At 30.2% G+C, this 49,917-nt stretch carries 49 protein-coding genes and 1 tRNA gene (1 of these 50 cut by a window edge); 17 read left to right on the top strand and 33 right to left on the bottom strand.

Annotated features, from left to right (window positions below):
• Window position 1: 1 nt before the first annotated feature.
• The 3 genes from ACSHW5_RS04385 to ACSHW5_RS04375 all read right to left on the bottom strand — a co-directional run bounded on the left by ACSHW5_RS04385 (window position 2) and on the right by ACSHW5_RS04375 (window position 1,645).
• Window positions 2–74, bottom strand: a tRNA-Lys gene (locus ACSHW5_RS04385).
• Window positions 75–132: 58 nt separating this feature from the next.
• Window positions 133–903: an ABC transporter ATP-binding protein gene (locus ACSHW5_RS04380; protein WP_435674886.1), complete on the bottom strand. Its 771-nt coding sequence runs from the start codon at window positions 901–903 to the stop codon at window positions 133–135.
• Between the two features lies 1 nt (window position 904).
• A complete protein-coding gene (locus ACSHW5_RS04375) occupies window positions 905–1,645 on the bottom strand; it encodes an MlaE family ABC transporter permease (RefSeq protein WP_435674885.1) in 741 nt (246 codons plus the stop codon).
• 115 nt (window positions 1,646–1,760) lie between these two features.
• On the opposite strand from ACSHW5_RS04375, the gene pafA reads away from it, so the two are divergent.
• Complete coding sequence (gene pafA, locus ACSHW5_RS04370) at window positions 1,761–3,401, top strand: alkaline phosphatase PafA (protein ID WP_435674884.1); 1,641 nt, start codon at window positions 1,761–1,763, stop codon at window positions 3,399–3,401.
• Between the two features lie 186 nt (window positions 3,402–3,587).
• Here the strand turns inward: pafA and ACSHW5_RS04365 are convergent, their stop codons facing one another.
• The 7 genes from ACSHW5_RS04365 to rho form a co-directional block, all read right to left on the bottom strand.
• Complete coding sequence (locus ACSHW5_RS04365; protein WP_435674883.1) at window positions 3,588–4,367, bottom strand: tetratricopeptide repeat protein; 780 nt, start codon at window positions 4,365–4,367, stop codon at window positions 3,588–3,590.
• The gene (locus ACSHW5_RS04360; protein WP_435674882.1) at window positions 4,351–4,773 is read right to left on the bottom strand and encodes a hypothetical protein; all 423 of its coding nucleotides are present in this window, start codon (window positions 4,771–4,773) and stop codon (window positions 4,351–4,353) included. Before ACSHW5_RS04360 ends, ACSHW5_RS04365 begins: the two co-directional genes overlap by 17 nt.
• A 320-nt stretch (window positions 4,774–5,093) precedes the next feature.
• Entirely contained in the window at window positions 5,094–5,366 is a 273-nt protein-coding gene (locus tag ACSHW5_RS04355; RefSeq protein ID WP_435674881.1) for a hypothetical protein, read from the bottom strand.
• A gap of 341 nt (window positions 5,367–5,707) precedes the next feature.
• Window positions 5,708–6,445, bottom strand: coding sequence for a DUF6882 domain-containing protein (locus ACSHW5_RS04350; protein ID WP_435674880.1), 738 nt, complete (start codon window positions 6,443–6,445; stop codon window positions 5,708–5,710).
• 84 nt (window positions 6,446–6,529) lie between these two features.
• Window positions 6,530–7,204 carry a PrsW family intramembrane metalloprotease gene (locus tag ACSHW5_RS04345; protein WP_435674879.1) on the bottom strand — a complete coding sequence of 225 codons (675 nt, stop codon included), beginning with the start codon at window positions 7,202–7,204 and terminating at the stop codon, window positions 6,530–6,532.
• 71 nt (window positions 7,205–7,275) lie between these two features.
• The gene (ctlX, locus tag ACSHW5_RS04340) at window positions 7,276–8,211 is read right to left on the bottom strand and encodes a citrulline utilization hydrolase CtlX (protein WP_435674878.1); all 936 of its coding nucleotides are present in this window, start codon (window positions 8,209–8,211) and stop codon (window positions 7,276–7,278) included.
• 358 nt (window positions 8,212–8,569) lie between these two features.
• Window positions 8,570–10,291 (bottom strand): transcription termination factor Rho, encoded by a 1,722-nt coding sequence (gene rho / locus ACSHW5_RS04335; protein ID WP_435674877.1) that lies wholly within the window; start codon window positions 10,289–10,291, stop codon window positions 8,570–8,572.
• Window positions 10,292–10,494: 203 nt separating this feature from the next.
• Here rho and ACSHW5_RS04330 point away from each other — a divergent pair, with 203 nt between their 5' ends.
• A complete protein-coding gene (locus ACSHW5_RS04330) occupies window positions 10,495–10,926 on the top strand; it encodes a DUF4293 domain-containing protein (protein ID WP_435674876.1) in 432 nt (143 codons plus the stop codon).
• 167 nt (window positions 10,927–11,093) lie between these two features.
• On the opposite strand, the gene ACSHW5_RS04325 is transcribed toward ACSHW5_RS04330, so the two are convergent.
• Window positions 11,094–11,591, bottom strand: a complete 498-nt coding sequence (locus ACSHW5_RS04325; RefSeq protein ID WP_435674875.1) for a metallophosphoesterase family protein — start codon at window positions 11,589–11,591, stop codon at window positions 11,094–11,096.
• Between the two features lie 63 nt (window positions 11,592–11,654).
• On the opposite strand from ACSHW5_RS04325, the gene truA reads away from it, so the two are divergent.
• From truA to ACSHW5_RS04310, 3 genes are all read left to right on the top strand, one after another.
• On the top strand, window positions 11,655–12,380 hold the full coding sequence (gene truA / locus ACSHW5_RS04320; RefSeq protein ID WP_435674874.1) for a tRNA pseudouridine(38-40) synthase TruA: 726 nt from the start codon (window positions 11,655–11,657) through the stop codon (window positions 12,378–12,380).
• Between the two features lie 83 nt (window positions 12,381–12,463).
• Window positions 12,464–14,230, top strand: a complete 1,767-nt coding sequence (locus ACSHW5_RS04315; RefSeq protein WP_435674891.1) for an ABC transporter ATP-binding protein — start codon at window positions 12,464–12,466, stop codon at window positions 14,228–14,230.
• A 71-nt stretch (window positions 14,231–14,301) separates the two neighbouring features.
• Window positions 14,302–14,748 (top strand): hypothetical protein, encoded by a 447-nt coding sequence (locus ACSHW5_RS04310; protein WP_435674873.1) that lies wholly within the window; start codon window positions 14,302–14,304, stop codon window positions 14,746–14,748.
• Window positions 14,749–14,801: 53 nt separating this feature from the next.
• On the opposite strand, the gene cdaA is transcribed toward ACSHW5_RS04310, so the two are convergent.
• The 4 genes from cdaA to ACSHW5_RS04290 all read right to left on the bottom strand — a co-directional run bounded on the left by cdaA (window position 14,802) and on the right by ACSHW5_RS04290 (window position 17,914).
• Window positions 14,802–15,575 (bottom strand): diadenylate cyclase CdaA, encoded by a 774-nt coding sequence (gene cdaA, locus ACSHW5_RS04305; RefSeq protein WP_435674872.1) that lies wholly within the window; start codon window positions 15,573–15,575, stop codon window positions 14,802–14,804.
• A 302-nt stretch (window positions 15,576–15,877) separates the two neighbouring features.
• Entirely contained in the window at window positions 15,878–16,234 is a 357-nt protein-coding gene (locus ACSHW5_RS04300; RefSeq protein ID WP_435674871.1) for an ExbD/TolR family protein, read from the bottom strand.
• Between the two features lie 272 nt (window positions 16,235–16,506).
• A complete protein-coding gene (gene folP / locus ACSHW5_RS04295) occupies window positions 16,507–17,331 on the bottom strand; it encodes a dihydropteroate synthase (RefSeq protein WP_435674870.1) in 825 nt (274 codons plus the stop codon).
• A gap of 1 nt (window position 17,332) precedes the next feature.
• Window positions 17,333–17,914 carry a TIGR00730 family Rossman fold protein gene (locus tag ACSHW5_RS04290; protein ID WP_435674869.1) on the bottom strand — a complete coding sequence of 194 codons (582 nt, stop codon included), beginning with the start codon at window positions 17,912–17,914 and terminating at the stop codon, window positions 17,333–17,335.
• Window positions 17,915–17,998: 84 nt separating this feature from the next.
• Between ACSHW5_RS04290 and ACSHW5_RS04285 the strand changes: the two genes are divergently transcribed.
• From ACSHW5_RS04285 to ACSHW5_RS04270, 4 genes are all read left to right on the top strand, one after another.
• Window positions 17,999–18,535, top strand: coding sequence for a DUF1599 domain-containing protein (locus ACSHW5_RS04285; RefSeq protein ID WP_435674868.1), 537 nt, complete (start codon window positions 17,999–18,001; stop codon window positions 18,533–18,535).
• Window positions 18,536–18,632: 97 nt separating this feature from the next.
• Complete coding sequence (locus tag ACSHW5_RS04280) at window positions 18,633–18,830, top strand: hypothetical protein (RefSeq protein ID WP_435674867.1); 198 nt, start codon at window positions 18,633–18,635, stop codon at window positions 18,828–18,830.
• A 93-nt stretch (window positions 18,831–18,923) separates the two neighbouring features.
• Window positions 18,924–19,268: a hypothetical protein gene (locus tag ACSHW5_RS04275; RefSeq protein ID WP_435674866.1), complete on the top strand. Its 345-nt coding sequence runs from the start codon at window positions 18,924–18,926 to the stop codon at window positions 19,266–19,268.
• Window positions 19,265–20,233, top strand: coding sequence for a DoxX family protein (locus tag ACSHW5_RS04270; RefSeq protein ID WP_435674865.1), 969 nt, complete (start codon window positions 19,265–19,267; stop codon window positions 20,231–20,233). Before ACSHW5_RS04275 ends, ACSHW5_RS04270 begins: the two co-directional genes overlap by 4 nt.
• A gap of 20 nt (window positions 20,234–20,253) precedes the next feature.
• On the opposite strand, the gene ACSHW5_RS04265 is transcribed toward ACSHW5_RS04270, so the two are convergent.
• Entirely contained in the window at window positions 20,254–21,555 is a 1,302-nt protein-coding gene (locus ACSHW5_RS04265; protein ID WP_435674864.1) for a voltage-gated chloride channel family protein, read from the bottom strand.
• 184 nt (window positions 21,556–21,739) lie between these two features.
• Between ACSHW5_RS04265 and ACSHW5_RS04260 the strand changes: the two genes are divergently transcribed.
• Complete coding sequence (locus ACSHW5_RS04260) at window positions 21,740–22,441, top strand: crotonase/enoyl-CoA hydratase family protein (RefSeq protein ID WP_435674863.1); 702 nt, start codon at window positions 21,740–21,742, stop codon at window positions 22,439–22,441.
• A gap of 123 nt (window positions 22,442–22,564) precedes the next feature.
• Here ACSHW5_RS04260 and ACSHW5_RS04255 read toward each other — a convergent pair whose 3' ends face one another.
• Window positions 22,565–23,233, bottom strand: coding sequence for a tRNA1(Val) (adenine(37)-N6)-methyltransferase (locus ACSHW5_RS04255; protein WP_435674890.1), 669 nt, complete (start codon window positions 23,231–23,233; stop codon window positions 22,565–22,567).
• A gap of 761 nt (window positions 23,234–23,994) precedes the next feature.
• Here ACSHW5_RS04255 and ACSHW5_RS04250 point away from each other — a divergent pair.
• The 4 genes from ACSHW5_RS04250 to ACSHW5_RS04235 are packed head-to-tail and all read left to right on the top strand — an operon-like array spanning window position 23,995 to window position 25,574.
• The gene (locus tag ACSHW5_RS04250) at window positions 23,995–24,750 is read left to right on the top strand and encodes a hypothetical protein (protein ID WP_435674862.1); all 756 of its coding nucleotides are present in this window, start codon (window positions 23,995–23,997) and stop codon (window positions 24,748–24,750) included.
• 2 nt (window positions 24,751–24,752) lie between these two features.
• Window positions 24,753–25,175 carry a DUF5675 family protein gene (locus ACSHW5_RS04245; RefSeq protein ID WP_435674861.1) on the top strand — a complete coding sequence of 141 codons (423 nt, stop codon included), beginning with the start codon at window positions 24,753–24,755 and terminating at the stop codon, window positions 25,173–25,175.
• Complete coding sequence (locus ACSHW5_RS04240) at window positions 25,153–25,392, top strand: hypothetical protein (RefSeq protein WP_435674860.1); 240 nt, start codon at window positions 25,153–25,155, stop codon at window positions 25,390–25,392. Before ACSHW5_RS04245 ends, ACSHW5_RS04240 begins: the two co-directional genes overlap by 23 nt.
• Complete coding sequence (locus tag ACSHW5_RS04235) at window positions 25,392–25,574, top strand: hypothetical protein (RefSeq protein ID WP_215995880.1); 183 nt, start codon at window positions 25,392–25,394, stop codon at window positions 25,572–25,574. Before ACSHW5_RS04240 ends, ACSHW5_RS04235 begins: the two co-directional genes overlap by 1 nt.
• Before the next feature lie 1,194 nt (window positions 25,575–26,768).
• Here the strand turns inward: ACSHW5_RS04235 and ACSHW5_RS04230 are convergent.
• Window positions 26,769–27,842, bottom strand: coding sequence for an ImmA/IrrE family metallo-endopeptidase (locus tag ACSHW5_RS04230; protein WP_435674859.1), 1,074 nt, complete (start codon window positions 27,840–27,842; stop codon window positions 26,769–26,771).
• A 429-nt stretch (window positions 27,843–28,271) separates the two neighbouring features.
• On the opposite strand from ACSHW5_RS04230, the gene ACSHW5_RS04225 reads away from it, so the two are divergent.
• The 3 genes from ACSHW5_RS04225 to ACSHW5_RS04215 are packed head-to-tail and all read left to right on the top strand — an operon-like array spanning window position 28,272 to window position 30,475.
• On the top strand, window positions 28,272–28,934 hold the full coding sequence (locus ACSHW5_RS04225) for a multiubiquitin domain-containing protein (RefSeq protein ID WP_435674858.1): 663 nt from the start codon (window positions 28,272–28,274) through the stop codon (window positions 28,932–28,934).
• Complete coding sequence (locus ACSHW5_RS04220) at window positions 28,909–30,093, top strand: ThiF family adenylyltransferase (protein WP_435674857.1); 1,185 nt, start codon at window positions 28,909–28,911, stop codon at window positions 30,091–30,093. The genes ACSHW5_RS04225 and ACSHW5_RS04220 overlap by 26 nt, the downstream gene beginning before the upstream one ends.
• Entirely contained in the window at window positions 30,077–30,475 is a 399-nt protein-coding gene (locus ACSHW5_RS04215; protein WP_435674856.1) for a DUF6527 family protein, read from the top strand. Before ACSHW5_RS04220 ends, ACSHW5_RS04215 begins: the two co-directional genes overlap by 17 nt.
• Before the next feature lie 262 nt (window positions 30,476–30,737).
• On the opposite strand, the gene ACSHW5_RS04210 is transcribed toward ACSHW5_RS04215, so the two are convergent.
• The 15 genes from ACSHW5_RS04210 to ACSHW5_RS04140 all read right to left on the bottom strand — a co-directional run.
• Window positions 30,738–32,117, bottom strand: a complete 1,380-nt coding sequence (locus ACSHW5_RS04210; protein WP_435674855.1) for an ATP-binding protein — start codon at window positions 32,115–32,117, stop codon at window positions 30,738–30,740.
• An 88-nt stretch (window positions 32,118–32,205) separates the two neighbouring features.
• Window positions 32,206–32,868 carry an ATPase gene (locus ACSHW5_RS04205; protein WP_435674854.1) on the bottom strand — a complete coding sequence of 221 codons (663 nt, stop codon included), beginning with the start codon at window positions 32,866–32,868 and terminating at the stop codon, window positions 32,206–32,208.
• Between the two features lie 436 nt (window positions 32,869–33,304).
• Window positions 33,305–33,991, bottom strand: a complete 687-nt coding sequence (locus ACSHW5_RS04200) for a hypothetical protein (RefSeq protein WP_435674853.1) — start codon at window positions 33,989–33,991, stop codon at window positions 33,305–33,307.
• A gap of 78 nt (window positions 33,992–34,069) precedes the next feature.
• Window positions 34,070–34,348 (bottom strand): helix-turn-helix domain-containing protein, encoded by a 279-nt coding sequence (locus ACSHW5_RS04195; RefSeq protein WP_077811306.1) that lies wholly within the window; start codon window positions 34,346–34,348, stop codon window positions 34,070–34,072.
• A 313-nt stretch (window positions 34,349–34,661) separates the two neighbouring features.
• A complete protein-coding gene (locus tag ACSHW5_RS04190; RefSeq protein WP_435674852.1) occupies window positions 34,662–35,507 on the bottom strand; it encodes an RteC domain-containing protein in 846 nt (281 codons plus the stop codon).
• A gap of 114 nt (window positions 35,508–35,621) precedes the next feature.
• Window positions 35,622–37,583 carry a heavy metal translocating P-type ATPase gene (locus tag ACSHW5_RS04185; RefSeq protein WP_435674851.1) on the bottom strand — a complete coding sequence of 654 codons (1,962 nt, stop codon included), beginning with the start codon at window positions 37,581–37,583 and terminating at the stop codon, window positions 35,622–35,624.
• Between the two features lie 32 nt (window positions 37,584–37,615).
• Window positions 37,616–38,200: a methyltransferase family protein gene (locus tag ACSHW5_RS04180; RefSeq protein ID WP_435674850.1), complete on the bottom strand. Its 585-nt coding sequence runs from the start codon at window positions 38,198–38,200 to the stop codon at window positions 37,616–37,618.
• A 66-nt stretch (window positions 38,201–38,266) separates the two neighbouring features.
• The gene (locus ACSHW5_RS04175; protein ID WP_215995889.1) at window positions 38,267–38,680 is read right to left on the bottom strand and encodes a Fur family transcriptional regulator; all 414 of its coding nucleotides are present in this window, start codon (window positions 38,678–38,680) and stop codon (window positions 38,267–38,269) included.
• Between the two features lie 2 nt (window positions 38,681–38,682).
• Window positions 38,683–39,888 carry an efflux RND transporter periplasmic adaptor subunit gene (locus tag ACSHW5_RS04170; RefSeq protein WP_435674849.1) on the bottom strand — a complete coding sequence of 402 codons (1,206 nt, stop codon included), beginning with the start codon at window positions 39,886–39,888 and terminating at the stop codon, window positions 38,683–38,685.
• Between the two features lie 4 nt (window positions 39,889–39,892).
• Window positions 39,893–44,227, bottom strand: a complete 4,335-nt coding sequence (locus tag ACSHW5_RS04165) for a CusA/CzcA family heavy metal efflux RND transporter (RefSeq protein WP_435674848.1) — start codon at window positions 44,225–44,227, stop codon at window positions 39,893–39,895.
• A 122-nt stretch (window positions 44,228–44,349) separates the two neighbouring features.
• On the bottom strand, window positions 44,350–44,661 hold the full coding sequence (locus tag ACSHW5_RS04160) for a DUF6660 family protein (RefSeq protein WP_435674847.1): 312 nt from the start codon (window positions 44,659–44,661) through the stop codon (window positions 44,350–44,352).
• Window positions 44,662–44,767: 106 nt separating this feature from the next.
• Window positions 44,768–45,196 (bottom strand): heavy-metal-associated domain-containing protein, encoded by a 429-nt coding sequence (locus ACSHW5_RS04155; RefSeq protein ID WP_435674846.1) that lies wholly within the window; start codon window positions 45,194–45,196, stop codon window positions 44,768–44,770.
• 37 nt (window positions 45,197–45,233) lie between these two features.
• A complete protein-coding gene (locus ACSHW5_RS04150) occupies window positions 45,234–47,003 on the bottom strand; it encodes an efflux RND transporter periplasmic adaptor subunit (protein ID WP_435674845.1) in 1,770 nt (589 codons plus the stop codon).
• A gap of 37 nt (window positions 47,004–47,040) precedes the next feature.
• Complete coding sequence (locus tag ACSHW5_RS04145) at window positions 47,041–49,518, bottom strand: heavy metal translocating P-type ATPase (RefSeq protein WP_435674844.1); 2,478 nt, start codon at window positions 49,516–49,518, stop codon at window positions 47,041–47,043.
• Window positions 49,519–49,528: 10 nt separating this feature from the next.
• Window positions 49,529–49,917, bottom strand: partial view of a heme-binding domain-containing protein gene (locus tag ACSHW5_RS04140; RefSeq protein WP_435674843.1) — the 3' portion only. 64 nt of this gene lie beyond the right edge of the window; 389 of the gene's 453 nt are visible here — the last part of the coding sequence; its start codon lies beyond the right edge, outside the window; the stop codon is at window positions 49,529–49,531.

Genomic DNA, 49,917 nt, shown 5'->3' with positions numbered 1-49,917 from the left:
GTGACCGGGCTGGGGCTCGAACCCAGGACCCTCTCCTTAAAAGGGAGATGCTCTACCAACTGAGCTACCAGGTCTTTCTTTTTATCTTAGCGGCTGCAAATATACACGTTATTTTAAAACAACCAAATAAATTTATAATTTTGTTTCATTTAAATATGCTTCTCTTACTTTCTTAAATAAATTAGACGAATAAACGAAATCTACAACAGCCTCATTATCAGTTTTAAATATCTCATTACTATTACCCTCCCATGCTTTTCTTCCGTTTTTTAAAAAAAGAATTTTTTCTCCAATTTCCATCACAGAATTCATGTCATGTGTATTAATTACTGTTGTAATATTATATTCATCTGTAATTTCTTGTATTAATTTATCAATTACTATCGCCGTTTGTGGGTCTAATCCCGAATTAGGTTCGTCACAAAATAAATATTTAGGATTCATAACTATCGCTCTGGCAATGGCAACTCTTTTTTGCATTCCTCCAGATAGTTCTGCTGGTAATTTTTTGTTCGAATTTTTTAAGTTTACTCTATCTATTACAAAATTTACACGTTCTAGCATTTCGCCGTATGTTTGTTTTGTAAACATTTTTAATGGAAACATTACATTTTCTTCTACGGTTTGCGAATCAAAAAGCGCACTTCCTTGAAACACCATTCCTATTTCTTGACGCCATTCTCTTCTTTCTTCGTTGGTAAACTCCGTATTTATTCTTCCATCAAAAGAAACAGTTCCTATTTCTGGGGTATGTAAACCAATTAAAGATTTTAAAAAAACTGTTTTTCCTGAACCACTTTGACCAATAATTAAACTTGTTTCTCCCGGTAAAAAGGTGGTTGTTATTCCTTTTAAAACTTTAACATCTCCAAAACCTTTGTGTAAATTTTTTACTTCTATCATATTAGGTTAGTAGCATTTGAGTTAAAAAATAATTTGAAATCACGATTAACACAGTAGTCCAAACCACTGCTTGCGTACTTGCTTTACCCACTGCAATGGACCCGCCTTTTACATAATACCCATGATATGAAGGAACGGTAGCTATTAAAAAAGCAAACACCAAGGTTTTAATCATTGCATACCTTATTAAATATGGATCAAACTCTTGTTGCAAACCCTCTATATATTCTTGTCCTGTAAATAAACCCGATAAAACACCTGCAATCCATCCACCAAAAATACCTAATACCATTGCTAAGGCTATTAAAAACGGATAAAAGAACACGGTAGACAACACTTTAGGTAAAACTAAATGACTTAATGAGTTTATTCCCATAACCTCTAAAGCATCTATTTGTTCTGTTACACGCATTGTACCTATACTAGAGGTAATGTAAGAACCTACTTTTCCGGCTAAAATGATGGAACAAAATGTAGGTGCAAATTCTAAAATAATAGATCGTTTTGCGGCAAAACCTATTAAGGAATTAGGTATAAAAGGACTTTCTAAATTTAATGCTGTTTGCAACGCAATTACACCACCAATAAAGAAAGAAATAAACATAATTATTCCTAAAGATTTTAAACCTAGCTCTTCTATTTCTTTGAATAATGCTTCGTAAAAAACTCTGGCTCTTTGTGGTTTTTTAAAAACCTGACCAAGCATCATAAAGTATTTACCAATATCTTCTAGATATTTCATTCCCTTATTTTAATTTTATGCTAAAGTATTAAAATATCATTAATAGACTATAAAGTAATTGCCTTCAATACTAAAAATAATTACTTTTGACTGATTTTATTATAATCTTACTACCATGAAAAAAATATTCGTTCTTTCTATATGCTTATTCTTATTTATAGCAAAAAGTCAATCTCAAGATAAAACACAAACAAAACCCAAATTAGTAGTTGGGGTTGTTATAGATCAAATGCGATATGATTATTTAACCAGATACGCAGAAAGGTATGGAAAAAATGGCTTTAACAGGCTTTTAAAAGATGGCTTTTCTTTAGAAAATGCACATTACAACTACATACCTACTTATACGGCCGTTGGTCACACCTCTATATTTACCGGAACAACACCAAGCAATCATGGAATAATTTCTAACAATTGGTATGATAAATTTCTTAAAAAATCCATTTACTGTGTAGATGATAACAACTATAAAACCGTTGGAAACAATGGCGTTAATGGAGAAAAATCTCCATTTAGATTATACACAACTACCGTTACAGACCAATTGCATTTAGCACAAAATATGAAAGGAAAAACCATTGGAATTTCTATTAAAGACAGGTCTGCTATTTTACCTGTTGGTCATACGGCAAATGCAGCTTACTGGTATGATGGTGATAATTACAACACATGGATTACCAGTACTTTTTACATGGATAAACTACCAAAATGGGTTATCGATTTTAATAAAAACAACAAAGCCGATGAATATTTAAACCAAACTTGGACAACTTTATATGATCTTAAAACATATACAAATAGTAGAACGGATAATAATATTTTTGAAGGAAAACTGAAAGGTCAAGAAGCACCAACTTTTCCGAAAGATTTAAAAAAATTACGTGCTAAAAATGGTAATTATTCTTTGATAAAAGCAATTCCTGCAGGAAATACACTGACAGCAGATTTTGCGAAAGCAGCTATTATTGGCGAAAATTTAGGAAAATCTGAATTTACAGACTTTTTAACGGTAAGTTTTTCATCTACAGATTATGTAGGTCATAAATACGGAGTGGCAGCAGTAGAAACAGAAGACACCTATTTACGTTTAGACAAAGATTTGGCAGATTTTTTTACCTTTTTAGACCAACAAGTTGGAAAAGATAATTACACGTTATTTTTAACAGCAGATCATGCTGCAGTGCACAACCCTGCTTATTTACAATCTTTAAAGATTCCTGCTCATTATTTCGATATTAAAAAGTTTAAAGCATTTGTTTTAGAGGTTACTCAAAAGTATTTTAACTCTAAAGAGTTGATAGAAAACATTTCTAATTATCAACTATTTTTAGATAAAAATAAAATTGAATCTTTAGGTTTGGACGCACAAAAAGTAGCTGAAAAATTGGCCGATGAAGCTCTTGATTTTGATGGAATTTACAAATCTGTTACCGCAAAAACACTACAAACTACAAACTTTACAGACGGAATTTTAAATTCTTTACAAAACGGATATAACCAAAAGTTTTCTGGTGATGTTTTACTAATTCCTTATCCTGCAACATTAACTGGTGGAAGAAAAGGTACTAGTCACGGTTCTGGAAATTCTTATGACACTCACGTTCCTATTATTTTCTATGGTCATGGAATTAAAAAAGGTTCTTCTTCAAAGAAATATGAAATTATAGATATTGCACCAACCATGGCCAATTTATTACAGATTGAATTCCCTAACGGAACCTCAGGAAAAGTAATTGATGAAGTGCTAGAGAAATAAACCTAGTTTTATAAAATATTGTTTAGAAATGTTCTTGTATGTGTTGTATTACAATGTGTTTGTGCAAAAAAATTGCGTGGATTAAGGAATATAGCTAGTAAATAAAACACAAACTTAGAAAATCCGCGAGGATTTTTGTAAGTAGGCTTTCCTCGTATTTTTTTTACACGGCTTTGTTGGGCATAGTTATTTATCTAATTGATCTTTAAATTCTCGTATTTCAGATAGATAAACTTCATTCAAAAATTCATTATAAACATCATCTCTCTTATAATCAAAAGTGCTTTCTGCTTCTAAAATACTTTCTTTAGCTTTTTCAATATTTCCTAGTTTGTAATATGCTTTAGAAATTCCAAATGATGCTTCAGGTACATATTTTGAATGTTCTATAGCTCTTTTAAATTCTGAAATAGATTTTTCATAATTCCCAAGTTCGTATTCGCAAAGTCCTAGATAAACAAATGAATGAACATCCGCCCATCCTTCATTTTGCTCTTTAATATTTGTGTTAAAACATTCAATAGCTTTTTTATATTGTTTGTTTCCATAATGACATTCTCCTCTCAAAAAATTTATGTTTTCACTCCAGGGATAATCTATAAAATTTGGAGTTAAACTATCGAGACGGTCAAAATCTATTAAAGCCTTATCATAGTCACGTATTTTTCTCAGTCTTATCCAACCTCTGTAACCTAAATGAGAAGAAGGACTTAAATCTACAGCTTTGTTTAGATATTTAAAACCTTTTTTAAAGTCACCAGCTTTGTTATAAGAAACTGATAGTTCCATCCAAGCATAATCATTATCTGGGTTGTAATCTATAGCATTTTTATAGTTTTCCATAGAGAAGAAGAAGTCAGATTTTTGTGTATCTGATTTTATGTTCCACCATATTGTAATTCCAAGAATTATCAATAAAATTATGGTACCTAAACCAATAAATAGATATTTAAAAAACTTCTTCAATTTTTCCGTTTTTAATTTTTAATCTTATTATGTTGTAAGTTTTATAATCTTTATCTCTTTGCCAATCTTTAATTCCAATTGCAATATTTTCAAGTTTAGTTATTAAATTCCCATTATTGAATTCTATATTCTCATAATTTTCGTCAATTTGAAATGTTTCGATGTCACAAAATTTTCCTGTCTTGGAAATGTTTACTCTCAATGTTATAAAACCATTTTTTGGTGTAATATCTGTTTCGGATAATTGAATGTTTTTGAAAGCTTTTCTCAAAATGGGCTTTTCCCCTTTTATTTGACTATTTATTCCAAATGCCCAATAAGGCATTGTATATTCCTCACATTCGTTTTTTTCTTGCGAAAAGGCTAGAATCGGAAAAATTAGTATTAAAGCTAAAAGTTTCTTCATAATTATTTACAACGTGCTTATATATGATTTGTTGCGTGGTTTAAGCACCTAATTTAGTAAATAATTACAGACAAGGAAAATTCGCGAGGATTTTTGTAAGTAAGCTTTCCTAGTATTTTTTTTAAAAGATATTGGCAAATCGTTTTAATCAAATACTTAATTAAAAATTCATCAAGTATTATATCAAAACTCTAGTTAGTTAAAGAATACTAGTAATTTCTATAGGTTTCTGTTTAACACTTTCTCTATTGAATTCTTTATATACATTTTCTAAATGAAATTATTCAAAACTACTATATGCTCTTTGTTAAAAGTTGTATTTACCAAGAATCAGTACTAATTCGTTCAACATTTCCATTTTCATTGAATTCAAAAACAATTACAGGATGATCTAATGAAAACCCACATTCTGGCTCATGTGTTGAATAAGCTAATGTTGTTGTATTACTATTTCTTGCTTTATAATTTTCTCCAAATTGAGTAATAACATCTTTTCTTGAAAAAGAATAAATTTTCGAATCATTAATAATACTAGAAGTCATCCTATATCTTTTCTTTGGAAATTCTTTCCAAGTAATTTCATTAAATTTCATATTTGAATCATACATACTTGTACATGAATAGAAGAAAAATAAAATTAAAACTATAGGAGGTACTAGTAACGATAAAAAAAATGAAAAAATCCTTTTCCATACTTTTTTTGATTTCCAAAAGAATCTTATTCCAAACCATAAAATTAGAGAAGAACTTACCAAAAAAAATAATATAATTTTCATTTTTTAATGTTTGTAAAGGGTTTGTATATGAAAAGTTGCGGTTTTGTTCGCGAGGATTTTCCACCGGAAAATCTGAAGTGAGCAAAAAAGCAACTGCCTTTGGTGAAGCAATAAATTTAGCAATTTTTTTTACACGGTGTTGTGCTTTAATGCTTTGTTCATTTGTTTGTTTCCTTAATTTCAAAATAGCATCTTTCACACACTAATTTTATTTTAGCAAACTCCATAGATTCGTCATTCCAACCATCTGTTTTAAGTCGCTCTTTTTCACATTCAGAACACCAAGCTTGGAAATCATCTTCTTCGTCCAATTCCATTCCGCGATAAGTCTCAAAAGCCTCTTCAAATCCAGTTTTTTGTTCAGTATTCAAATGTTGGCAAATAAATGCTTTTCTTATTTTTCCGTGAACACTACATTCAATTAATTCACTCTCAATTTTTTCGGCTTCTTCTTTCGTTATTTGTTCAGTCAGAAGAAAGTACTTTTCTAAATGCTCTGAAATAACTCGATATGTTCCAATTCCTCCAATTGTGTCAAAAGCAATTGCTGTTAATTCCCAACCTGTATATTTGTCTCCAACAAAGTGAGCATTTGTCAGGTTTTCATAATTTTTCTTTTCGCCGAATTCTTTAATTTTTAAAGTTCTAAATTTTCTCGGTTCAACAGAATCTTCATTTGCCCAAGACCACATCCAACTTTTTGTTTTCAGCGAGAATGTTCCAACAGGAATATATTTGAAATAAATTTCTTTGTCTTTACTATACAATCTTAATGTTTCGCTGGACTGATTATAAAACCAATTTGCATAGTTATCTGTATCAAATTTCTTTCTGAATTTAGGTTGGTTTTTTTGAAGTTTTCCAACTGCTTTTTGAGCGTATTTTTCGTATTTCAATGGTCTAAATATCAATTCGATTCGGTTTTTTCGGCATTATGCACATCTTCCGTATAAAAGTATTTATAAAAGGTTAAAATACTATCAATTTTTAAAAACAGAACTATTTTGATGTATTTTAATTGCTTTTCTAGATAACAAAATCCCGATAAGTAAAGAGATAATTGCACCAATATAAGTGCCTGGAATAAAGTTGATGAATAAAAAGAAATCATAAGCACCATGAAACATTGTTGCTAATAGAAGGCCGGTTAAGTTTAGTACTTTTCTTTTTTTAGAAAACTTTGCTTTTCCCATAAAATACCCCATAAGAATAGCAAAAGTTGCGTGTGCAGGTACAGCTGTAAAAGCTCTTACAACACCTGTACCCATACCATATTGAAAAACATATAGTATATTTTCTAATGCTGCAAACCCCATAGAAACCATTACAGCATACACAATACCATCAAAAGGCTCATTATATTCTTTGTTCTTTTGCGCATAAAAACGCACAATAATATATTTCGAAAATTCTTCTACCAAAGCAACTACAAAAAATGCTTTTACAAATTGCTGAGAAATGCTTGTAAAGTCTCTTACCGGAAAGTAATTGTTGGCAATTGCACCTAAAATAAAAGTAAGTAAAACGCTAGCCGTTGCTCCTAATAGAAAGTTTTTAAATAAAAAAGAAATAGGTTCTTTTTCAAATTTATCTTTAAAATATATATAAAGAACAATAATAGTTACAGGAGCAACAGCTAATAAGAGTAAATTCATTTTGTAAAAATAAAAAGAAAAAATCAGATTTTATAAAATGTATTAAAGATCTGTTTCTAAAATGATAAATATTAAGATTTAGGTAAAAACACCTCTGCCATCATACAACGCGCGCTACCACCACCACATGCTTCAATAGTAGCTAGAGAACTAGAAATAATTTTACAGTGATTATTAATGATATCTTTTTGATGTACAGTTAAACAATCATGTGCAGCTTGACTCATTATTAAAAACAATTCGTCATTCTTACCACGAACTTGCAACATGTTTCCTGCAAAATTACTTACCTGAGCTTCTGTAATATCAATAACTTTTTTGCCGTCTTCTTTAAAATGTTTTAGCAAACTTTTACGCTCTTTTTTATCATCTATTGCTGCCAAACAAATTACTACAAATGTTTTTGCTACACACATCATAACATTGGTATGATAAATAGCTTCTCTTTTATTATGAACCGTTTGGTTTGCCGTAAAAATAACAGGTGTATATTCAAAATCTTCACAAAATTCAATGAACAATTCTTCATCTGCTCTTGGCGAAATTGCACAATATGCCTTTTTGTTTTCACGATCTAAAATCATGCTTCCGGTACCTTCTAAAAAAATACCTTCTTCTTCTGCAGTTGTATAATCTACAATGTTTTCAATTAAAAAACCTTGTTCTTCTATCGCTTCTAAAACATCTTCTCTTCTTTCTAAACGTCTGTTTTCTGCAAACATTGGGTACAAAGCTACCGTACCATCATCATGAAAAGAAATCCAATTATTAGGAAAAATAGAGTCTGGTGTATCAAATTTATCTGAATCAGAAACCACAACTACTTTAATACCATTACTACGTAATTTATCTACAAAAGCATCAAACTCTTGTTGTGCTTTTGAATTTACAGTTGCTGGCAATAAAGTATCTAATACTTTTTGATAATAGTTATTTACTGCAGTTTGCTCATTCATCCTAAAATTAATAGGACGTATCATTAGTATGGTATTGGTAGTTTGTTGCATATAGAATTATTTAGTCTACAAAATTAGGGTTTAATCTTTAGATTCTAAGACAAATTTAAAAGAATAGATTTTATCTTTTTTAGCAATCTTCTTTTGTATGTTTTGGTTGCCTATTATTTAGAAACTAACATTTTAATGGAGTATTTTAAATAAGTTTCCAAGTAGTTCTTTCTAGCCCTGATTGAAATGGCATCCTTTTTTCTGTCAGTTCGAGTGAATTTGCTTTTTTGCAAATTTGTATCGAGAACAGAAGAAAAAAGATATAATGGAAAGCAGGAAATAGCTTCAAATAAAAAAACCTTTCTGATTTCTCAAAAAGGTTCCGTATTATATATTTTTACTAAAAATTTAAATTCTTTTAACCGTTCATAGAGATTAAAAACTCTTCATTATTTTTAGAGAATTTTATTCTTTCATTGATAAACTCCATTGCTTCAATAGGATTCATATCTGCAAGGTATTTACGTAAAACCCACATTCTCTGTACGTTTTTCGGGTCTAATAGTAAATCATCTCTTCTTGTTGATGATTTAATTAAATCGATAGCAGGATAAATTCTTCTGTTAGAAATGTTTCTATCTAACTGTAATTCCATGTTTCCTGTTCCTTTAAATTCTTCGAAAATAACTTCGTCCATTTTAGAACCGGTTTCTGTAAGAGCTGTAGCAATAATGGTTAAAGAACCACCATTTTCAATATTTCTTGCAGCTCCAAAGAAACGTTTTGGTTTGTGCAATGCATTTGCATCTATACCACCAGAAAGTATTTTTCCTGAAGCTGGTGCAACGGTATTATAAGCTCTTGCCAAACGCGTAATTGAGTCTAAAAGAATTACAACATCATGCCCACATTCTACCAAACGTTTTGCTTTTTCTAAAACAATATTGGCAACTCGTACATGTTTATCTGCAGGTTCATCAAATGTAGAGGCAACTACTTCTCCACGTACACTACGTTGCATATCTGTAACCTCTTCCGGACGTTCATCTATTAATAAAACTAGTTGATAAACTTCTGGATGATTCTGAGCTATTGCTTTTGCAATATCCTTTAACAACATGGTTTTACCCGTTTTAGGTTGCGCTACAATCATACCACGCTGTCCTTTTCCTATAGGAGAAAATAAGTCTATAATTCTGGTTGATAAAGAACTTCCTTTTTCTGCTAAATTGAATTTTTCTTGAGGGAATAAAGGTGTTAAGTGCTCAAAAGAAACTCTATCTCTAACAATATTTGGGTTTAAACCGTTTATTTTTGAGACTCTAATTAAAGGAAAATATTTTTCTCCTTCTTTTGGTGGTCTTACGTTTCCTCTTACCGTATCTCCTGTTTTTAATCCAAATAATTTTATTTGAGATTGAGACACATAAATATCATCTGGTGATGATAAATAATTATAATCTGAAGAACGTAAAAAGCCATATCCATCTGGCATCATTTCTAATACACCTTCACTTTCTATAATACCATCAAACTCAAAATCTGGGTCTCTGTAACGGTTTCCAGATTTATTACCATTGTTTCTATTAGAGTTATTTTTATCTCTACTTTGTGTAGTGGTTTTAGCTCTACTTTTTTGGTTACTTTGTGGTTGATCTGTTTTTTTTACAGGTGTTTTAGACTGTACTTTCTGCTGATTATTAGCAGGTTTAGGCGTTCTTTGAACAGGTTTAGGCTTGGTAACCTCCTCATTAGCTTCTTCTGTAAATTCCTCATTAGCTCCTTCTGTTACCTTTGTGGCTGTTTTTGCAACAACAACTTTCTTTGCTATTTTTGGACGAGTTCTTACCGGTTGTTCCTTTTTTTCTTGTTGTACTGGTTCTAATACATCAATATCTTTAGCTGTTGCTTCTTCCTTTTGAGGCTTAGAAACACGTTTCCTTTTAGGTTTTTCAGTTTTTGTAGGTGCTACAGCAGAGTCAGATTTTGTTTGTATAGTAGGGTTTGCAGCTTGTAAATCTAAAATTTGATATACTAAATCTAATTTTTTGGTTTGACTTATTTTAGTAAGACCAATAGATTTGGCTATTACTTGTAAATCAGCAAGAGTTTTTGCTTTTAGTTCAGAGATTTCGAACATTATTTATATGTTAAGTTAAATTGTAAATCTTAATTTTAAAAGATTTTGGTTGAATTGTTTTTGATAAATGTTATTGTATATAGTACTATACAACTACTTTGTGCGGTTAATTACTTAGCAAATATATACAAATTTTTTAAGTTTCAAGTTTTCTTTTTAAAAAAGAAAGGTTTACTTTTGTAATCTTATTTTTTTTAATAGAAATGATTCAAAGAATACAAAGTGTTTATTTAATTTTAGCAGCGGCTGTTTCAGGTGGTTTTATATTTGTATTTAATTTATGGAATACTTTAAAAGAGACTGTTTTTGCCTTTGATTTATTTTTAAAAGAATCTTTTCAATTAAAATTAATTCCAATTTTATTTATAGCCTCTACAGTTGTATCTTTGATTACTGTTTTTTTATTTAAAAACAGACAATTGCAATTTGTAATTGGGCGTATTGTTATTTTGATCAACCTTTTTTTATTAGGTTTATTGATTTATGTATCTCTAACTTTACCTGGAGAAACTGCTGTTTCTGAGAATGGTATTGGGATGTTCTTACCAATTTTAGTTATTTTGCTTGTTGTTTTGGCAAATAAAGCTATTAAAAAGGATGAAGATCTCGTAAAATCTGTAGATAGATTGCGATAAAACTAACATCTTAGTTATATTAGTGCGAAGAAAATCCGTTCATTTTTATGAACGGATTTTTTATTGAAGTTGATTTAAATGTACGGCATTAACATTGCTATTCTAAATTTATAGTACTTTTTATACCAACAACAGCTCTTTTACATTAATAGTACCGCTACTATTATTTAGCCTCTTGTGGCCAACTCAATAATTTCCATATTTTTAATTTCACCTTTGTCTAAAACAAAACGCAACATGGTTCTAACTTTATGAAAACCATGATTTCCAGCAGCTCCAGGATTTAAATGTAATAAATTCAATTTTTTATCATATTGCACCTTTAAAATATGTGAATGTCCAGAAATAAATATTTTAGGAGGATTTATTTTAATTTCATCCCTAATTCTTGTGTAATATTTATTAGGATATCCACCAATATGTGTTATCCAAACGGTTACATTTTCTACCGTAAACTTTGCATCTAACGGAAATTCTGCTCTAGCATCTGTTCCATCAATGTTACCATAAACGGCCCGTAATGGTTTTAGTTTTTTTATAGTATCGGTTACATTTAAATCACCAATATCTCCCGCATGCCAAACTTCATCTGCTTGTTTTACAAACTTTAAAATCTGATTGTCTAAAAAACTATGCGTATCTGAAAGTAATAAGATTTTCTTCACTTTGTAAAAGTACTAAGAACAAAATAAATTCCGTAATTTTGAACACTTCAAAAAACAATTTTCTTGAGATACTTTATAGAACTTTCATACAACGGAAAAAACTATCATGGTTGGCAAATTCAACCTGATGTTATTTCTGTACAAGAAAAATTAAATCATGCAATTAGCACTATTCTGCAAAAAAAAATTGAAGTAGTTGGCGCCGGAAGAACAGATACTGGTGTACATGCGTCGCAAATGTTTGCACATTTTGATGCTGACAAAGAACTAAAGGGCGATATGGTCTTTAAATTAAATTCAATTTTACCAAATGACATAACAGTGTACAAAGTTTTTGTGGTAGATGACGAAAAACACGTACGCTTTGATGCCACAAGCAGAAGTTATGAATATAGAATTTGGTTGGGTAGAAATCCTTTCTTGCTAGATTTTTCTTGGCAAATTCATTCAAAAGATATAGATATTTCTTTAATGAATGAAGCCGCAAAACTTTTATTAATCTATGAAAATTTTCAAACATTTTCTAAAGTAAAAACAGAAGTATACACCTTTAATTGCAATGTAACACAAGCATTTTGGCAACAAGAAGGCAATCTTCTTACGTTTCATATTTCTGCAAACAGGTTTTTAAGAAACATGGTAAGAGCAATTGTAGGGACCTTAATAGATGTTGGTTTGGGTAAAATTACCGTAGCAAAGTTTCAAGAAATCATAGAAAGTAAGAATAGAAATAACGCAGGATTATCAGTACCTGCAAAAGGATTATTTTTAACAAAAATTGTATATTAAAACAAACAGAAAAAAACTATAAAACTTTAAGGTTTACACGTTGCTACCAACATTAAAACCTTAAACTTTTGAAACATAATTATATGGCAGATAAAACAGGAAATGCATTTGATATGCAAATTTTTACGCGATTAATGAGCTTTGCAAGACGCTATAAATTACAGTTTTTTATAGCCGCAAGTTCTACAATTTTACTAGCTATTGTTTCTTTGTTAACACCTTATATATTAGCAGAAACAGTAGATACATACATTGTAAAAAAAGATACCCAAGGGCTTATTAATAGCGTTCTAATATTAACCGGAATTTTACTTCTAGAAGTATTGCTACAATTTACATTTATTTATTTTGCAAATTGGGTAGGACAACATATTATTAGAGATCTTAGAGCAAAAATATTCAGACATATTTTACAGTTTAAAATGTCTTATTTTGATACAAATTCTGTAGGTAAATTAGTAACAAGAGTTGTTTCTGATATAGAAACCATTGCAGCATTTTTCTCTCAAGGTGTATTTACCATTGTAAGTGATATTTTAAAAATGTTTGCCATTGCAGTGTTAATGTTTTATCTAAACTGGAAACTAGCCTTAATTGCCTTAGCCGTTTTACCTATTTTAATTTATGCTACCAAACTTTTTCAACAAGCTATAAAAGCAACTTTTCAAGAAGTTAGAAATCAAGTGGCTAATTTAAACGGTTTTGTACAAGAAAGGGTTACAGGAATGAAAATTGTACAACTGTTTAATAGAGAAAAAATAGAGTATCAAAACTTTATGGACATCAATAATAAACACAAAAAAGCCTATATAAAAACCATCTGGTATTTTTCAATTTTCTTTCCTATTGCAGAAATTTTATCATCTATTGGTATCGGTTTAATTGTTTGGTATGGAAGTAAACAAGTAGTTTCCGGAGTAATTCCTGGCCCAGGAACTGTTATTGCTTTTGTACAAATGGCACAAATGTTATTTAGACCTTTACGTCAAATTGCAGATAAATTTAACCAACTTCAAATGGGAATTGTTTCTGGAGAACGTGTTTTTAAAGTAATAGATACACAAAGTTCTATTGCCAAAAACGGCACATTTAAAGCCGAAAAACTTCGTGGAAACATCCAATTTAAAGAGGTACATTTTAGTTATATTAAAGGAGAAGAAGTTTTAAAAGGAATTTCTTTGGATGTAAAAAGCGGACAAACAGTTGCAATTGTTGGTGCAACAGGCGCAGGTAAATCAACAATTATAAATTTAATCAACCGGTTTTATGAAATTGATAGCGGAACTATTTGTGTAGATGATATCTCTATTGATGAATATACTTTAGAAAGTTTAAGAAATCAAGTTGCTGTGGTTTTGCAAGATGTTTTCTTATTTTCGGATTCCATTTTAAACAATATCACCCTAAAAGACCAAAATATTACCTTAGCAGAAGTTGAAAAAGCTGCGAAACAAATTGGTATTCATGATTTTATTAAGACATTACCGGGCGGATACAATTATAATGTAAAAGAACGCGGTGCCATGTTATCTTCCGGACAACGACAATTAATTGCTTTTTTACGAGCTTACGTTAGCCAGCCAAGTATTTTAATATTAGACGAAGCAACATCTTCTGTAGACTCTCATGCAGAACAAATGATACAATACGCCACAGAAACTATTACAAAAGGCAGAACCTCAATTGTAATTGCACACAGATTAGCAACAATAAAGCAAGCAGACAAAATTATTGTTATGGATAATGGTTTTATTGTAGAAGAAGGTACTCATAACCAATTGATAGAAAAAGAGAAAGGTTATTACAAAAATTTATACGACAAACAGTTTAGTTTAGAAAAAGCATCTTAGTATTTATCAAATTTAATTAGATTTATCTATAATTTACCTTAAATTTGCTATTCAATCTAAAACAAAACAAAATGAAAAAAATTTTATTATCAATTTTTGTAGTTGGAGCTTTATTGGCAACTTCTTGCAAATCAGAAAAGAAAGAAGCAAAAGAAACTGTAACGGAAACTGTAACAGAAACTACAAAAACAATTAAAGAAAATGTAGAAAAAAACGCAGAAGTTATTGAAGATAAAATGGAAGATGTTTCTGACGCTATTGATTCTGCTTTAGAAGGAATTACCATTCCTAAGTTTGAAGATGCTAAAGTAACTGAATATTTACAAGGCTATGCAGAACATGCTAAAGAGTATATTGCTGCAAAAGGTAATGTATTAAAAAATGCAAAACTAGCTAAAAAGACCGTTGAATTAGCGAAACAAGGTAAAGAAATAGTAAGTAATTTAGATGGAAAAGCTGCTGCACAATTTAAAAGTGTAATGAGTGCTATTCAATCTAAAATGGCTCCTTCTAACTAATTTTAGCTCATTTTACAATTAAAAAAGGTTCTCATATTGAGAGCCTTTTTTAGTTATATCACATCATTTCTAAATTTTTCCATAAGATCTGCTTCGTCTGAAAAAAGTACAAAACCACCATCTTTTATATATGAAATTTCACCAGTTTCTTCAGAAACCAATATACAAATTGCATCTGTTCTTTCTGTAACGCCAATAGCTGCTCTATGACGCAAACCAAATCTTGACGGAATTGTACTATCTGAGATTGGTAAAATTACCCGTGTTGCTACAATAAACTTATCTCTAATTATTAATGCGCCATCATGCAAAGGACTGTTTTTATAAAAAATACTTTGTAGAATTGCATCGTTAACTAGCGCGTTCATTCTATCTCCAGAATTTATTAGAAAGTCTAAACTATTTGTTCTTTCTATAACAATTAAAGCGCCGGTTTTTGTTTTCGCTAAATTTTTACAAGCCTCTACAATAATTTCTGTGTCTACTTCTGAACCAATTTCTGATTGCAAAAATTTTATTTGTTTTAAAAAGTTTCTCTTATTGGTAAAATTAGTGGTCCCAATCATTAATAAAAATTTTCTTATTTCTTGCTGAAAAACAATAATCAACGCAATTACACCACCCGATAATAGATAGCCTAAAATGCCGCTTAACATTTCCATTTTTAAGGCTTGCGTTATTTTCCAAATAACAAAAATTAAGGCAATTCCGATGACTATATTTATAGCAACCGTACCTTTTAACAGTTTATAAATGTAGTAGAGTAATATTGCAACTAGCAAAATATCTAAGACATCTAACAAAGAAAATTCAATAAAATCGAACATAGAAAATAGACAGATTTTAGGCTAAAGTACTAATAAATTTACTGATTTCACTATCTGTTATTTATTTCTGCATCCGATAGTAACAATGGGTATTTCTTCCGAATCAATTTTATTTTTTCTAGAATTTCTAGATTGCTATTATTAGACTTTTTAAAATCTTCTAGCAAGCTCTCATAATTTCTATTGTAAAGTTTTACCGCTAACTTATTACGTACATGCGCATAGGAGGAATTTAAAACATTTAATGTAAAAATATAAGTTTCATACGTAGTTATTCTATCCGTTTTTATTGAAATAATTGCTTAGGTAGGATGATCTGAAGATGTTTTTTCCCTTTTACCTTCGCACCAATCGCAAGGATTTTGGTTGACATCTACTCCGCCGCCATTGTCTATAAAATTAATAGCAATTTGTTTTAAGGCTTTTACTTCAATTCTTTTTCCATCCACAAAAAGGTCATTATTTTTGTTGATGTTTACTTCTAAAATATTGCGTTTATGAATGTCAATTTTAGAAGGTTCTTCTTGTTTCTGCGGAAGTTTGCTTGCAATGCCAACATCAATATTCATAGTTGTAGTCACTAAGAAAAAGATTAATAATAAAAATGCGATGTCTGCCATAGAGCCAGCGTTTATTTCTGGCGATTCTTTTCTACTCATAATTTATAGTTTTTAAAAGTTAATAAATGGGTTGTTTCTCCGAAATATTTCGAATTAATTTATTAAAGTTTGACTAGTTGAGTTTTTGGCGTTAACATTTATTTAACAAAAAAGATGCCAAGAAATTTAAGCTCGTCATTACAATGACAACACACCGTAATTACGAAGCCGTTAGCACGAAGTAATCTGTTTGTTTTGAATCACATTGAAAAGATTGCTGTATCCTTCACAATAAAAGAAAGCCGGAAATAGCTTTTAATCTTTTATCAACCTCAAGATAAAATTTTATTTACAATTTTTACGGCTTCAACCGCTTCCTTTACATCGTGTACACGTAAAATATTTGCACCATTTAAAAGCGCAATGGTGTTTGCAGAAGTTGTTGCGTTTAGTGCTTCTTGGGCAGAAATATCTAAGGTTTTGTACAACATAGATTTTCTAGAAATTCCAGCCAAAATAGGTGTGTCTAAACTTTTAAAAAGCGATAAATTTTTTAAAATTTCAAAGTTATGAGCGTTGGTTTTTCCAAATCCAAAACCAACATCAATAATAATATCATTTAATTTAAGTTGATGTAGTTTGTGCATTTGTGCTGCAAAAAAGGACACAATTTCCTTAACCACATCTTCATAAACAGGGTTTTTCTGCATATTTTGTGGCGTTCCTAACATGTGCATTAAAATATATGGAACTTGCAAATTAGCAACGGTTTCAAACATTTTTGCATCCATTTTTCCACCAGAAATATCGTTTACAATTGCTGCACCAGCATGAATGGTTTCTTGGGCAACTTTACTTCTAAAAGTATCTACAGAAATAATAATTTCTGGAAAATTTTTCACCAATAAATGAATAACAGGTACAATTCTGTTTAGTTCTTCTTCTTGGGAAATATGCTTTGCGCCAGGTCTTGATGAATAGGCACCAACATCTATAAAAGTTGCGCCTTCGGTTAGCATTTTTTCTACCTGATAAAGAATATCAGATTCGTTTTTATAACTTCCTCCATCATAAAAAGAATCTGGGGTAATATTTAAAATTCCCATCACTTTTGGTGAAGATACTTCTACTAAAACCCCTTTGCAATTTATAGTCATTTTAACGTATTACTTTATTAATTACATGCGTAATTTCTGGCGCCTTGTAATTGTTCATTTTTAGCATTAACTCTTCTACAGAACTGGCTACCAACAACATATTTCTATTTACTTGTTTTAAATAACCTTCTTCTACCATTTTATCTAATTGCATTAAAATAGCATCAAAAAAACCATTTACATTTAAGAGTCCAATTGGTTTTTGTTCTATATGAAGTTGTCCTAAAGTTAAGGCTTCAAAAAGTTCATCAAGCGTACCAAAACCACCGGGAAGCGTAATATAACCATCAATTAATTTGCTCATGATTACTTTTCTTTCGCTCATTTTTTTACAAACAATCATCTCTTCTACTCCAGCATGCACCACTTCTTCTTTTTCTAAAAGTTTAGGAATTACACCAATTACTTCGCCATTATGTGCCAGAATAGAATCTGCAAGAATGCCCATCATTCCTATTTTTCCACCTCCGTAGACCAACCCAATTCTGTTGTTGGCAAAATAATTTCCTAATGCCACGGCGGCCTCTTTGTAAATAGGATTAAAACCTAAGCTTGAACCACAAAAAACAACAATTCTTTTCATAAAATAGGTTGATAAATTCACGGTAAAAATAAATGAATTGCGTTTAAGTTTTACTATTTTTGAAGAAATACTTTTATCAAAAAAATGCAAGATACCTCAACACAATACAATGCTGTTATAGACCAATGTAGAAGTTTATTTATAAAAAAAATGTCTGATTACGGTTCTGCTTGGAGAATTTTACGTTTGCCATCCTTAACCGATCAAATTTTTATTAAGGCGCAAAGAATTAGACAATTGCAAGAAAATGAAGTTAGAAAGGTTGATGAAGGAGAGAAATCTGAGTTTATTGGAATTATAAATTATTCTATTATGGCGTTAATTCAGTTAGAGAATGGTGTTGTAGACAATCCGGATTTAAACACAGAGCAAGCAACCGTTTTATACGATAAACACAGCAAGATTACCAAAGAATTAATGATGAATAAAAATCATGATTATGGTGAAGCTTGGAGAGAAATGCGTGTTTCTAGTTTAACCGATTTAATTTTACAAAAATTATTACGCGTAAAACAAATTGAAGACAATAAAGGAAAAACGTTGGTTTCTGAAGGCATTGATGCTAATTACCAAGACATGATAAATTATGCCGTTTTTGCAATGATTCATTTGGGTGAATAAGTTGTAAAAGTTCAAAGGTTTTAAGTGAAAAAAATTTGTTATTGCAAGGAACGAAGCAACCTGTTTAATTGTAATGAGAATCTTTTAGAATAAATTTATGAAAAAACTGGTTTACTTAATAGCTGTTTTGCTTTTTGTGAGTTGTACTCAGGAAGAAGCTACAACTTATAAAGAAATGAAGTCTGATGAATCTATGTTAGAATTTTTTACTGATTCTGAATTACAAGATTTAGCTAAAATTGTTGATTTTTTTGAAAGTGAAATTTGTTTAGATAAAAGTAAGCCTAAAGACTAAGCTTATTTTGAATTCAATAAAAATATCATTGAAGAATCTATTAAAGGGACTAAAAGATTTAAAACTCCTTTAAATTACAAACTTCAAGAAAAAATGTATTCAGAGATTGACACTGCTTTTTTTAAAGAAATTTGGGTGCATAATACTTTTTATAGGAGATTAAAAAGTAAAACAGAAATTGTTGACAAAGCTTATGATTTAAATTTATTTGGAAAATATATATTGTTTCTAAAGAGTTTAAATAACGAAGATGTTTTGTTTAAAGACTTTTATAAGATGTTTAGTTTGTCTAATGAGATTTCTTTTGGAGTACAAGCATCAGCATTTTATCATTTTGAAAAGAAAGAGTTTAAAGGAATAAAAAGAAGATTGTTTTTTGCCATTTATTATGTAACAGTAAATGATAAAATGCATAATTATATAAATAATAAACCATGATATTAAAACTAATTACCCAAATTTCACGAATAATAGTAGGAGCTTTATTTATATTTTCAGGCTTTGTAAAATTGGTAGATCCAATAGGTTCACAATATAAATTTCAAGAGTATTTTTCTGAAAGTGTTTTAAATATGGAGTTTTTAATTCCGTATGCACTGCCTTTTGCTGTGTTGTTAATTGTTTCTGAAATTTTATTAGGTGTCATGATCTTAATTGGCTACAAACCAAAATTTACTGTTTGGAGTTTGTTTGCCCTAACACTAATCTTTTTGTTTTTAACTTGGTATTCTGCTTACTATAATAAAGTAACAGATTGTGGTTGTTTTGGTGATGCTGTTAAATTATCTACTTGGGGCACTTTCTATAAAAATGTAATTTTAATTGGGTTCATTATAATTTTATTGATAAAAGTAGATTTTATTAAACCCATTTTTAAAGGCAATATTCCTAAATTAATTACCTTTTTATCTTTGGCAGTTTTCTTATTTATAGTGCAACATGTGTTAACTCATTTGCCTTTAATAGACTTTAGAGCCTATGCTATTGGCAAAAATATTTCTGAAGGAATGAAATACAAAGATGATGGCGAAATTCCGCCTGTACACGATTTTATGTTAGAAGACACACAAAACGATTTAGCTCCAGAATTATTAGCCAAAGAAAAAGTAATGTTGATTATAGTCTATAATTTAGATAAATCTGATGAAAATGGATTTCCTAAAATGGCTGAAATTGCAAATAAAGCAGTAGAAAAAGGATATACTGTTTACGGAGTTTCAGCTTCTTTTACAGACGACTTAATTTTAGTTCAAAACAAATATAACTTACCTTTTGAGTTTTTATTCTGTGATGAAACAACGTTAAAAACAATTATTAGAGCAAATCCGGGTGTTATTATTTTAGACAAAGGAACCGTTACTCAAAAGAAAAATTGGGTAGATGTAGACGATTTAGAATTGTAAATTATCTACAATTTTAGCTACTACTTTTTATTTCTTTTACCATCTATTTCCGTAAGTGTTAGTCCTTTTTCACTATTAAAAAAAACATGTTTAGGACTACCAATAATTTGCGCAGAATAAATTCCTGAATGTCCAGAAAACAAATAAGAAGTAGTACACGCTAAACCTATAAAAACACCAGATTCTATTCCAAACAACTCAATACCCATAATTGTACAAGCAATTGGTGTGTTTGTTGCACCTGCAAAAACTGCTACAAAACCCATTCCTGCTAATAAAGGCATTGGCATTGGAATAAACCAAATTAAAACGTTTCCTAAAGTAGCACCAATATAAAATAGCGGTGTTACTTCTCCTCCTTTAAATCCGGCACCTAAAGTAAAGGATGTAAACAATATCTTTAATAAAAAATCATACGAATTTAAATCGATATTAAAAGCATCAACAATGGTTGGTACACCAAGACCAATATATTTTGTGGTTCCCATAAGGTATACAACAACAGCCAAAACAGCGCCACCAATTACAGGACGAAGTGGCGGATATTTAAAGTGTTTTTTAAATAAAATCCCCCAAAAATGTGTAGATTTTGAAAACAACATACTGGCAAGTCCAAAAATAATTCCTGCTAATAAAGACCATAAAATTGTTGCTGGCGTTAATTCTGATATCGTTGAAATAGTATAATGTGTATGATGAGAAATTTCCCAAACATCACAAAAATAATTTGCAAAAATTGCCGCTAAAAAACTTGGTAATATAGCATCAAACTTTATTCTTCCAATCACCATTACTTCCAAAGCAAAAATAGCACCTGCCAATGGAGTACCAAAAACGGAAGAAAAACCTGCACTAATACCGGCAATTAATATAATTTTTCTATCTAAATTAGAAAGTTTAAAAATTTTAGTAAACTGATCTGCAATAGCGCCACCAATTTGTACGGCAGTTCCTTCACGTCCGGCAGAACCACCAAACAAATGCGTTAATATAGTTCCTAAAAACACCAAAGGCGCCATTTTAAAAGGAATTATTTTTTTCGGAGAATGAAACTCCTCCAACAATAAATTGTTTCCTTTAACAACACTTTCTCCATAATAATGATAAGACAAACCAATTATAAAACCACCAATAGGTAGCAATGCAATAATCCATAAATTGGCTTCTCTATAATTTGTTGCCCATTCTAAAGCCCATAAAAAAACCGCAGATGCACTCCCGGTAAAAGCACCTATAAGCAAAGTGATACCAGTCCATTTTAACAAAAAAAACAAAGTAAAGCTTTGCTCAAACGACAGAAAGAAATTTTTAATTTTATCCATATATTTTAAAACCTCTTATCTAAAAAAAATAATAGAATGTTGTGTAACAAAGTCTTTAATTTAGGTTGCTTGGCAAAAATAAACAAATAAAAACTAAGAGAATATGTATCTGAAAGAATCATTTTATTCCCAAATCTATTGCTATTTTAAATTTTATTGTAACTTGTTTTAAAATCAAAAAAAAATGAACCAAGTTGTCTCTTACACTTCACAAGAAAACTACGCAATTATAACCATTAAAAACGGAAAAGCCAATGCTATTTCACATGATGTAGTTGATGGTTTAAACGCCGGTTTAAATAAAGCAGAACAAGAAAAAAAAGTAGTTATTCTTACAGGACAAACAGGAATATTCTCTGCTGGTTTTGATTTAAAATTGATGACAAAATCTCCTGAAGATGCCAAGGAATTGGTAACAAAAGGGTCTCAATTATCTTTACGAATGTTGTCTTTTCCACAACCAATAATTATTGCTTGTTCTGGACACGCTATTGCAAAAGGAGCTTTTTTATTGCTTTCTTCAGATTACAGAATTGGTGCTGAAGGCGATTATAAAATTGGTTTAAACGAAGTGATGATTGGCATGACAATGCACAACGCAGGAATTACAATTGCAAAATCTAGACTTTCTGAAGTCTACTTAAATAGAAGCGTTAATAATGCTGAAATCTACAATCCTAAAGATGCCGTAAAAGCAGGTTTTTTAGACTTAATAGTTTCTGAAAACCAAGTGTTACCTACAGCTATTAAAGTAGCTGAAATGTTTTCTAAATTAAACAAGAAAGCACATGCAGAAACAAAATTAAAAGTTAGAAAACAACATTTAGTAGCGTTAGAAAATGCGATTGCAATGGATTTAAAAAGTGATATTTCTATTCATTCTTAAAAAAAATCACAGAGATACACAGAGAAATTTTACAGAGATTCACGGCGAAAAAATAAGAATTCCACAAACTTTTTCCCTTTCGAAACTTTATAAAAACTCTTTGCAAACTTTGCGTTTCACTTTTTACATCTTCAAATAAAAGTTTTTAGTTAGATTAATATAATCCTCTGTGTATTGATGACGGCCAGTTTCTATAATTAAATGCGTTTCTTCTGTTTCATTATCCTCAAAAGAAAACTCTAACATACTTCTTTTTACTTCGGATGTTTCATTTCCTTGCACTCTACAAACTCTATTTAAAAAAAGATTGTTTTCTTTTGCCAAAACAACAAAACTCTCTTCTTCTTTAAAAGGAATAATTACTGAAAACACACCATTTGCTGACAAAATTTTTGAAACTCCAGAAATCAATGTATCAAAAGACAAAGAAGAAGTAAAACGCGCTTTATTTCTGGCAACATCTTCCGATTGAAAATCATCCGTATAAAAAGGCGGATTAGAAACAATTAAATCATAAGTTTCTTCCTCCTCTCCTATTTCATCTGCAAATTCCTGAAAAGTAGCATTGTAACAATACAAACGGTCTCCCCAATCAGATTGTTCAAAATTAGCCACAGTTTGTTCGTAGGCATTTTCATCAACCTCAACAGCATCTATGGTCATAGCATCAGTACGTTGCGCAATCATTAAAGAGATAACTCCTGTACCAGCACCTACATCTAAAATTGTATCCGGATAATGATCAACCGTACACCAAGCACCTAATAAAACGCCATCTGTTCCTACTTTCATTGCGGTTTTATCTTGATGAACTGTAAACTCTTTAAATTTAAATGGTTTTGACAATCTGTAATTTTTAATAGGCAATATATAGCAAAAAGAAGTCCAATCAAAAAAATAGACTTTAAAAAAAATAAAATTTAGAATACCTGTAGACACCACAGAACATTTGATGGAGACCTCTAATATTAGCGCTGAATTCTTTGAACAAAAAAAACCTATAGACACAAGTGTTATAGGTTTTTGTTTTTTAGAATGCAGAGAGGAAGGAACTAACACAATTCTCATAAACCCTCTGTTTATCTATGTTTCCAAATATATGAATTTTTACTGACACCTAATTAGTCCCTTAAAATTTAATCTCTAATATACTTATTTACTATATCTAATTGAATTCCAGAGTATTCAGAAAATTCATCTACAGTTATAAATTGATGAGGTTCTTTATCTAAAAAACTTTTCATATCATTTAAAAGCTTTCGCCCATAACGTTCACTGCGTCCTGTAATGCGCTGAATATCTTTTGGGTATATGCAAGCTCTTTTTTGATTCATAATACAGTATCTATGCTTTATCCATACTTAAGCCATATTCTATAATTATATGATAATGGTAATAATGCGTTGTTAAAGTGTTGACAACACGATAGTGTTATCAATATTTTAATGACGTTTTTGGTTGTATCGGAATGAATGACCAAAAACGGATTTTGATTTTTTTCTTTAAGCTATAAAGTTACGTGATTTGAATTTATTAATTAAAAATAAAATCTTATGGCTAAACAGACTGGTATTATCAAATTAAAAGGAACTATCGGAGGTATTTCTTTTTACAAAACAGGAGATGGACATCTTGCACGAGAAAAAGGAGGCGTGGATAAAAATAGAATCCAGAATGATCCTGCGTTTCAAAGAACGCGTGAAAATGGTTCTGAATTTGGAAGAGCAGGGAAAGGTGGAAAAGTATTACGAAATGCAATTCGTGTGCTTTTGCAAAATGCAAAAGACAAGCGTGTTGTAAGCAGATTAACAAAAGACCTTGTTGCTATTGTTAAAACAGACACCACCAACGAAAGAGGGTTAAGAACCATCCAAGATGGGGATTTAAGCCTATTAGAAAGATTTGAATTCAATTTGAATGGTAAATTAGGAGCAACTTTATTTGCTGTATTTACAAATGCTTTCGACAGAGTTACTGGTGATGCAACTTTAAATATTGCTGCTTTTTCTCCAACTTTAAGAATTGCAGCTCCTGCAGGAACAACTCATTTTAAAGTTGTAATGGGTGCAGCAGAATTAGATTTTGCAAATGAAACCTCAACATTTGAAAATGATGCAACTGCAATTTTGCCTTATACTGCAGCTGATACTGCTCCAATTGCTTTAACATCTACTATTACTGCTAATTCAACGTTGCCTGTAGTACAAATTTTAGGGATTGAGTTTTACCAAGAGGTAAATGGACAAATGTATGCACTTAAAAATGGTGCTTACAATGCTTTATCAATTGTTACTATTGATACTCCATAATTATGGAACTATTACTTCAAAGAGCGTATTTTAAAGAGGGTACTAATGGTACTCTCTTTCGCTCTGGTAAATTTCTTTGTCATACAATTGAGTTGCCCTGGAAAAATAATAAGAGAAATATTTCTTGTATTCCAGAAGGAGAATATCAAATTGAGCCTCGTTTTTCTAAACGATTTCAACATCATTTAATTTTAAAAGCAGTAAAAAGCAGAAGTTATATTTTATTTCATCCTGCAAATGATGCAAAAAGAGATTTAGAAGGTTGTATTGCTCCAGTAAATTATTTAAGAGGCATAGGAAAGGGTATTTATTCAAAAGATGCTATGCAAAAGTTACTGTCTCTGGTCTACCAAGCTAAAGACAGAAAGGAAATTATTTTATTAACTATTAAATCACAAAATTATGAACATAGTAGAACGTTATAAAAAGCCAACACCAAGGTTTTTCAAAATTTTAAGAAATATCGGTATTGCTTTGGCTACAGCTGGGGGCGCAATTATTGCAGCTCCAATTACAATACCATCTTTGGTTGTAACAATTTCAACTTATATGACTGTTGTTGGAACTGTGGCTACTGCAGTAAGTCAAGCAGTTGTAAAAGATGAAGATAGTTCTGAAATTGAAGTAAATTCAACAAAATAATGGACGATAATACTAAATCTGCAATTGTTGGTGGTACTTTTTTTTCATCTGTAGTAAATATTGGTGTTGAAGATGTAGCTACAACTATAATTTTAGCAGTTATTGGTGCTATTGTAAGTTTTTTTGTTTCAATTATTTTAAAATACATATTCCAGAATCTAAAAATTAAAACGAAAAAGTAGAGTTACATAATTTTTATGTTGGAATTAGGTCAATAAATAAAGTACATTATAAAAATAGTGTACTTTTTTTATGTGTTTTTTTAATAAACGGTTTTAAATTATTTTTTACTTAACGAAATGAGACAAACAAAGAATTTTGATAAAGAAACCAAATGAATTTAGCAGAATTTTTGTGCAGGAGAATGAGATAAGGAAAAAATATCAACGAATATTATCGTTTTTAAAGATTGATAAACAGAGGTGGGCTTGAGCGTGGAGTTTATCAATCTTTAAAAATGTTAGCCCAATGGCGATTGAATGAAAATTATTAAAGACGAAGTACGTAGTGCGCTGGCAGAAGCGAAAATAAGTGTGTATTTTTTTATTTGTTCTGTACTATTTTTCTGATTGTTTTTGTAAAAAGTGAATGCCTCGAAAAATATTTTTATTGTTAGTAAATTTCTATGGTTACTAAATTGTTTTTAAACTTGGATTAGCATTTGCTTTTGTGAAAACAATATTATCCCATTTTCTTACAAATAAAAAAATATACTCTTATTGGCTTTTTCTTGATTTTATAGGTGCTTTAGAATTATTCTTATTATTTCTAATTTACAATGATTTATAACTCTAATTTATTGAAACTAAAAAAGCACTTATAAAAACAATGCAACAATTACGAAATGTTATTTAAATATCTAAAAGTTATTAATTACTAAATATGTGAGCGTTGGAAGAGCGGCTATTTTACATAATGGCGTTATAGTGCCTGGAGTTTACGGAAGAGCAGTATAACTGCGCATTATGTAAAGATAGCTTTGGGGAGTTTTGTGTTTTATGAAATAATAAAAGCGTGTTGCTTTTTAGAGTTGTGCAATGAGTTTGCGAATGGAACAAGCTCTAAAATGCAACTTCCTATAGATTTTAAAACGCTAAACTTGCGTTGGCGCGCGGAACAAACCAAAAGACAGCCATTTTTTGCTTTTGCAACAAATTGGATTTTGGTTTGTGGGGAGTTTTTACCAAATTGATTCTATTTAAAGTTATGTAAGACTCAATAAAATAAAGATGTATAGGTTTTAAATAAAAGGCACTCTAATTTTTAATGGTCTTTCCTTCCCTATTACCCAATTTATAAGAAACTAATAAAGCTTAAAATATATTGTTTACATAACTTCTGTTTTTTTGATTGACTAAAAATAAAAGTTATGTAAATTAATCGGATATTATATTAGTTGATGTTATAGAAGATTTTCGTCTATAATATTTATTATGCTCAAAGCAAACTCTACCTCTAACAATAGCAGGGTGAACTTTGATTTTTTTTGCGAAATTTAAAATAACATCATCTGTAAATATATTATTGGCTATTTCAAAATATTCCCATTCTGATTCAGGTATTAATTTATTTCTGGCGAATTGATTTGCTTCAAATTCTAAGGTATCATTTTTTGAACTATTAATGAAAAATGAATGACCCTGATAATCACCTGTTAAATGAAGAAAAACGTGCCCTAATTCATGCATTATTGTGAAGGCAAAATTATCTAAACGTTTATATTTTAGAGACAAAACTATTGAAGGTACACCATTCGACATAAAGGATTTACCATCTACAGGGGTTTTAGATGGCCTGTCTAGAGTCTCAAATTTAATACCATAATTGCTTAATGTCTTTTTAGTGTCTTCTATTAAGTTCTTATTGTTTTTAAGAAATAATATATTTAGTTCTTTAATTAAATTATCCTGATTATTAAGACTAAACTTTTTAACTTTAATATTTTTTACTATGTATTCTGCATATGTAGACCAGGCGATAACATTATTTTTTTGCTCGGAAAATGCTTGAGATTTACGATAATGAGAAAAAACATAATCTTGATGATACTCATAAAATTTATCAAAATCTTGAACATCGTATAGCTTAAATATTGATTTGATATTTGATTTAATATCTGATTCAATTATTTTTTTCTTTCTAAAGTAACTAATTGGGATTATCTTTTGAATATTATTCCAAATCTTAATAAGTGCCGCTTCTTCTGAAAGCGATTTTTCAGTTTCTACAATATCGTACATAGCTTGTTTCACTAGCCAATCTTTTGCCCTACCTAAGCCAACTGCTTCAAGTTTAACAGATAGTTCAGCTGTAAATGGTTTTTTATTGACTAGGATATTATTTAATACTGATGGGCTAAGTTGAATTATAGAAGATAAATCTCTCTGAGACATATTTTTATCTTTCATTAATTCAATTAAAGAGATACTAGGGTGTTGCATTTCTTTCATGGTGCAAATGTATAAAAAATATTAATACTACAATTTACTAAAAAAAAACTATTCAACAAAACAAGTTAATAACTTTAATGTTAGTTTTATTAAAAAATATTAAAATAGTTTTTATATTTGCATTAGTTAAATGCGTAAATTAATTCTGATTATCAGTACAAAAATAAAAAACACTTAAAATGATATAAAAATAAACAAAAAAAAGCTCAGTATAAAATATACCAAGCTTTAAAATTTCTACAGAAACCTGTAGTTTGTATTCGCACTTCAAACATACAAATTTCTTTTTAAATTTTATTGCAAATATTTAGTAATGTTAAACAGGCAAGGACTTATTGTGTAGTCCTCAATGTCAAAAAGCTTTTAAACTCTTAAGAACCTCTAGGGAAGGATGCACAAACATTAATAAATACTTAAAATAAAAACAATATGAATTATTCATATAAAATTAATGGAGAAAAATTTACTTCTCCTAAGCAAAAATTAACAGGTGAAGAAATTTTAGAACTAGCCTGTTTAACACCAATAGAAAGTTACGAATTACTTCTAAAAACAAACCATAAAGGTTACGAGCCAATCCAATTGACGGAAACAGTAGATCTATCAGATCCAGGTATTGAACACTTAACTGCGAAACTTTATCAATCTATAATAATATTTATTGATGATAAAGAGTATTTAGTAGAAGAATGTTTTTCAACACCCAGAAAACTACTAGAACTCGCAGGTTATAATAATGATAGTTATTATTTAACCCAAATCAAAAGAGGAGGTACTGAAATTGGATATAAAGAAAAGAATGATACTAATCATAAAATTTCATTAGAAAAAGGTTCAAGGTTTTGTTTATATGAAAGAGAACAACAATGTGTTATTGTTAACGCCGAAAATCATCCATGGGGTAAAAAAACTATTTCTTTCGAAGAAGTAATTCAGCTAGCTTTTGGTAATGCATGTAATCCTAATTTTACTTATACAGTTTCATATACTAGAGGTAATAATCAAAAACCTACTGGAACTTTGGTTAAAGGCAATGAAGTAATTGTTAAATCTAAAATGGTCTTCGATGCACAGCAAACTAATAAATCCTAGTTTAGATATAGTTCAACTTCGTAACAATGGTTACGAGGTTGAAATTAAAGAAAATCACCTTTTAATTTACAATATTCCTTATTTTAACAATGTTAGAGATGTATGTAAAGGAGTTTTAGTTTCGAAAATAGAGCTTTCTAATAATGAAATAATTCAAACTCGTGATCATACAGTTTTCTTTATTGGAGATAAACCATGTGATGCAAATGGAGCTACTTTAAACACAATTATAAATAATAGTAACTCAGCACGTCTTGGGCAAACTATTACAATAAATCATATGTTTTCTAGTAAACCTAAGAATGGGTATAAAGATTATTATCATAAAATGGAGTCTTATATCAATATGTTAACATCTCATGTTCAAAGTATATATCCAAAAGAAACAGCTAAAACATTTCGCGTTTTAAAAGACGGTAAATCGGATACACCTTTTGCTTATATCGATACCAATGCATCAAGAAGTGGAATTCAATTTATTAATGACAAGCTTTCTAATTTGAAAATTGGTATTATAGGATTAGGAGGAACGGGTTCATACATATTAGATCTGATAGCTAAAACTAGTGTTTCAGAAATACAACTTTTTGATGGAGATGAATTTTGTCAACATAATGCTTTCAGAAGCCCTGGAGCAGCATTGATAGAAGTACTGAATCAAAATTTAAAGAAAGTTGATTATCAAAAAGATAATTATTCTAATATTCATCAAGGAATAATTTGTCATAGTGAGTATATTGGAGAAACAAATTTAAACTTATTACAAGATTTAGATTTTGTATTTATAGCTATTGATAGAGGACTTATCAAAAAACTTATCTTCAATTATTTAGAAGATAAAAAAATAAGTTTTATTGATTGCGGAATAGGAGTTATTAAAAAAGATAATTCCTTGCTTAGTTCTGTAAGAGTTAATTTTAGTGCAGATGGGTTTAGAGAGCATATCTGGAATGATAGAATATCATTTACAGATGAAGATGACGAAAAGAATCTTTATTCATCAAATATTCAGCTATGTGAATTGAATTCTTTAAACGCATGTCTCGCAGTTATGAAGTGGAAGCAATTTTATGGTATTTACCACGATGTTGGAAACGGATATAGTAGTATTTACAATTCTAGTGTTAACGAAATAATAAATGATGATGTTAGAGCCTAGATTTGTAAAATTCATACCTGACCGATTACAAGAAGATGTTTTATATGTGTCTTATGAGTATAATACTGCAATTCATCTATGTGCTTGCGGTTGTAATAATAAGGTTGTAACACCTATATCTCCTATTCAATGGTCATATAATTATAATGGAGAGAGTGTTAGCCTACATCCATCTATTGGTAATTGGAATTTTGATTGTAAATCTCATTATTGGGTGAAAGACAATCAAATTATATGGGCTGATAAATGGGATGCGCAAAAAATTTCTCAAGTTCAACAAGTTGAACAAAAGGAAATTTCTGATTATTTTGAAGAAAAAAATGATAGTAAAAAAGATGGTTTTTTTACTAAACTCTTAAAGTATTTTAAAATGATTAAATAAATGAAAAATGAATCACTGATTTTACGCTATGTTTAAATAGAATTTAAATTTAATAAGCGATAAGTAATATTCAGTTGTAATATATTTTAAACGGCAACCTTTAGTTGTCGTTTTTTTGTTTAGCTTTTTTGGCTAGTAGTTAGATTCCTATTCTTATAATCAATTATCATTAAAAATTGATATTCGTAGTCGTTTAATCTCCTTTAATGAAAATGAAATTAATTCCTATTTAGGTGAAATTATCACCCACCTTTCTACCCACTTACGGAAGTATATAGTTTATTCTCCAATGTCCACCTTTTGCGCTTCCCATTCTTTCAATAAGTTGTACCTCTTTTAGAAACTCTAAATTATTATCAATAGCAGTAGCACTTATGCCCACTATTTCTTCTAATTCTCTTTTAGAAACTTTACTATTTTTATGAATCGCTTTGATAATATTAACTCTATTGTCTGTTAGATTATCTACCCACTTATCTACCCACTTATTAAAATCGAAAGGTCTTCTAAATGTTACTGTAAATATTCCTTCAGTATTAAATTCAGGTGGAGTTAAATTATTTTCTAACATTAAATCTCTCATTCTACTAATACCAGAACCTACTTGTTCTACCATTCTTATTCTTTCAAAAAGACCAAATATTAAAGGATTTCTACTTAAACTTCTTTTACCAAATTCGTTTTTAGGAATGCCACTTACTAAACCTCCAGGATTAGAAACTTCAATTCTATCATTAAAAACTTCTACAGATATACGAGCTCCTTTATCATAATAATCTCTATGTGCTAAAGCATTAATAATAGCTTCTTTAAAAACTGTTTCGGGAATTTCCCAAATTTCTTTTCGAGGTTGTGAACCATTTCCTTCAATGTCATAACGCACATTTAGTTTTGTTTTTAACCAAGTCATTGTTTGAAGAAATTGCTGATATAAAGTACCTGACATTATTTTATCATCAGTAATATATCTTTTATCAATACCATCAAAAACAATACATCTAATTACTGCTTTTTCAAAAAACTGTTCTGGATTTTCTGCAAAGAATAAAGTAGCACCATTTTTAAGGAAGCCTTCTTTGGTTACTAATTTTAAATTATTGAATACTTGTTCGTTTGAAACTGTAGTACCTAAACCTGCTAATTCTCTAAATTGATCGATATTGGCATCAGGAATATCTTTAGTTATATCTATTGTTTTACAAGGCGCCTCATCATAATAAATCTTATCAGCTTGCTGAAAGAAATCTCTCATTTCTTCTACCGTAGTTAATTTTTGAGAATTAGGACCTTGACGAACATAAATTGCTCCAGAAAGGACATAAGGTTTATTTACACCTGAAGGAACTTCAATTATTACAATTTCTTTTTCATCAATAGTTGTCGTATAAATATTGCAATGTAATGTAGGTGTAATTTCATTTATTGAATTCTGCAAAGCGGAACGTTTTGCATTGTTAAACGTAACTCCTTGAACATCATTAGCATCATCAACACCCAAAATAAGAGTACCACCAGATGCATTTGCAAAAGCACAAATTTCTTCTGTAACCTCTTTTATTTTATTTGGAATTCTTACTTTAAATTCAAGGTTAAAGCCTTCTCCTGAATTTATAAGTGATTTTATTTCGTTGATACTTAACATAAAATTATTGCTATTCACAAATCTATTAAAATTGTTTGGTTTTTAGTCTTTGTATTACACTTTTATCGATGTTGAGTCGGTGTTGCCTTTATTTTCGTTTATCTGAACTTTCTTTATCAAAAGCTATTAAATTAAAGAACTCGCGCATTCTTGAACGTACTCGAATCCCATATCTGCTCTCTAATTCTTGTGCATTTAAGTTTGTAGTGGTGTGCGTTCTAATCTTACGTTTTAAGAATAAATCGTAGCGAGATAATAGTATTTCTCCCATTACATTGCAATCTTTACCAAAATGCCTTCCTGTGGTTTCTACACCTAAATCATCAAAACAATAGAAACCATTATTTCCATAATCTTCAATAATTTTGAAACCACTTTTATTAAAACTAAACGTAATATTTCTTGCAGGTACTACTATATGTTTATTTTGATGAGGTATTATAAAAGGCAATAGTTTCATTAAACTAGTTTTGCCACATCCAACTGGACCCGATAACAAAATTCCTTTATTGGGATCTATTTGTAATTTTTTGCAAGTTTCAATATCACGAATAAAATAAATACATAGTTTATAGAGAATTGCTTCATCTTCTGGATAAATTTTAAAGTTTTTACCAAATAGTAGTTTGCCTTTTGCTTCTAAATAGATTAACATTTTTGGAAAATCGTAGATTATTTGATTTCCTTTTAGTTCTCCTAATTGGTATTGGACACTTCCTTCGATTATTATGTGGGGTGATTTTGTTTTCATTTCTTTAATGGATTCCTCATCGTTCATACTTCACTCTGTCGGAATGACAATGTATTTTTATTCGAATGCTTTTTCTTAATTTCATATTGTTCATTTTGTATTGAAACAAAACGAACCAAAAATTCAAGACTTGGATTTTCAGCGGTCAATTTGATTTTCAACAGCCAAAAGAAAAGAACTCCACTTCCTTTTAGTCAGTGTCAGACAGCTTTTCTTTTTACGCTATTTTCAAATAATTGACACTCGCTTGAAAATCTTATGTCGGGTTTAAATTGCGAATTCATTTTGTATTTGGCTTTATTAGATTTCTGGTTGTTCATTTCTTTTTATTTTATCGTCAATTTGCAGAGAGGAAGGGAATCTAAACTTCCGAAAACAGAACAGTAAACACCAAGGTGGTTTTAATAAGACCTTTCGACTGCGCTCAAGGTGACATTTAGAGAGGTTCATTGTAATTTTTGTTTTTACTAGTCTTTAGGTTGTCCATATTTTGGCTAACTGTTTTATGGTTTTCTTTTGTTTTGATTTCTTCTGCTTTTATCATCCAATTTTTTGCTGTTGCTTGCCAATTGACAATTTTTGTTTTTCCGCCTACTTTCCAACCAATACCCTGGTAATGGTTGAAGAATTTTTGAGCTTCAATTATTGGCCATTTTTCTTTTTTAAAAAAATCAATTACTATTTTTTCATTTTTGGGCTGGTCAAGTTTATTAATGTTTTTATTGTTTCTATTAGTTTGTATATGTTTATTAATAGATACCAGTGCTTGTCCAGTGCTTGTCACGATTTTGGTATTGCTGTGTACCAGAGCTTGTCCAGAACTTGTCTCAAAATTGAACATCTTAATTTTACTACCCTTAAACGGATTGTGTGATGGATAGTAAATAAGATATTTCCAATGATTCAATTCTCTAATACATTTGTGATATGTTGATTTAGAACCTATTTTTGAAAAGCTCATTACTTCTTCTCGATTGATATAGAATTCTTCTAAGAATCGATTATTGTTCCAAATTTGAAAAAGTGCTACATACAGACTTATGTGTGTTGGATTTAAACGATTGTCTTTTGAAAATTGAAGAAATACACCTTTTAGGTGTTTTATGTAGTTTACTTTTTGCATAGCTTAAACTTCTCGATACAATTTTACTGTCGCATTCCACTATGCGCAATACGACATTAAAACCACTCGAAGTGACAATTAAAACTTGTTATGGATTCGGTTTTCTTCTAGTACTTTTTGAATTTCTTCATAGTCGTAATAGATAACTCCACCAACTTTAGAGTAGGGGAGTGTGCCATTAATTCTTAAGTTTTGTAATGTTCCTGGAGAAATGCTTAATAAATCTCTGACCTCTGGAGATTTTAACCATTTTTTAGGTGCAAAACCTGATTGATGGTTAATCATTGCTTTGATGTTTTCTAATAATTCGTGTTTGAATTCTTGTAAATCTTCTGTAGTAATAATAGTTGCTGCCATTTTCTAACAATTTTTGTAAAGAAGCTGTTGAATGCCCCCACATTCAAACAGCTTCTTTGGGTTAATTTAGTTCACGAGTTTTCTGTTAGTATACATATGTGTTCGTGAACCTACGATTTGACTTTCGTTTGGCAAATATGATATGATTTATTGAAGTTTATACACAAGTAAAACCCAACTTGGGTGATTTTATATACTCATTTTTAATAAATTGTATTGGTATTAATTGTTATTGTGATTATTTATAAGAGCAACAAAAAAGTGCAAATTATATGAAAAATAATTTGCACTTAGAAACACCCAACTTGGGTGTTTATTCATCTGAATCTAACATCTTATTTTCTAGAGAATTTTTTAGTTTATCTATGAATTTAGTCTGATTCATTTTACGTGAACGGATTTCTAAAAATGTTCTGTAATAATCACCAAGGTCAATGTTAAACATTTGTTCGCAAGCTGATGCCATTTCTTTAATATCTGCTGTTCCGCTATTTACAGCACCAGAACTATGAAGCGCGTAAATTAATTCTATTAAATCGGTTTTATTGCCTGTCCAAAAAAGTTTTGACTGTTTTTTAAACGCATTGATATTAGTTTCCATACTATTATTGTTTTCAAGTTTATCTATTTCTCTTTTTAGATAAATAATTAACATATCGTATGCCATAATAGTAGCCACTGTTGTATCGTGACTTGTAGAAAATTTATCGTCCGTAAAAAACGATAATGAATCTGGAAATAGCCTTATATCTGCTTTACCTCTGATAAAATATTCTTCATCTAAAAAAATAGCACCTCTTCTAAAATAATGATAAAATTCTAGGTTATCATTAAAATAGTTTTGAAGCCTATCTATGTGATTGTTGAAGTATTTTACTTGAGATTTATTACTACTTCTAGGTCTTTTACTTTCTATACTGAATAATTTGACATAATATATTAATTTACTAAAAACATAAGGCTTCATATTTTTAAAAAAAAGTATTTCTTCATTTTTTGGAATTAATTTTTTCCTTAAAAAAAGTATTTTTATTTGTTTTAATGCTCTTTTTGTTATTCTAATACTTTCTTCTGCTTTTTCTAATACGCCTTCTGTTTCTTTCTCTAAAAAATCTAAATTATAGTCTAATTCTTTAACAATTTTTTCAATCTTTTTCAATTTTTTTTAATCTGTAGAAAACCATATCAATATCTTAATTAATATGACTTTAGTTATAACTTTATTTATTTCACATATTTATATTTCATTAATATTTATCTTATTTAGTTATTTTTAATTCACTCTCCATTTCATTTTCTGTAATCTAACAGCATTTAGAATAGCCAACAAAGCAACACCCACATCAGCAAAAACAGCTTCCCACATTGTAGCCAAACCACCTGCTCCTAAAATTAGCACAATCACTTTTACACCAAATGCTAATCCAATATTTTGCCATACAATCTTTCTTGTTGAGCGACCAATTTGAATCGCTTTTACTACTTTTGATGGCTGATCTGTTTGAATAATAACATCAGCTGTTTCAATGGCAACATCGCTACCTAAACCACCCATAGCAATACCAACATCACTTGCTGCTAAAACAGGTGCATCATTAATACCATCACCAATAAAAGCAATCTTATTTTCTGAATTTTGTTTTAACTTTTCTACTTCATTTAATTTATCTTCAGGTAATAAACCGCCTTTGGCTTCTTCAATATTTAATTCAGATGCTACTTTTTGAGTAATAGAATCCTTATCCCCAGAAAGCATCATTATTTTTTTAATACCTACTTTATGTAACGCTGTAATTGTTTCTTTTGCATCTTCTTTCAATTCATCTGCAATAACAACATAGCCTGCAAAAGCGTTATCAATAGCCACTAAAACTATAGATTCTACAATAGTGTCAATTTCTTTGGAAACTTCGATATTATTTGCTGTCATTAAGGTTTTATTACCAACTAAAACAGGTTTGCCATTTACGTTTCCTTTTAATCCTTTACCTGCAATTTCGGATACTTCTGAAGCTTGAAAATCTTTACCATCTGCTTTATACTCTAAAATAGCTTTTGCTATAGGATGTGTAGATTGTTCCTCCATAGCCATTAAGTATTTCATAAATTCCTTTTCCTCCCAGTTAATAGCTTTAATATCTTTAATTTTAAAAACTCCTTTTGTTACGGTTCCAGTTTTATCCATTACCAAAATATTTATCTTGGTCATTGCTTCTAAAAAAGAAGCACCTTTAAATAAAATACCATTTTTTGAAGCTGCACCTAAACCACCAAAATATCCTAAAGGAATAGAAATTACCAAAGCACAAGGACAGGATATAACTAAAAATATTAATGCACGATATAGCCAATCTCTAAACACATAATCATCTACAAAAAAATAAGGTAGAAACGTAACAGCTATTGCTAAAAACACAACAATTGGTGTATATACTCTCGCAAATTTTCTAATAAACAATTCGGTTTTAGACTTACGAGCTGTTGCATTTTGAACCATATCAAGAATTCTGGCAATAGAACTGTCTTTAAATTCTTTGGTAGTTTTAATTTCGATAACACCAACCAAATTAATGCTACCTGCAAATACCTTTTCTCCTTTTGTAATCGTATCAGGTTTGCTTTCCCCAGTTAATGCAGCAGTATTAAAAGAACCTTTTTCGGATAATAAAATACCATCTAAAGGAATTTTCTCACCAACACGAACTTTTACTTTTTCTCCAATTTCTACAGTTTCAGGATTTACCGATTTATAATCATTATTTCGATATACCAAAGCTTCATTTGGACGAACATCAAGTAGCGCTTTTATATTGCCTTTTGCTCTACTTACTGCAGCACTTTGGAATAGTTCACCAATAGCATAGAATAACATTACAGCAACACCTTCAGGATATTCCCCAATTATAAATGCACCAATTGTAGCAATGGACATTAAAAAAAACTCTGTGAATACATCTCCTTTTTTAATACTATTCCAACCCTCTTTTACAACCGGAAGTCCTACAGGAAAATAAGCTACACTGTACCAAATTATTCGAATCCAGTCTTTAAAAAAAGCAACATCAAAATAGTCTAAACCTATACCAATGATAAGCATTATAAAACTTGCTATTGCAGGTATGTAGGTTTTTAAAGAACTACTATTTGAGTGTTCGTGATTATGATGATCTTTGTGATTGTGTTGCTTTTCTGAACCTGGTTTTAAATCACTTAAATTAACTTTCTTTTTTTTCATTTTTTAGTGTAATTTTTCTAAAAGCAAAATGATCAAATCCATCTTCTCACTTTTTTTGAATATTTTAAATAATCATTACCAAACTCTAGTTTTAAAAAATCTTCCTCTAATCTTATTTGTGTATTGATGCTTATTGTAGATAGTGAGATTATTAATAATGTAAATGCATTTGGAATAATCAAAAACAATCCAATATTTGCTAACATAATTCCAAGAAAAATTGGATTTCTTGATATTGAAAATAATCCTTTAGTTACAAGTTTTGTTTTATTCTTTTTATCAATTCCAATTCTCCAAGAATTAGCCATTTGAGATTGAGCAAACCAAACTACGATTAAAGAAATAATTAAAAATCCCCATCCAATTTTGAATAATATTTCATTTTCTAAATACCAAAAGGGAAGTAAATATTTAGACCATTCAATTTTAAAGGCGTAAATACCAACAATAACGAGTTCTAAAAAAGAAATTACAGTGAATACTTTACCATTATAACCGTGTGCATCATCTGTTTTATTAAATGTTAATGGATTTACACCTGTCTTTATTTTTAATAAGACTGACCTTATGACAAATACAAAGAGAAAATAAACTATAAAGAAAATGAATAAAAGCATTGATTTTTAGATTAATTTTATTGATACAAAATTGCTATAAAAACCAATGCAATGGAAGTGCATTTATTACACGCTACATTTATCGCAAATTCCTTTTACAACTAAGTTTACATTCTCGGAGACAAAACCATCAGGTACTTTTATTTGTGGTATTTTATGGTCTGTTAAGCAAATTGTTTCATTACAGTTATTACAGTGAAAATGTAAATGCAAATCTGTTTCAATTTCGCAATTACATCCTTTTTCACATAATGCATATTTTGTAATACCTGTGCCATCATCTATTTGATGTACTATTGCTTTTTCTTCAAATGTTTTTACTGTCCTGTACAATGTGGTTCTATCTGCTTTTTCAAAAGCATTTTCTATATCGCTTAATGTTACAGCCACTTCTTTTTTTGCAAGAAACTTATAAATAAGTAAACGCATCGCAGTAACACGAATATTTTTTGATTCTAAAAGTTGTTCAATTGTTTTCATAATTAATGTTCGTGTTCTGTTTCTCCTTTTTTCATTTCAGCCATTAAATAATATGCATTATTATAGGCGATTTTAATATTTTTTTCTGTTTGATTAATAAATTTAACTTCAATCCAATTATTGTCTTTTGTACCTAAAATAACCTCAATAGGTGAAAAACTCCAATCATTGTTTTCTTTTTTTACAGAAAAAACAAAGAATCTATCACCATCTTTTATGATTGCACTTTCTGGTAATGCCTTTGTTACTTTATTGTTGACTTGAATTTTACCTTTTATATACATACCAGGAATTAAATTTCCTTTTTTGTTTTCAATTTCAGCGTGAACGTGAAGTGCTTTCGGATTATCTTCAAAGGTTTTACTTACCGAGTAAATTTCTGCAGTAAGATCTTCGTCTGTATTAGATTGTAAATTGAAAATTACTTTTTGACCTTTCTTAACTTTATAAACGTCTTTTTCGAACACCATTAAATCTGCGTGAACGTGATGTGTGTTTACAATTTCAAAAATCTCTGTTTGTGGTTCTACATATTGCCCCGTTTTAACTTCAACTTTTTGCACAAAACCTTCTATTGGGCTTCGTAATGAGATACTTTGAGCAATTGTACCATTTTTAACTAATGAGGTGTTTATGTTTAATAGTTTTAATTGTGCTTCTAAACCGTTTGCCATCGCTTTTGAGGCATCATATTCAGCTTCTGCTTTTTGAAAGTTTGCACCGGAACCAACTCCTGCATTATATAATTTTTGTTGACGTTGATAGTTCTTCTTTAAAAAATTACTGTTACTTACCGCATTCAAATAATCAGTCTGCATTTTTATGATATTAGGATGTGATAAATAGGCAACCACTTGACCTTTGTTTACTTTGTCGCCTTCAATAACATTTATAGATACTACATTTGCACCTACGACTGAAGTTATTGTAGCTTCGTTTTGTGGAGGTACTTCTAATGCACCATTAGCTTCTACATACCCAACCAAATTACGTAATGCTATTGTATCAATTTTCATTTTTAAAGTTTCAAATTGCTTTTGTGAAAGCAGAACTTCTTCCTCATCACTATGAGCTTCTTTGGTTTCTAACTTTATATTATCGCTTTGCAAATGTGCATCTTCATTCTTTTGATTCTCCTTATTTCCACAAGCAGTAAGTAAAAATGAAACAGTTAGTAATGTTAAGATTATATATCGTGTATTTTTCATTTTCTTATTGTTTAAAATATTGTAATTGGAATGTGCTTTCTAAATAATTTATTAATGCTTGTTGTGCTTCTATTTCAGATTGAATAGCTTCTTTTATGAGTTGTGTAAACCCCGTGTAATCTATCTCTCCTTCTTTATAGGCAAATAAAGCTCCTACTTTTTGTTCTTTTACAAGAGGTAACACCTCTATTTTATAGAAAAACCAAGCTTTTTTCCATTTTTGATAATTATCTTTTGACTGTTTAAACTTCGAATGTACTTCTTGTTTTTTAAACTGAATATTGGTGTCTGCAATTTCCTTATCTATTCTTGCAGTTTTAACTTTTGCTTTACTTGTACCGGATAAAAAAGGAATTGAAATACCTGCTTGATATGTGTAAAAACCTGAATTACCATTTACTTTTTGTAAACCACCTTGTAGATTTAGTTTGGGTAAATTATCTGCTCTTGCTGCCTTATAATTTGCTTCTGCTTCTGCTAATTGTGATTGTGCTATCCCATACAAAGGATGTTCTTCTGGGTTAAAAGCATCAACATCAATTTCAGAAGATATTTCAAAATCATTAGGAACTGTATAGAATGTATCAGTAACTAGCCATAAATTTAGTTGTTGTAATGCAATACTATATTCTCTTTTTGATTGCATCAACTTGTTTTTAATCTTTAGTACTTGAGTTTTAGCTGCAGAATATTCTAATTTTGAAATAGCTTCAACTTCATAATTTAATGCTACTGCTTTTTCAAAAGTTAAAAAAATAGAATCTAACTCTTTGTATAAATGATAATTCCTTTTATTTTGTAGAGCATTTGCCCAGGCTTTTTTCACTTCGAATTCTAAATCTAATTCTGAAAGTATAAATGCTTTTTGAGCTAATTGAATGCGTTGTTTTTGCAAATGTTTTTTTGCAGAAATACCAAACACATCAATGTTGCTTTGACCAATACCGATAGTCGTATAAATACCATTACCATTATTTACTTCTTCACCACCTGTAAAAATTTGAGTTGTACCAAAATCATAGGCTGTGCTTTTTAATTGCTCTTGCTTACTAATTTCTAATTGTTTTTGTTTTAACAGCGGAAAGTTTTCTTTTGACAATTTAACAGCTTCAGTCAAAGAAATAATTGGCAACGTATTATTAACTTCTTGTGCAATTCCTTTTATCGGTAACAAAAACAGAAAAACTACCATAGATGTTGCTGCAATAATTTTTTTGTTAGCTCTCAATTTGAATGATTTGTTTTCTACCCAATGATATAAAATAGGTAAAACAAACAATGTTAATAATGTAGAAGTTAGTAAACCTCCAATTACTACGGTTGCTAAAGGTCGTTGTACTTCTGCACCAGCAGATGCTGAAATAGCCATAGGTAAAAAGCCTAAAACATCTGTAAAAGCAGTTAGCATAATAGGTCTAATTCTCCGTTTTGTACCTTCTACAATTCTTTCTTTTAAATTGGTTATGCCTTCCTCTTTTAATTCGTTGAGTCCACTAATCATTACTAATCCATTTAAAACCGCAACACCAAACAAAACAATAAAGCCTACACCTGCCGAAATACTAAAAGGCATATCACGTAACCACAATGCTACGACACCACCAATAGTTGCCATAGGAATTGCGATATAAATCATTAATGTTTGTGGTAGCGATTTTAAAGCGAAGTAAATAAGCACAAATATGAGTAATAATGCTAGTGGAACAACAGTTTTTAATCTATTACTAGCACGCTCTAAATTTTCAAAAGCACCACCGTAACGAATGAAATAACCTGATGGTAACACAAGTTTAGCATCTAATTTTGATTTTATTTCTGCTACCAAAGATTTTACATCACGTCCTCTGACATTAATACCTACATAGGTTCTTCTATTTGTATTATCCCTGCTTATTTGCATTGGACCCGATTTATAACTTATATCTGCAATTTCACGGAGTGGAATTTGTGATCCAGAAGGTAAATTAATAAACAAGTTTTGAATATCTGTAATATCTTTACGGTTTTTAGCTGTTAAACGAACAACTAAATCGAATCGTTTTTCACCTTCAAAAATGGTTCCTGCGATACCACCAGCAAAAGCAGATTGAATAACTTGATTTAAAGAATTTATTTGTAAACCATATTGCGCTAATTTGTTACGGTTATATGTAATTGTCATTTGAGGTAAACCTGTGGTAGCTTCCGCTTTCATATCACCTATACCAGTAGTTCCAGCAATGATTTTTGTGATTTCGGCTGCTTTTTGAGATAGTACATTTATATCTTCACCATAAATTTTTATAGCAATATCTTCTCTAACACCTTCTAGTAATTCATTGAATCGCATTTCGATAGGTTGGGTGAATTCATAATTTACACCAGGGACTGTTTCTACTGCTTCTTTCATTTTTTCAATGAGTTCATCTTTAGAAGTTACGGAAGTCCATTCGTTTTTTGGTTTTAAAATCACAAAAACATCTGCAATATCCATTGGCATTGGGTCTGTTGGTATTTCGGCAACACCAATACGACTTACTATTTTTTCAACTTCGGGGAATGTTGATTTTACAATTCTTTCAATTTTAGTAGTCGTTTCAATAGTTTCTGTTAGAGAACTACCAGGTTTTAAAATTGCGTGAAAAGCAATATCGCCTTCATCAAGCTGTGGTATAAATTCGCCACCCATTTTTGTAAACATAAAAACTGCAACACCGAATAAAACAACAGAAACACCAATTATTACTTTTCCCTTTTTTAAGGCTTTTTCTAAAAGTGGTTGATATTTTTGTTCTACCCAATGCACAAATTTATCACCATAAGATTTTTTTGCTGACTTTGGTGCTCTTAAAATTAATGATGACATCATTGGAACATATGTCAAACAAAGTACCATTGCACCAATCATTGCAAAAATAAAAGTTAATGCCATTGGCTTGAACATCTTACCTTCTATACCTTGTAATGCTAAGATTGGTAGAAACACAATTAAGATAATTAACTGTCCGAAAAATGCAGCATTCATCATTTTTTTGGAAGCATCTGATGCTACATTATCACGTTCTTTTGCTGTTAATTTTTTCTTTTTTAATATTTGAGAGGCTATAAGGAAAACCGTACTTTCAACAATAATTACAGCTCCATCGACAATTATTCCAAAATCTATGGCACCTAAACTCATTAGGTTCGCCCAAACATCAAATACATTCATAAGGATAAATGCAAATAATAATGATAGTGGAATGGTTGATGCAACGATTAAACCACCTCGCCAGTTGCCTAATAGAAAAATAAGGACGAAAATGACAATTAACGCACCCTCAATAAGATTAGTTGCTACTGTGGATGTGGTTTCTGCGATTAATTTACTTCTATCTAATAAAGCCTCTATAACAATACCCTCTGGTAAAGACTTTTCAATTTGAGCCATTCTTTCTTTGACATTTGCAATAACATCATTTGAATTTGCTCCTTTCAGCATCATTACTAAACCACCTACAACTTCGCCTTCACCATCTTGAGTTAAAGCACCATATCGAATAGCAGCACCAAATTGTACTGTAGCAATATCACCTATAGTAATTGGAATGTTGTTGGTGTTTTTTACTACAGTTTTTTTTATATCATCTAAACTACGTACTAATCCTTCTCCACGTATAAAATTAGCTTGATGATTTTTTTCGATATATGCCCCCCCTGTATTTTGATTATTTACTTCAAGAGCATTAAATACATCCGTTATTGTTAATCCTATTGACCTTAATACGCTTGGATCTACCGCTACTTCATACTGCTTGATTTTTCCACCAATAGCATTGACTTCAACAACACCTTCTACCATTGCCATTTGACGTTGTACTATCCAATCTTGCATAGTACGTAAATCAGTTACAGAATATTTGTCTTTATATCCTGGTTTTACTTTAAGTGTATATTGATAGATTTCTCCTAAACCCGATGAAATAGGCCCCATTGTAGGTTTGCCAAAACCTGCAGGAATTTGTCCTTTAATGTCGTTTAGTTTTTCAGCGACTAATTGACGTGGTAGATAAGTACCCATTTCATCGTCAAAAACTATGGTAACCACAGATAAACCAAAACGAGATATTGAACGAATTTCCTGAACATTAGGTAAATTACTCATAGCTACCTCTACTGGGTAGGTTATAATTTGCTCAATATCCTCTGTTCCTAAATTAGGCGCTTGTGTAATGACTTGAACTTGGTTATTGGTAATGTCTGGAACGGCATCTATTGGTACTTGAGTCATACTCCAAATACCAGCTCCAATAATGGTAAGCGTTAGCAAACCAATCATAAATTTGTTATTGATTGAAAAATCAATGATTTTATTAATCATAGAAAATGTGTTAATTCAGTTAAACTTATCGATATAATTCGTAATAAAAATTAGAGTTACACGAGATGAAAAGAACCTTTAGGTTCTAAATTGGATATAAGTATCCTTTAAAAAAAACTGAATTATGCCCTTGGTGGCTGTAAAATTGAAGTTGTAAAATCTTGTACTATACCATTTTGGTAGAAAAAGTCTTGTGTAGAAATATAGGATGTATTAAAACTTATATCTACAAATTTGAAGTTGATTGTGCTTATATGGCAGCATTGACAAATACAAAAAGGAGAACATAAATCTAAATTTTGATGCTGATGTTCGTGGTCTACTGCTTGTGAAATTTCTGTTTTAACCTCATTATCAAGCGCAGAATAATCTTCGCAAGGAGCTAAATTAAGTGCGAAAATATAAATTGATAATATGAAGGCTAAATATTTCATTGTAGCAAAGATATAAATTAATTAGTGCAATGGTTGTGCAAATAAGAAAGGTTACAGTTTTATAATTGGAGAGCCTTTCTAAATAAAGACTCTCCAATATTTATTTTTAATGATTGTGATTAGAATGAGTCTCATCAGATCGATTCATCATCATTTCGTGGTCGTATTTACAACAACCAGGTAAACCATCATAAGCATCTAAATCACCTTCCACTTTTTCAGTATCATAACCAGAAGCTGCAATTGCTTTGTGAATTTCCATTGGGTTTGTTTTAGCGTCGTCAAAAGAAACATTTATTTTCTTTTTCTTAACATCCCAATTTGCAGTTGCTACACCATCAACATTATTTGCAGCTTTTTCAATTGTGTTTTTACACATACCGCAATTACCTCTTACACCAAAAGAAATGTCTTTCATTGCCATTTTAATAGAAGTTTCTGTATTTTTTGAGTTTGAATCCTTTTTACTTTCGTTTTTACAGCTAGTGAAAACTATTGCTATAATAACGACCATACTTAAAATTACTTTTTTCATTGTTTTTAAATTTAATTATTCTTACTATTTATTTAAATTACTCTATTACTTGTTTTATATCACCACAGGTTATCATTGCTTCACCATAATAAGGGTTGATAACTTTTTTTTCTGTACTTAACCAATATGCTCCTTTATTGTTATCTGCCATTGGGCAAAATTGGACGAAGATTTTTTTATTGATTCCAAACAATTTTACAGCATTGATTAAATGTGATGAAAGGTGTTTAAAATGGTTTCTTTGTACTTTGATGTCTGAACTATTTGAAATTGAATTAGCAGACGATTTTATTTCTTTTTCTATTGACATCCAATGATTATGAGCAGTCTTATCTGTTAATTGTTTCATATCAACTTTAGATAGGTTTTCTAGTATTTCTTTTGATGCTATGATTGCATTATTAGCATTATCTTTAACCAATTCATCTTTTAATTTTATATAAGTATCATAAACTTCTTCTAATTGATTTTGAAAAATGGTTGAAACTTGTATGCGCTCATTCATTTTAGAATGGTCTTTTTTATTTGTTTTCGTAGTTTCCATACCTAAATGACCTTCGTGTCCCGTCATTACTTTTCCACCGACTTTATTCATCATCGATTTTTTACCTTGTAATTGCGCAGCAGCGTCTATTGTAAACACTCCATTGGTTACAATTTCATCAGCATTTTGTAAACCTTCTAAAACTTCATAATTATCACCTAACTTTTTACCTAAAACAATTTCACGCATTTCGAAAACAGGTTTTGTTGTATCAGGCTTTATGTAAACAACAGATCGTTTTCCTGTCCATAAAACTGCAGTGGCAGGAATGCTGACAGCATTATTTTTGTTACCAGTTCTATTTTTAATTTTACCTTCAACAAACATTCCTGGTTTAAACTTTTTATTCTTATTATTTAAAACCACTCTTAATGTTACTGTTCTAGTTTTGGTGTTTAAGACAGGGTCTATAAAGTCTACTTTACCCTTAAACTCTTCATTTGCATAAGCGTTTGTTGTTACTAAAACTTCTTGCCCTTTTTTGAAGTTGTCTATTTGATTTTCATACACATCAAAATTACCCCAAACTGTATTTAGTTTTGCGATTTTTAATAGCGGTTGCCCTTGTTTAATATAATCACCTTGTTCTACCAACTTTTCTGAAACTGTACCAGAAACTGTAGCATAAACAGGGAAATTTTCTATTACTTTACCTGAAGCTTCAATTTGATTTATTTGTTTTTCATTTAGTTTCCAAAGTTTTAATTTGTTCTTTACTGCTTTATATAATGTAGGTTGTGTTTCTTTTAAACTACCAGCTGTAATCAATTCTTGTTGAGCGGCATATAATTCTGGAGAATAGATAGTGGCTAAAAGTTGCCCTTTATTAATCTTTTCTCCAGTAAAGCTTACGTTTAATTTCTCAATTCTTCCTGAAAAATAGCTTACTTGTACCGCATTTGATTCTTCATTTTCTACAATTTTACCTGATAATTTTATAAAATTTTCTTTCTGATTGCTATTACCAACAATTGAAGTTTGAATGTTTGCAAGCGCCATTGCATTTTCTGATAACTTAAATTGATCTGCTAGTAAACCATCAGCACTTGTTTCTGCAGGGATTAAATCCATACCACAAATGGGGCAATCTCCTGGTTCTGATTTCATAATTTGAGGATGCATTGAGCACGTCCATTTTTGATTTGAGTCTACAGTTTCATTATGATTATGCTCAGATTCTTGAGTTGATGAATTACCAAATAGTATCCATCCTAATACTAGACCAATAGCTAATATTCCGATATAAATTGCGTATTTTTTCATTTCTAAATTGATTGATTCTGTTGTTTATAATTCTTTTTTATAATTTAATATTTCTTAATCTTAATGAGTTTACAATTACAGAAACTGAGCTAAAACTCATCGCTGCAGCAGCAATCATTGGAGATAATAAAATTCCGAAAAATGGAAATAAAAAACCTGCTGCTACTGGAACACCCAGAATGTTGTAAATGAAAGCAAAAAACAGATTTTGTTTGATGTTTTTCATTACACCTTTTCCGAGGTTTATTGCCTTTACAATACCTAGTAAATCACCTTTTACTAAGGTTACTTCACTACTTTCTATAGCTACATCTGTACCTGTACCCATAGCAATACCAATATTAGCTTGTGCCAAAGCAGGAGCGTCATTAATACCATCACCAGCCATTGCAACTATTTTTCCTTGAGATTGTAATTCTTTAATGACATTTAATTTATCTTCGGGTAAACATTCTGCTTGAAAACTAGCCAGGTTTAATTGGTCTGCAACATATTTTGCAGTACGCTTATTATCGCCAGTTAACATAATTACTTCTATACCTTGTTTTTGTAATTCGCTTATTGCTTGTTTACTAGTACCTTTAATTGCATCTGTTATGGTAACATAACCTACTACAATTTGATTAATAGCTATGTAAGAAACTGTTTTACCTTGTTCTTGTTCTGTAATAATTTTAGCATCAAATTCAGAAGTGATTTTTGCTTTTACAAGCTCCATTAATTTTTTATTACCAAGAGCAATTTTTTTGTTTCTAACTGTACCAATAACACCTTTACCCATTACAGCTTCAAAATCTTTTGATTCTAGTAGTTTTATACTTTTTGCTTTTGCAAAATTCATAATAGCTTCAGCCAAAGGATGCTCACTGTATTGGTTTAAGGAAGCAATACTTTGTAGTATGTTTTCATCAAATTCTCCAGCAGTATTTACTACTTTTTCTACTGATGGTTTCCCTTCAGTTATTGTTCCTGTTTTATCAGTAATTAGCACATCTACTTTATTTAAGTTTTCTAAAGCTTCAGCATTTTTGATTAAGACACCATTTTGTGCACCTTTACCAACACCAACCATTACTGACATTGGTGTTGCCAAACCTAAAGCACAAGGACACGCAATAATTAATACTGCAATAGAATTTACAAAAGCAAAAACCATTGCTGGTTCTGGTCCAAAATAACGCCAAATGATAAAAGTAATAGAGGCAACAAGAATAACTACTGGCACAAAATATTTAGATATTTTATCTGCTAATTTTTGGATAGGAGCTCTTGAACGACTTGCATTGTTTACCATATGAATAATTTGAGATAGTAAAGTTTCTGAACCTACTTTTTCTGCAATCATCACAAAAGATTTTGTACCGTTAATTGTACCAGAACTTACAGCGTCATCTATTTTTTTATCCACAGGAATAGGTTCTCCAGTTATCATAGATTCATCTATACTACTATGACCCTCAGTTATTTTACCATCTACAGGAATTTTATCACCTGGTTTAACACGAAGTAAATCTCCTTTTTTAATACTATGAATTGAAATAATTTCGTCACCTGATTCTGTAACTAAAGTTGCTTCTGTTGGTGCTAATTTTAATAATTCTTTAATTGCACCACTTGTTTGACTATGTGCTTTGGCTTCTAATAATTGTCCTAATAAAACTAATGTAAGAATTACTGTTGTCGCTTCAAAATAGACGAATACTGTACCACTTTCCGTTTTAAATTGTTCTGGAAAAACATCAGGAAAAAACATAGCGACTAAACTAAATAACCAAGCAACTCCTGTGCCTATACCAATTAGCGTAAACATATTTAGATTCCAAGTTTTTATACTTTTATAGGCCCTTTCGAAAAACATCCAACAAGTATAAAATACCACTGGAAGGGATAAAATTAACTGAATCCAATTCCAAGTAAATTGAGAAAACATTTTTGTTGATGGGTTTCCTGGAATTAAATCTGCCATTGCAATTATGAAAATAGGGACTGTAAATAGTACAGAAATTTTCATTTTTGTAAGCAATTTTTGATACGTTTTATCTTCTTCGTTTTCTGAAGGTTCTATTGCGACTAAATCCATTCCGCAAATAGGACAACTTCCTGGTTCATCCTTTATAATTTCAGGATGCATCGGACACGTATATTCAGTTGTTACTTGTAGTTTAGGTTGTTCTACTAAATCCATTCCACAAACAGGACAACCAACTTGAGAACTATACGTTTTATCATCTTCACAATGCATTGGACAATAAAAAACACCATTACCTTCTTCTATAACTTTTACTTCTTTATGCTTTTTATGACCAGGCATTTCAATTGTATAATGTAACCCAGCATTCAATAAAGTTTCTTGTAATTTTTCTATAGAAATATGTGAAGACATTTCTATAGCTACTGTTTTTTCTTTTAAAAATGCTTCAACTTTTGTAACCTCCTTTAGATTACTTAAAGCATTTTCTACATTGGTTTTACAACCATTGCAAGTCATTCCTTGTATATTATATGTGTGTTTCATCTTTTATTTTTTAAAGACTATCAAGTATTTTATTCATAAAATCAGTAATATTCTTTTTCTCTTTCTTAGTTAATTTTGCATCACTATGAATAAAAGTGTAAGAGGACAAAGGCATTTTGTTATCTCTTATTTGACTCATAATTGATTTTAATTTACTTTTCTTTCTTCTATTTGAATATTCAGCCCATTTACTAAAATCTAATTCTTTTTTCCCTTCTTGTATGTGGCTTTCCACAAACCAAGCTGCAGGTTGAACTTTATTGTACCAAGGATAATTAGTGTTATTACTGTGACAGTCATAGCAGGACTTTTTTAATATTCTACTAATACTTTTGGGCGTTTTGTTTACCAACAAAAAATCAGTTTTTAGAATATATTCACTTTGATTGAGCTTTGTGG

This window comes from Polaribacter sp., from assembly GCF_051251875.1.
GTDB lineage: Bacteria > Bacteroidota > Bacteroidia > Flavobacteriales > Flavobacteriaceae > Polaribacter.
This window is presented reverse-complemented; position numbering and strand designations above follow the sequence as displayed.

Bases quoted from the DNA above. Each gene is read 5' to 3' on its own strand.
- ACSHW5_RS04380 (WP_435674886.1), bottom strand. From the start codon at position 903: ATGATAGAAGTAAAAAATTTACACAAAGGTTTTGGAGATGTTAAAGTT.
- ACSHW5_RS04375 (WP_435674885.1), bottom strand. From the start codon at position 1,645: ATGAAATATCTAGAAGATATTGGTAAATACTTTATGATGCTTGGTCAG.
- pafA (WP_435674884.1), top strand. From the start codon at position 1,761: ATGAAAAAAATATTCGTTCTTTCTATATGCTTATTCTTATTTATAGCA.
- ACSHW5_RS04360 (WP_435674882.1), bottom strand. From the start codon at position 4,773: ATGAAGAAACTTTTAGCTTTAATACTAATTTTTCCGATTCTAGCCTTT.
- ACSHW5_RS04355 (WP_435674881.1), bottom strand. From the start codon at position 5,366: ATGAAATTTAATGAAATTACTTGGAAAGAATTTCCAAAGAAAAGATAT.
- ACSHW5_RS04345 (WP_435674879.1), bottom strand. From the start codon at position 7,204: ATGAATTTACTCTTATTAGCTGTTGCTCCTGTAACTATTATTGTTCTT.
- ctlX (WP_435674878.1), bottom strand. From the start codon at position 8,211: ATGCAACAAACTACCAATACCATACTAATGATACGTCCTATTAATTTT.
- rho (WP_435674877.1), bottom strand. From the start codon at position 10,291: ATGTTCGAAATCTCTGAACTAAAAGCAAAAACTCTTGCTGATTTACAA.
- ACSHW5_RS04330 (WP_435674876.1), top strand. From the start codon at position 10,495: ATGATTCAAAGAATACAAAGTGTTTATTTAATTTTAGCAGCGGCTGTT.
- ACSHW5_RS04315 (WP_435674891.1), top strand. From the start codon at position 12,464: ATGGCAGATAAAACAGGAAATGCATTTGATATGCAAATTTTTACGCGA.
- ACSHW5_RS04310 (WP_435674873.1), top strand. From the start codon at position 14,302: ATGAAAAAAATTTTATTATCAATTTTTGTAGTTGGAGCTTTATTGGCA.
- cdaA (WP_435674872.1), bottom strand. From the start codon at position 15,575: ATGTTCGATTTTATTGAATTTTCTTTGTTAGATGTCTTAGATATTTTG.
- ACSHW5_RS04300 (WP_435674871.1), bottom strand. From the start codon at position 16,234: ATGAGTAGAAAAGAATCGCCAGAAATAAACGCTGGCTCTATGGCAGAC.
- folP (WP_435674870.1), bottom strand. From the start codon at position 17,331: ATGACTATAAATTGCAAAGGGGTTTTAGTAGAAGTATCTTCACCAAAA.
- ACSHW5_RS04290 (WP_435674869.1), bottom strand. From the start codon at position 17,914: ATGAAAAGAATTGTTGTTTTTTGTGGTTCAAGCTTAGGTTTTAATCCT.
- ACSHW5_RS04285 (WP_435674868.1), top strand. From the start codon at position 17,999: ATGCAAGATACCTCAACACAATACAATGCTGTTATAGACCAATGTAGA.
- ACSHW5_RS04280 (WP_435674867.1), top strand. From the start codon at position 18,633: ATGAAAAAACTGGTTTACTTAATAGCTGTTTTGCTTTTTGTGAGTTGT.
- ACSHW5_RS04275 (WP_435674866.1), top strand. From the start codon at position 18,924: ATGTATTCAGAGATTGACACTGCTTTTTTTAAAGAAATTTGGGTGCAT.
- ACSHW5_RS04270 (WP_435674865.1), top strand. From the start codon at position 19,265: ATGATATTAAAACTAATTACCCAAATTTCACGAATAATAGTAGGAGCT.
- ACSHW5_RS04265 (WP_435674864.1), bottom strand. From the start codon at position 21,555: ATGGATAAAATTAAAAATTTCTTTCTGTCGTTTGAGCAAAGCTTTACT.
- ACSHW5_RS04260 (WP_435674863.1), top strand. From the start codon at position 21,740: ATGAACCAAGTTGTCTCTTACACTTCACAAGAAAACTACGCAATTATA.
- ACSHW5_RS04255 (WP_435674890.1), bottom strand. From the start codon at position 23,233: ATGAAAGTAGGAACAGATGGCGTTTTATTAGGTGCTTGGTGTACGGTT.
- ACSHW5_RS04250 (WP_435674862.1), top strand. From the start codon at position 23,995: ATGGCTAAACAGACTGGTATTATCAAATTAAAAGGAACTATCGGAGGT.
- ACSHW5_RS04245 (WP_435674861.1), top strand. From the start codon at position 24,753: ATGGAACTATTACTTCAAAGAGCGTATTTTAAAGAGGGTACTAATGGT.
- ACSHW5_RS04240 (WP_435674860.1), top strand. From the start codon at position 25,153: ATGAACATAGTAGAACGTTATAAAAAGCCAACACCAAGGTTTTTCAAA.
- ACSHW5_RS04235 (WP_215995880.1), top strand. From the start codon at position 25,392: ATGGACGATAATACTAAATCTGCAATTGTTGGTGGTACTTTTTTTTCA.
- ACSHW5_RS04230 (WP_435674859.1), bottom strand. From the start codon at position 27,842: ATGAAAGAAATGCAACACCCTAGTATCTCTTTAATTGAATTAATGAAA.
- ACSHW5_RS04225 (WP_435674858.1), top strand. From the start codon at position 28,272: ATGAATTATTCATATAAAATTAATGGAGAAAAATTTACTTCTCCTAAG.
- ACSHW5_RS04220 (WP_435674857.1), top strand. From the start codon at position 28,909: ATGCACAGCAAACTAATAAATCCTAGTTTAGATATAGTTCAACTTCGT.
- ACSHW5_RS04215 (WP_435674856.1), top strand. From the start codon at position 30,077: ATGATGTTAGAGCCTAGATTTGTAAAATTCATACCTGACCGATTACAA.
- ACSHW5_RS04210 (WP_435674855.1), bottom strand. From the start codon at position 32,117: ATGTTAAGTATCAACGAAATAAAATCACTTATAAATTCAGGAGAAGGC.
- ACSHW5_RS04205 (WP_435674854.1), bottom strand. From the start codon at position 32,868: ATGAAAACAAAATCACCCCACATAATAATCGAAGGAAGTGTCCAATAC.
- ACSHW5_RS04200 (WP_435674853.1), bottom strand. From the start codon at position 33,991: ATGCAAAAAGTAAACTACATAAAACACCTAAAAGGTGTATTTCTTCAA.
- ACSHW5_RS04195 (WP_077811306.1), bottom strand. From the start codon at position 34,348: ATGGCAGCAACTATTATTACTACAGAAGATTTACAAGAATTCAAACAC.
- ACSHW5_RS04185 (WP_435674851.1), bottom strand. From the start codon at position 37,583: ATGAAAAAAAAGAAAGTTAATTTAAGTGATTTAAAACCAGGTTCAGAA.
- ACSHW5_RS04180 (WP_435674850.1), bottom strand. From the start codon at position 38,200: ATGCTTTTATTCATTTTCTTTATAGTTTATTTTCTCTTTGTATTTGTC.
- ACSHW5_RS04175 (WP_215995889.1), bottom strand. From the start codon at position 38,680: ATGAAAACAATTGAACAACTTTTAGAATCAAAAAATATTCGTGTTACT.
- ACSHW5_RS04170 (WP_435674849.1), bottom strand. From the start codon at position 39,888: ATGAAAAATACACGATATATAATCTTAACATTACTAACTGTTTCATTT.
- ACSHW5_RS04165 (WP_435674848.1), bottom strand. From the start codon at position 44,227: ATGATTAATAAAATCATTGATTTTTCAATCAATAACAAATTTATGATT.
- ACSHW5_RS04160 (WP_435674847.1), bottom strand. From the start codon at position 44,661: ATGAAATATTTAGCCTTCATATTATCAATTTATATTTTCGCACTTAAT.
- ACSHW5_RS04155 (WP_435674846.1), bottom strand. From the start codon at position 45,196: ATGAAAAAAGTAATTTTAAGTATGGTCGTTATTATAGCAATAGTTTTC.
- ACSHW5_RS04150 (WP_435674845.1), bottom strand. From the start codon at position 47,003: ATGAAAAAATACGCAATTTATATCGGAATATTAGCTATTGGTCTAGTA.
- ACSHW5_RS04145 (WP_435674844.1), bottom strand. From the start codon at position 49,518: ATGAAACACACATATAATATACAAGGAATGACTTGCAATGGTTGTAAA.